Genomic DNA, 57671 nt, shown 5'->3' on the forward strand with positions numbered 1-57671 from the left:
CGGGACCGACCCTCGCCGACATCGCGCGCGCCGCCGAGGTGTCCACCGCGACCGTCTCCCACGCGCTCAACGGCACCGGCCGCCTCGGCGAGTCCACCCGGCGCCGGGTCCGCGAGGTGGCGGGCGCGCTCGGCTACGGTGCCCGCCGCGGCCCGCGCACCCGCAGCCTCGGTGTCGCGGTGACCACGTACGCGGGGGACGCCTGGGACTTCGTCGGGATCGCCTACTTCTCCCGCCTGCTCACCGCCGCGACCTCGGCCGCGCACGCGCACGGGTACGCGCTGACCACCCTGCCCGCCGACCGGGGCGCCGAGCCGCTGTGGCACACGCTCGCCGTGGACGGGATGCTGCTGCTCGACAGCCCGGCCGGGGACCCGGTGCTGCGGGCCCTGCGGGCGCGCGGTCTGCCGGTGGTCTTCGACGGCCGGCCGCCCGACCCCTGGCCGGCGGACGTATGGGTGGACAACGACCACACCACGACCACCCGCGAGGTGCTCGACCACCTCGCGGCCTCCGGGGCCCGGCGGATCGCACTGCACTCGGGCTACGGCCGCGAGTTCTACACGGGGGCCGTCACCTCGGCCTACGAACAGTGGTGCGCGGAGCGCGGCCTGGCTCCGCTCCTGGTCCCCTTCGACCCGGACGACACGGCGGGACACGCCTTCGACTCCGCCTTCACCGGGCCGGACCGTCCCGACGCCGTGTACTGCGTGTACGACCCGGGGGGCCGCCAGGTGCTGGCCGCCGCCGCGCGCCACGGTCTCCGTATACCCGGCATACCTGGCATGCCAGGTATGCCGGGTATACCCGCCGCGCCCGGCGACCCGGGGCATGACGGGGGGCTGCTGCTGGTCTGCGCGAGCGAGGATCCGGCGTACGCGGAGGCCGAACCCGCCGTGACCACCGTCACCCTGAACCCGGAGCGGATCGCCGCTTCGGCGGTGTCTGTCCTGGTCAACCTGATCGAATCCGGGCATGCGGAACCGCCTGGTCAGCGGACGGTCCCGGCAGGACTGCGGGTGCGCGCCTCGTCCCTCCCCCCGGACATGTACTAGAGTTATCTCGACATCGAGATATCTGCCGAAGGCGTACCGCAGCCGCCCCCGCTGGTAAGGGTTACCTAACTTAGCCCTACCTTAGCGGATTGGCCAAGGGGCGTGGCGGCAGGATTGCGGTAATACGCGCGAATTCATGCATGAAGGAGACTGTCGTGTCGGCGAACAGCTTCGACGCCCGCAGCACGCTGCAGGTGGGCGACGAGTCGTACGAGATCTTCAAGCTGGACAAGGTCGAGGGCTCCGCCCGCCTTCCCTACAGCCTGAAGGTCCTGCTGGAGAACCTGCTTCGCACCGAGGACGGCGCGAACATCACCGCCGACCACATCCGGTCGCTCGGTAACTGGGACTCGCAGGCCCAGCCCAGCGAGGAGATCCAGTTCACGCCGGCCCGCGTGATCATGCAGGACTTCACCGGCGTCCCCTGCGTGGTGGACCTCGCCACCATGCGTGAGGCCGTCAAGGCCCTCGGCGGCGACCCGGCGAAGATCAACCCGCTCTCGCCCGCCGAGATGGTCATCGACCACTCGGTCATCGCCGACAAGTTCGGCACGAAGGACGCCTTCGCGCAGAACGTCGAGCTGGAGTACGGCCGCAACAAAGAGCGCTACCAGTTCCTGCGCTGGGGTCAGACCGCCTTCGACGACTTCAAGGTCGTCCCCCCGGGCACCGGCATCGTCCACCAGGTCAACATCGAGCACCTGGCCCGCACGGTCATGGTTCGGGGCGGCCAGGCGTACCCCGACACCCTCGTCGGCACCGACTCGCACACCACCATGGTCAACGGCCTGGGCGTGCTGGGCTGGGGCGTCGGCGGCATCGAGGCCGAGGCCGCGATGCTCGGCCAGCCGGTCTCCATGCTGATCCCGCGCGTCGTGGGCTTCAAGCTGACCGGCGAGCTGCCGACCGGCACCACCGCCACCGACCTGGTGCTGACGATCACCGAGATGCTGCGCAAGCACGGTGTCGTCGGCAAGTTCGTCGAGTTCTACGGTGAGGGCGTCGCCGCCACCTCCCTCGCGAACCGCGCCACCATCGGCAACATGTCGCCGGAGTTCGGCTCCACCGCCGCGATCTTCCCGATCGACGACGAGACCCTGAAGTACCTGCGCCTGACCGGCCGCGACGCCCAGCAGGTCGCGCTCGTCGAGGCGTACGCCAAGGAGCAGGGTCTGTGGCTGGACCCGGCCGCCGAGCCGGACTTCTCCGAGAAGCTGGAGCTCGACCTCTCCACGGTCGTCCCCTCCATCGCCGGCCCGAAGCGCCCGCAGGACCGCATCGTCCTCGCCAACGCCTCCCAGCAGTTCGCGCTCGACGTGCGCAACTACGTCGAGGACGACGACGAGGCGGGCAAGGAGTCCTTCCCGGCCTCCGACGCCCCGGCCGCCACCGACGGCGTGCCGACCCGCCCGACGCTGGTCACCCTGGCCGACGGCACCTCCTTCGAGATCGACCACGGCGCCGTCACCGTCGCCGCGATCACCTCCTGCACCAACACCTCGAACCCCTACGTCATGGTCGCCGCGGCGCTCGTGGCCAAGAAGGCGGTCGAGAAGGGCCTGACCCGCAAGCCGTGGGTCAAGACCACCCTGGCCCCGGGCTCGAAGGTCGTCACCGACTACTTCGACAAGGCCGGCCTGACCCCGTACCTCGACAAGATGGGCTTCAACCTCGTCGGGTACGGCTGCACCACCTGCATCGGCAACTCCGGTCCGCTGGACGAGGAGATCTCGAAGGCGATCAACGAGCACGACCTCGCGGTCACCTCGGTGCTCTCCGGCAACCGCAACTTCGAGGGCCGCATCAACCCCGACGTCAAGATGAACTACCTGGCCTCCCCGCCGCTGGTCGTCGCGTACGCCATCGCGGGCTCCATGAAGGTGGACATCACCACCGACGCCATCGGCGTCGACACCGAGGGCAAGCCGGTCTTCCTCAAGGACATCTGGCCCTCCGAGGCCGAGGTCAACGACGTCGTGGCGAACGCCATCGGCGAGGACATGTTCAGCAAGTCCTACCAGGACGTCTTCGCGGGTGACGCCCAGTGGCAGGCGCTGTCGATCCCGACGGGCAACACCTTCGAGTGGGACCCGCAGTCGACCTACGTCCGCAAGCCCCCTTACTTCGAGGGCATGACGATGGAGACCACCCCGGTCTCCGACATCGCCGGCGCGCGCGTGCTGGCGAAGCTGGGCGACTCGGTCACCACCGACCACATCTCCCCGGCCGGTGCGATCAAGGCCGACACCCCGGCCGGTAAGTACCTCACCGAGCACGGTGTCGAGCGTCGCGACTTCAACTCGTACGGTTCCCGCCGTGGCAACCACGAGGTCATGATCCGCGGCACCTTCGCCAACATCCGCCTGCGCAACCAGATCGCGCCGGGCACCGAGGGCGGCTTCACCCGCGACTTCACCGCCCCGGACGCGCCGGTCTCCTTCATCTACGACGCCTCGCAGAACTACCAGGCCGCCGGCATCCCGCTGGTCATCCTGGCGGGCAAGGAGTACGGCTCCGGCTCGTCCCGTGACTGGGCCGCCAAGGGCACCGCGCTGCTCGGCGTCAAGGCCGTCATCGCCGAGTCCTACGAGCGCATCCACCGCTCGAACCTGATCGGCATGGGCGTCCTCCCGCTGCAGTTCCCGGAGGGTGCCACCGCGGCCTCCCTGGGTCTGACCGGCGAGGAGACCTTCTCCTTCACCGGTGTGGAGGAGCTGAACAACGGCACCACCCCGCGCACGGTCAAGGTGACCACCGACACCGGTGTGGAGTTCGACGCGGTCGTCCGCATCGACACGCCGGGTGAGGCGGACTACTACCGCAACGGCGGCATCATGCAGTTCGTGCTCCGGAACCTCATCCGCGGCTGAACCACGGCATAGGCGCCAAAGGGCCGTATCCCCGTCAAGGGGGTACGGCCCTTCCGTTCGTCCGGCGGCGTGTCCATGTGACGGACAGGTCTCAACTCGGAAAAACTGGTGGCCATAAATGTGCATGATCTTGCTCACACGAGCGCAAGTGGACTATACCTGTGCCCGTCCGGATCACCGCGAGACGAGCGGCTCCGGGCCGGGGGGTGGGCGGGGACCTGTGGTGATGTCCGCATGCACGGTCACCACCGTGAATCTCCGGCCTCCTTCACACTTCTGACGAAGGCGAGGACATGAGCATGGGATCCACTGGTGAGGGCCTCGGACGCCGCGACCTGATCAAGCGCTCCGCAGCACTCGGACTGATCACGGTGCCGACGATGAGCTTCCTGTCCGCCTGCGCCTCCGGCGGTGAGGAGAACTCCACGAAGGGACCGGCCAAGGCGCCGGTGACCAAGGAGAACCCCTTCGGCGTCGCGAAGGGCGGCAAGCTGGACGTCGTCGTCTTCAAGGGCGGGTTCGGCGACGACTACGCGAAGGCCTGGGAGGCCGCCTTCGACAAGAAGTGGGGCACCACCAGCTCCCACCTGGGCACCCAGGAGATCACCGCCAAGCTGCAGCCCCGCTTCAACGCCGGGAACCCGCCGGACGTCGTCGACGACTCCGGCGCCCAGCAGATCAAGCTGGACGTGCTCGCCAAGGGCGACCAGCTCGCCGACCTCACCGCCGTGCTCGACTCGCCCTCGCTCGACGACCCGACCAAGAAGGTGCGCGACACCCTGGTCGAAGGCGCCTACGAACAGGGCCTGCAGGGCGGCAAGTTCGTCGTGCTGAAGTACGTCTACGCCGTGTTCGGCTTCTGGTACTCCGGCAAGCTCTTCAAGGAGAAGGGCTGGGCGCCGCCGAAGACCTGGGACGAGTTCCTGGCCGTCTGCGCCAAGGCCAAGGAAGCCGGCATCGGCGGCCTCGCCCACCAGGGCAAGTTCCCGTACTACATCAACGTCGTCATCATGGACCTGATCGCCAAGAAGGGCGGTCTGGACGCCATGAAGGCGATCGACAACCTGGAGCCGAACGCCTTCGAGGGCAACCCGGCCGCCCTCGCCGCGGTCGAGGCGGTCTACGAGGTGGTGGAGAAGGGCCTGCTGATGCCGGGCACCAACGGCCTCACCCACACGGAGTCACAGACCGCCTGGAACCAGTACAAGGCCGCCTTCATCCCCTCCGGCTCCTGGCTGGAGAACGAGCAGCTGAAGCAGACCCCGGAGGACTTCGACATGAAGTTCCTGCCGATGCCGCTGCTCGCCGACAGCAAACTGCCCTTCGAGGCCATTCGGGCCGGCGTCGACGAGCCCTTCATCGTCCCGGAGAAGGCCGCCAACAAGGCCGCGGGCTTCGAGTTCCTCCGCTCGATGCTGTCCCGCGAATGGTCGACGATCTTCGCCCAGCAGGCGAACTCGCTCACGGTGGTCAAGGACGGGGTGGACCCGAGCGTCAAGCTGCGGCCGGGCACCCAGTCGGCGGTCGAGGCACTCAAGGCCGCGGGCGGCAACACGTTCAGCTACCGCTACCCCGACTGGTACAGCGAAATGGACACCGAGATCCAGAACGCGTCCAATGAGCTCATGGCGCAGCGGATTCAGCCGAAGGAGTGGATCAAGCGGGCCCAGGCTGCGGTAGACAAGGCGGCCAAGGACCCGAACGCCAAGAACAACAAGCGCGCCTGACACGCAGGGACGGACACCATGAGCCAAGTAGCCCAGAGGAAGGGGCGAGCCGGTTTCATCACCGGCTTCCTCTTCGCACCCCTCGCGCTGTACCTGACCTTCGTCATCTGGCCCTACGTACAGACGTTCGGCTACTCCTTCACCAACTGGAGCGGACAGTCCCCGACGTTCGACTTCGTCGGCGTGGACAACTACGCGACGTTGCTGTCGGACGAGGTCTTCCGCGGCGCGCTCTGGCACAACCTGCTGCTCCTGGTGTTCGTCCCGCTCGTCACCATCCTGCTCGCCCTCTTCTTCGCCTTCATGGTGAACGCGGGCGGGCGCGGCGGGGCCGGCGGAGTGCAGGGAGTCGGCGGATCACGCTTCTACAAGGTCGTCTACTTCTTCCCCCAGGTCCTCTCCCTCGCCATCCTCTCCGTGCTCTTCGGCGCGATCTACCGCAGCGACGAGGGCGGCCTGCTCAACGGCTTCCTGACCAAGGTCGGCGTGATCGACGCGGCCCACCCGGTCGAATGGCTCAACGAGCCGAACCTCGTCCTGTGGTGCCTGCTCCTCGTCGTCGTCTGGCACGGCGTCGGCTTCTACCTCGTCCTGTTCTCCGCCGCCATGCAGTCCGTCCCCAAGGACATCTACGAGGCCGCGCTGCTCGACGGCGCCGGGCGCGCCCAGACCTTCTTCAAGGTCACGCTGCCCCTGCTGTGGGACTCCGTGCAGACCTCGGCGGTCTACCTGGGCATCGCCGCCATGGACATGTTCGTGCTGGTGTCGACCATGACCTCGGGCCAGTTCGGTGGCGGACCCGACCACCACAGCGAGGTCATGTCGACGGTGCTGATGCGCAACTTCCTCTACTTCGGCAAGAGCGGATACGCCTGCGCCATGGGCGTGGTCATGCTCGCCCTGACCATGATCCTCTCCGTCATCACGCTGCGCGCCACCCGCCGCGAGCGCATCGAGTTCTGAGCGGAGTTTCCACGATGACTGCACAGTCCACAGTGATCAAGGCTCCCGGCGAGAAGGCCGCGGAGCAGGCCGGCGGCACCGGACGGCCGGGGAAGCGGGAGGGGCGGCGCTCCGAGGGCATGGCCCTCAACGTCTTCTCGCACGGCTTCCTGGTCGTCTGGGCGATCATGATCGTGCTGCCCCTGCTCTGGCTGGCGCTCGGTGCCTTCAAGACCGACGCGCAGATCGGCGGCTCGGCCCTGAGCTGGCCCTCCAACTGGCACTTCGACGCCTTCGGGCGGGCCTGGACGAAGGGCATCGGAGGCTACTTCGCCAACACCCTCATCGTGCTGGTGTTCTCGGTCCCGCTGACCATGCTGTTCGGCTCCATGGCCGCGTACGTGCTGGCCCGCTACCCCTTCACGGGCAACCGGCTCATCTACTACTTCTTCGTCAGCGGGGCGATGTTCCCCGTGTTCCTGGCGCTCGTACCGCTCTTCTTCATGGTCAAGCGCTTCGACATGCTGAACACCTACCAGGGTCTGATCCTGGTGTACGTCGCCTACTCGATGCCCTTCACGGTCTTCTTCATGCACTCCTTCTTCCGGACGCTGCCGACGGCGATCCACGAGGCGGCGGTCATCGACGGGGCCTCCGACACCCGGATCTTCTTCCAGGTGATGCTGCCGATGGCCAAGCCCGGCCTGATCAGCGTCGGGATCTTCAACATCCTGGGCCAGTGGAACCAGTACATCCTGCCCGCCGTGCTGATGCAGCCGCAGACCAGTGCCGACCCCGAGCGGTACATGCTCACCCAGGGGCTCATCCAGCTCCAGTACCAGATGGGCTACGAGACGGACCTGCCGGTGCTGTTCGCCGGCGCCACCATCGCCATGGTCCCGATGCTGGTGGTCTACCTCTCCTTCCAGCGCCAGATCCAGTCGGGTCTCACCTCGGCGACGCTGAAGTAGCGGGCCAGGTCTCCGGCGTCAGGAGCCGCCGGAGACCTTCCGTAGCTTGTACAGCTTTCCGGAACCCGGGTCGCCGACCCGCTGTTGGATCCGGGGCTCCCGGGCGGTGCCGCCGACGCTCCACGCGGGCCAGACGCAGCCCGGGACGTCCACGCGGACCTTCTGTGTCCATACGTCCCGGCCGGCCTCGTATACCCAGGTCCCGGAGCCTGAGCAGCTCGGCGACGGGTCGCCCGGGTAGCCGTTGTGGCTGCGCCCGCCGACGCCGAAGGCGGTGACCCGGCCGTCCGGGGTGAAGTCCAGGGTGTTGCCCGTGTGGTCGATCCAGGTGCCGGTCATGGTCTCGGGCCCGATCGCCGGCGGCTCGTACGCGGGCAGTAGACCGACGGTGAGTCCGAGTGCGCCGAGCAGACCGGTGCCCGCCACCACCGCCGCGCCCCACAGTCCCACCCGCCGCAGCAGTCCCGCGCGCCGGGGCAGGGCGATCAGCGCGCCCAACGAGAGCGAGGCGATGGCCTCGGCCCAGAAGACCAGCGTGGGCCTCGTGGGCGCGTCGTTGTAAGCCGCGACACCGTAGACGGGCGGCGCCAGCAGGGCCGCCATGATCAGTGGCGCCGACCACCATGCCGCGTGCCGGCCGAGCCGGCGGCCGAGGAGGTCGGCGAGCGCGACCGCCGGCAGGACGAAAACGACCGACAGCAGGACCGTGACGAGGCCGACGAGGGTCCAGGCGGAGAGCAGGCCCGCCCCGATGGCGGGGTAGTCGGGGGGCGTGTCCGGCGGCGGCTGCGTCCGTACGTACAGCAGGACCACCACGACGGCGAGTGCGACCTCCAGGTTGCCGACCAGCGTCGAAACCACCAGGACCCTGCCGTACGAACGTTTCTGACGCACGCTCAATCCCCCTCGTGGCACGGCGGAGCGACACGTCCGCCCGGCCGACGTCGTCCTGGATCCATGATGCCGGCCCGGCTGAACGTGTTCAATTCATCTTTCGCGCCGGACTCTCCCTTCTCCTACAGCCAGGTGCCGAAGCGGCGGATGTACCAGGTCTTCACCAGCTGGGTGAGCGTGCAGTACGCGAGCAGCACGCCGATCAGCCACGGGAAGTAGCTCGCCGGCAGGGCCACGAAACCCAGCGAGGGAGCCAGCGGCGAGAAGGGCAGCCAGAGCCCGGTCAGCACCGCGAGGACGGTCATCACCATCACCGGCCAGGAGGCGCGCGACTGGATGAAGGGGATCTTCCGGGTGCGGATCATGTGGACGATCAGGGTCTGCGAGAGCAGGCCCTCGATGAACCAGCCGGACTGGAAGAGGGCCTGGCTCGCCTCGCTGTTCGCCGCGAACACGTGCCACATGATCAGGAACATCGAGATGTCGAAGATCGAGCTGACCGGTCCGATGGTGACCATGAAGCGGCCGATGCCCTTGGCGTCCCAGTTGCGGGGCTCCCGCAGGTACTCCTCGTCCATCCGGTCCCAGGGGGTCGCCAGCTGCGAGATGTCGTAGACCAGGTTCTGGACCAGCAGCATGATCGCGAGCATCGGCTGGAAGGGGATGAAGGCGCTCGCCACCAGGACCGAGAAGACGTTGCCGAAGTTCGACGAGGCGGTCATCTTGATGTACTTGATCGTGTTGCCGAAGGTGGTCCGGCCCTGGACGACGCCCTGCTCCAGGACGGTCAGGTCCTTCTCCAGCAGGATGATGTCGGCCGACTCCTTGGCGATGTCCACGGCGGTGTCCACCGAGATGCCGACATCGGCGTCGCGCAGCGCGGCCGCGTCGTTGATGCCGTCGCCGAGGAACCCGACGGTGTGGCCGTCGGCCTGCAGGGCCCGGACGATCCGGGCCTTCTGAACCGGGTCGACCTTGGCGAAGACCGTCGTACGGGCGGCCAGTTCGCGCAGCACCGCGTCGTCCAGGCCGTCGGTCTCGGGGCCGAGCACCACCTGGCCGACGTCGATGCCGACGTCGGCGCAGACCCGGGCGGCGACGAGGTCGTTGTCGCCGGTGACCACCTTCACCGCGATGCCCTTGTCGGCCAGGCCCTGGAGGGCTCGGGCGGCGTCGGCCTTCGGCGGGTCGAGGAAGGCGAGGAAGCCGACCAGCGTCAGCCCGTCCTCGTCGGCGACCGTGTAGGTCTCGCGCGGGCTGTCGATCGTGCGGGTGGCGACGGCCAGGACGCGCAGGCCCTGCCGGTTGTTGTCCTCGGCGATCCGGGCGACGTGCCACCGCAGCTGCTCGGTCAGCTCGACCGTCCCCCAGCCTTCGGCCGGGGGGACCCCCTGGCCGCGGTCCCTCATGTGCGTGCAGAGGGCCAGGACCTCTTCGACGGCACCCTTGGTGATCATGATGTGCTCGCGCTGTCCGAAGTCGCCGACCAGACGGTTGCGGCCGAGGACCACGGACATCCGGCGCCGGGCGAAGTCGAAGGGGATCTCGTCGACCATCGAGAACCGTGCGTCGACGACAACCTCCTCGGCCTCGTCGACGCGGTCGATGACCGCCTGGTCCATCAGGTTCTTCAGGCCGGACTGGAAGCGCGAGTTGAGGTAGCCGTACTCCAGCACCTCGCCGTCCTCGTCGCCATGCACGTTCAGGTAGCGGTCCAAGGCGATCCGGTCCTCGGTGAGGGTGCCGGTCTTGTCCGTGCAGAGCACGTCCATCGCGCCCAGGTTCTGGATCGCGCCCAGCCGCTTGACGACCACCTTCCGCTTGGACATGGCGACCGCGCCGCGTGCCAGGTTGGCGGAGACGACCATCGGCAGCATCTCGGGGGTCAGCCCGACGGCGACGGCGATGCCGAAGAGGAAGGCCTCGTCCCAGTCGCCCTTGGTGAAGCCGTTGATCATGAAGACGACCGGGACCATCACCAGCATGAAGCGGATCAGCAGGAAGCTGACCTTGCGCACGCCGGTGTCGAAGTTGGTCTGCGGGCGCTCGCCGACGAGCGAGCCGGCCATCGAACCGAAATAGGTGTCGGCGCCGGTGGCGACGACCACCCCGGTGGCGGTGCCGGAGGTGACCGAGGTGCCCATCAGGACCAGGTTGTCGGCCTCCACCGGGTCGGTGGTCTCCTGCTGGCCGAGGTCCCGGGTGCGGGTGTCGGCCTTGGCCACCGGCAGGGACTCGCCGGACAGCGCGGCCTGGCTGACATTGAGGTCCTTGGCGGTGACGATCCGCAGGTCGGCCGGGATCAGGTCGCCGGCCGCCAGCTTGACGACGTCGCCCGGGACCACCTGGTCCATGGGCACCTCGAACGTGGTGGGCGCGGAACCGCTGCCGGCCCGGCGCTGCACCGCGCACGTCGTGGTGACGAGCTTCTTCAGCGCGTCGGCGGCGCGGCCCGAGCGGAACTCCTGCCAGAAGCGCAGCAGTCCGCTGATCCCCACCATCACGGAGAGGATGACGACGCCCGGGTCGCCGGGGTCCTGCCAGTACATGACCGCCGCGAGGAAGACCAGTACGGCGATGAAGGGGTTCCAGTAGGCCTTCGCCAGCTGGAGGTACCAGCGGGGGGCGCGCTCGTGGGCGACGGCGTTGGAGCCGTGCCGCTCCAGGCGCAGCGAGGCCTCGGCGTGGGTGAGGCCGGCCGGGGAGGTGTCCACCTCCTGCAGGACCTGGACGCCCGAGCGGGCGCTGATCCCGGCGAGGCGCTCGCCGACGAGGCGGGTACGGGCCTGGAGCTCGGCGGCCTTGCGCTCGCGGCGGGAGCGGCCCGGCGGTGCGAGCGTGGTCGGGGTACGGGGGGTGAGCATGGTCATGACGAATACCTCCCTCCACGGTGTCCGGGCAGCGCGAAGCCGAGCGGTCACGTGGAGTGATCATGGGTCGGCGCAGAGCGGACCCGATGGGCCCTCGGCGCGCCGGTGGGCATGGATGACGCACGCCCGGCGGAGTTGGCAGGGCATGCGGAAGGAAGGGAATGTGGAAGGAGTGAACGCGAAGGCGCGCGAAGGAACGCGACGCGATGCGAACGGAACGCCAGCGCGCACGGGAACAGCGGTCCACCGCTGCCGTGCGTCCCCGGAGAGAGGTCAGCCGGTCACAAGGTCAGCCGACGAGAGCGACGAGAGCGCTGCGAGGACTTCGATCGGGACTCATCCCGAACACCTCCTTGCGTAGCGCGGTCATTGCACGACGCCAGGTCCGGCCGAAAGGGCCGCAGAGGACCGGCGTCTCAGCGACCGTAGCACGATCCAACGGCCGCTTCTCTCCCCCTTTAGTCCAGTACCAGCCGTTTCATGCCGTGTCAGCCTCTTGACGTGTGGATGCCTAAAGGCTCGACTTAAGGTTCACAAGTTGGAGAGATGCCGGGGTCTCGGAGCGTGAAGCCGTGACATGCCCCGGCCGGGGGGCGACGGCTGGCCGTCGCTAATGGGCAGGAGTGGATGAGTCGTGCAGACTCCCGGATCGCAGTCGTCACTGCATCGCGCGAATCTCGAACGGGTCGTGCGGGCGGTGCGGCTCGCGGGATCGCTGACCCAGGCGGAGATCGCCCGCGCCACCGGACTGTCGGCGGCCACGGTCTCCAACATCGTCCGGGAGCTGAAGGACGGCGGGACCGTCGAGGTCACCGACACCTCGGCCGGTGGCCGCCGGGCGCGCAGCGTCTCGCTCAGCGGTGACGCGGGGATCGTCATCGGGGTCGACTTCGGCCACACCCACCTGCGGGTGGCGGTGGGGAACCTGGCTCACCAGGTGCTGGCGGAGGAGTCCGAGCCGCTGGACGTCGACGCGTCGTGGGCGGACGGCTTCGACCGGGCGGAAGCCCTGGTCGGACGGCTGATCGCGGACATCGGCGTGGGGCTGGAGAAGGTCATCGGCGTCGGGCTGGGCGTGCCGGGCCCGATCGACGTGGAGTCCGGGACCCTGGGCTCGACCGCGATCCTGCCGGGCTGGGCGGGCATCAATCCCCGCCAGGAGCTCTCGCAGCGCCTCGGGGTGCCCGTGTACGTGGACAACGACGCGAACCTCGGCGCCCTCGGTGAACTCGTTTGGGGGAGTGGGCGGGGAGTAAAGGACCTGGCCTACATCAAGGTGGCCAGCGGCGTCGGCGCGGGCCTGGTGATCAACGGCCAGATCTACCGCGGACCCGGTGGCACGGCGGGCGAGATCGGGCACATCACCCTGGACGAATCGGGCCCGGTCTGCCGCTGCGGCAACCGGGGCTGCCTGGAGACCTTCACGGCGGCCCGGTACGTACTTCCGCTGCTCCAGGGCACGCACGGCCCGGAGTTGACGATGGAGCGCGTGGTCGAACTGGCCCGCGAGGGGGACCCGGGCTGCCGCCGGGTGATCACGGACGTGGGCCGGCACATCGGCAGCGGCGTGGCCAGTCTGTGCAACCTCCTGAACCCCAGTCGGGTGGTGCTGGGCGGCTCGTTGGCGGAGGCCGGTGAACTCGTCCTCGCCCCCATCCGTGAATCGGTGGGGAGGTACGCGATCCCCAGCGCGGCCCGGCAGTTGTCGGTGCTGACGGGGAACCTGGGCGGGCGGGCCGAGGTGCTGGGCGCGCTGGCGCTGGTCCTCAGCGAGATGGGCGATTCGACACTTTTGTCAGATCATGGAAGTGGAGTGCGAGCTCCAGCCGTCTTGTCTTCAGGTAGATAACGAATGGCACCGTTGTCATCTCGTTAAGAATTCACTCCTTGACGGCAAAACGCGGCCGGGGTTGACTCACATCCACCTCGGCCGCGCCGCTGCGGCCTCGTCAGGGAGGTTCAAGTAATGAACACGCGTATGCGCAGAGCCGCCGTAGCTGTCGCCGCTGGTGCCATGGCCGTTTCGCTCGCAGCTTGTGGCAGTGCCAAGGAGGCCGGCGACACGACGAAGGAGTCCTCCGGCGCTGCCAAGGGCGATGCGATCAAGGTCGGTCTGCTCCTGCCGGAGAACCAGACCGCGCGCTACGAGAAGTTCGACAAGCCGCTGATCGAGAAGAAGGTCGCCGAGCTCACCGGCGGCAAGGGCGAGGTCGTCTACGCCAACGCCAAGCAGGACGCGACCACGCAGAACTCCCAGGTCGACACGATGATCACCAACAAGGTGGACGTCCTGATCATCGACGCGGTGGACTCCAAGGCCATCGCCGGCTCGGTCAAGAAGGCCAAGGAGGCCGGTATCCCGGTCGTCTCCTACGACCGCCTGGCCGAGGGCCCGATCGACGCGTACACGTCCTTCGACAACGAAGAGGTCGGCAAGGTCCAGGGCAAGGCGCTCCTGGGGGCGCTGGGCGACAAGGCCAAGGACGGCCAGATCGTCATGATGAACGGTTCGGTCACCGACCCGAACGCCAAGCTCTTCAAGTCCGGTGCCCACTCCGAGCTCGACGGCAAGGTGAACGTCGGCAAGGAGTACGACACGGTCGAGTGGAAGCCGGAGAACGCCAACACCAACATGGCGGCCGCGCTCTCCGCGCTCGGCAAGGACAAGGTCATCGGCGTCTACTCCGCCAACGACGGCATGGCCGGCGGCATCATCACCGCCCTCAAGGCCGCCGGTGTCTCCCCCCTGCCGCCGGTCACCGGCCAGGACGCCGAGCTCGCCGGTGTGCAGCGCATCGTCGCGGGTGAGCAGTTCATGAGCGTCTACAAGCCGTACGCCCCCGAGGCCGAGGCCGCCGCGAAGATGGCCGTCGCCCTCGCCAAGGGCGGGAAGCCCGAAGGCACCACGTCCACGGTCGACAGCCCCACCACCAAGGGCGTTCCGTCCGTGCTGATCCCGGTCGTCTCGCTGACCAAGGGCAACATCAAGGACACCGTCGTCAAGGACGGCGTCTACTCGGTCGACGAGATCTGCACCGACAAGTACGCGGCGGCCTGCGCCGCCGCCGGCCTGAAGTAGCGGCCCCCGCCGTCTCCCCATGAGACGGCCCTCGTGCCTGACCGGCGCCCCTCCCACTCATCCCCGCCACCGGGCGGGGCGCCGGGCAGAAACGTTCCTCCCCCATTCGTCCCCGCTCCTGCTCTTTTGCACGACATCCCCGCCGGTCAGGCGGCGAAGGAGATGGTTCATGTGTCCGCTGCGCCCGTGCTGGCGTTGCGAGGGGTCTCGAAGCGGTTCGGCGCCGTTCAGGCCCTCACCGACGTAGAACTCGAGATCCACTCCGGTGAAGTGGTCGCCCTCGTCGGCGACAACGGTGCCGGAAAGTCCACGCTGGTCAAGACGATCGCCGGCGTGCACCCCATCGATGAAGGTGTCATCGAGTGGGAGGGGCGCCCGGTAGCCATCGGTAAGCCGCACGACGCCCAGAACCTGGGCATCGCGACGGTCTACCAGGACCTGGCGCTGTGCGACAACATCGACGTCGTCGGCAACCTCTTCCTCGGCCGGGAGCTCAAGAGCTTCGGCATCCTCGACGAGGTGGAGATGGAGCGGCGCGCCCGCGAGCTCCTGACCACCCTGTCCATCCGGATCCCCAGTGTCCGGATCCCGATCGCCTCGCTCTCCGGCGGTCAGCGCCAGACCGTGGCGATCGCCCGCTCCATGCTGGGCGAGCCCAAGCTCGTCATCCTCGACGAGCCCACCGCCGCCCTCGGTGTCGAGCAGACCGCACAGGTCCTCGACCTGGTGGAGCGGCTGCGCGAGCGCGGCCACGCCGTCATCCTCATCAGCCACAACATGGCCGATGTGAAGGCCGTCGCCGACAAGGTGGCGGTCCTGCGGCTGGGCCGCAACAACGGTGTCTTCAACGTCGCCGACACCTCGCAGGAAGAGATCATCTCCGCCATCACCGGTGCCACGGACAACGCCGTGACCCGCCGGGCGGCCCGCACCTCGGAGGCCGGCAAGTGAGCACCCAGAACCCTGCCACCGGTCCACTGGACAAGGGCCCCGTCGATCAGCATGACCACATCGACCCGGTCAACCCCGCGGCCGCGCACGACGCGATCCCGGCCGTGGACCCCCGCCTGCTCGTCCGGGAGGAGGGCCTCGCCGGGTACGTGGGCGAGTTCAAGCGGAAGCTGAAGGCGGGCGACCTGGGTTCCCTCCCGGTCGTCATCGGCCTGATCGTCATCTGGTCGATCTTCCAGGGGTTGAACTCGAACTTCCTCTCCCCGGAGAACCTGACCAACATCGCGATCACGATGACCGGCACCGGCATGATCGCCATCGGCATCATCTTCGTGCTGCTGCTCGGTGAGATCGACCTCTCGGTCGGCTCGGTCAGCGGTGTCTCGGGCGCGATCGTCGCCGTCATGGCCGTCACGCACGGCGTGAACGAATGGCTCGCCATCCTGGCGGCCATCGTGGGAGGTGCCCTGATCGGCTCCATCCACGGCTTCTTCTTCGCCAAGGTCGGCGCCCCGGCCTTCGCCGTCACCCTGTCGGGCCTGCTCTTCTGGCTCGGCGCGATGCTGCAGATCCTCGGCAGCAACGGCACGATCAACATCGACTCCGACGGCGTGGTCGGTCAGCTGACCACGTACTTCTTCTCGGACGTGGCCGTCGCCTACGGGCTGGCCGCGCTCGCGGTGGTCGGCTACTTCCTCGCCTCCTTCTTCGACGCGAGGCGCCGCGAGGCGGCCGGGATGCCCTCCCGCCCGCTCGCCGAGATCCTGCTGCGCACCGGCCTGCTCGCGCTGTGCACCTTCGGCCCCGCCGTGCTGTTCAACCAGTACAAGGGCCTGCCGCTCGCGGTGGTGCTCTTCCTGCTGGCCCTGGTCGTCACGGACTTCCTGCTGCGTCGCACGACCTTCGGGCGAAACGTTTTCGCACTGGGTGGCAGCGTCGAGGCCTCCCGCCGTGCGGGCATCGACGTCACCCGGATCCGGATCACGGTCTTCGCGATCTCCAGCACCTTCGCCGCCATCGGCGGCCTGTTCTGGGCCTCCAAGATCGCGGCGGCCAACCAGAGCGCCGGCGCCGGCGACCTGCTGATGAACGTGATCGCGGCGGCCGTCATCGGCGGCACCAGCCTCTTCGGCGGCCGGGGCCGGACCTGGAACGCCCTCCTCGGCGTCATGGTCATCGTCTCGATCCAGTACGGTCTGGCTCTGGAAGGCATCGCCACGCCGATCCAGTACATGATCACCGGCGCGGTGCTGCTGGCGACCGTGGTGATCGACTCGGTGACGCGCAAGACCCAGAAGACGGCCGGACGCGCCTGATCGCGCGTCCGACTCCCCGCCGGAGTGATGTCCGGCGGTAAGACCGGTCACAGTGCCCCGGGCATCCGTGCGTGCATGTACGGGGTACTCATGTACGGGTATACGCCCGTATGTGATGTGTGGCCGTCAGGTCGTGCGTACATGTATGACAAAGGTGTGACTCCCTCGGGACGGCCCGATGACCGTGGCCGGGGGCGGAACATTAGACTCGACAGACCAGCTAGCAACTGCAAGGAGGCACGGGTGCTGCTGACCCGCATCAAGGGACCGCGCGATCTGGACCGGCTCAGCCAGGAGGAGCTCGACCAGCTCGCGGCCGAGATCAGGTCCTTCCTCGTCGACGCCGTCTCCAAGACCGGCGGGCACCTCGGCCCCAACCTCGGGGTGGTCGAACTGACGATCGCCCTGCACCGGGTCTTCGACTCGCCCAAGGACAAGGTCCTCTTCGACACCGGCCACCAGGCCTACGTCCACAAGCTGCTCACGGGCCGCCAGGACTTCGCCGGCCTGCGTACCAAGAACGGTCTGTCCGGTTACCCCTCGCGCGCCGAGTCCGACCACGACGTGATCGAGAACTCGCACGCCTCCACCGTGCTCGGCTGGGCCGACGGCCTGGCCAAGGCCAACGAGGTGCTGGGCCGCGAGGACCACCACGTCGCCGCCGTCATCGGTGACGGCGCGCTGACCGGTGGCATGGCCTGGGAGGCGCTGAACAACATCGCCGCCGCCAAGGACCGCCCGCTGGTCATCGTGGTCAACGACAACGAGCGCTCGTACGGCCCCACCATCGGCGGCCTCGCGAACCACCTGGCCACCCTGCGCACCACGGACGGCTACGAGCGCTTCCTGGCCCGCGGCAAGGAGATCCTGGAGCGCACCCCGGTCGTGGGGAAGCCGCTCTTCGAGACCCTGCACGGCGCCAAGAAGGGCCTCAAGGACTTCATCGCCCCGCAGGGCATGTTCGAGGACCTCGGGCTCAAGTACATCGGGCCCATCGACGGCCACGACATCGAGGCCCTGGAGTCCGCCCTGCAGCGCGCCAAGCGCTTCAGCGGCCCGGTCATCGTGCACTGCCTCACCCAGAAGGGCCGCGGCTACACCCCGGCCCTGGAGCACGAGGCGGACCGCTTCCACGCGGTCGGCGTGATCCACCCGGACACCGGCCTGCCGGTGAAGACCGCCGCCGCCAGCTGGACCTCCGTCTTCGCCGACGAGATGGTCAAGCTCGGTCACGAGCGCGAGGACATCGTCGGCATCACCGCCGCCATGCTTCACCCGGTCGGCCTCAACAAGTTCGCCGAGGCCTTCCCGAACCGGATCTACGACGTGGGCATCGCCGAGCAGCACGGCGCCACCTCGGCGGCGGGCCTGGCCACCGGCGGGGTCCACCCGGTCTTCGCGGTGTACGCGACCTTCCTCAACCGCGCCTTCGACCAGGTCCTGATGGACGTGGCCCTGCACAAGTGCGGGGTCACCTTCGTCCTGGACCGCGCCGGTGTCACCGGCGACGACGGCGCCTCCCACAACGGCATGTGGGACATGTCCATCCTGCAGGTCGTACCCGGCCTGCGGCTCGCCGCGCCCCGCGACGCCGAGCAGCTGCGCGCCCAGCTCCGCGAGGCCGTCGAGGTCAAGGACGCCCCGACCGTCGTGCGCTACTCCAAGGGCGTCGTCGGCCCGGCCGTCCCGGCCGTCGGCCGGATCGGCGGCATGGACGTCCTGCGCGCCCCGGGCGCCGAGGTCACCCGTCCGGACGTACTGCTCGTCTCGGTCGGTGCGCTCGCCCCGATGTGCCTGGAGATCGCCGACCTGCTGGACAAGCAGGGCATCTCCACGACCGTGGTCGACCCCCGCTGGGTCAAGCCCGTGGACGAGGCCCTGGCCCCGCTCGCGGACCGGCACCGCGTGGTCGTCACCGTCGAGGACAACGGCCGTACCGGCGGTGTGGGCGCCGCCGTCTCGCAGGCCCTGCGGGACGCGGGTGTCGACGTACCGCTGCGCGACTTCGGTATCCCGCAGCGCTTCCTCGACCACGCCCTCCGCAAGGAGATCATGGCCGAGATCGGCCTGACCGCGCCGGACATCGCCCGGCAGGTCACCGGCCTGGTCGCCAAGCTGGACGGCCGCTACGACAGCGAGCCGGCCGCCGCCGTCGACTAGTCCGGAACTCGCCGCGCGCGCCGTTCGTAGATCGAGGCGCGGTTGCACGTCACGGGCCGGGAGATCACTCTTGAAGAGTGGGCCTCCCGGCCCGTTCGTGCGTCGTCACCTCTCGGAGGCGTCGGTGAGCAAGGATCTGAACAGCCCATTCCGTACCAAGACGGTGGAGCAGTCCATCCGCGACACGGAGGAGCCGGAACACGCGCTCCGGAAGTCGCTTTCCGCCTGGGACCTCACGGTCTTCGGTGTGGGCGTCATCATCGGCACCGGCATCTTCGTCCTCACGGGCATCGCCGCCCGGAACAACGCCGGTCCCGCCACCGCCCTGGCCTTCGTGGCCGCGGGCATCGTCTGCGCCCTCGCGGCGCTCTGCTACGCCGAGTTCGCGTCCACCGTCCCGGTGGCCGGATCGGCGTACACGTTCTCGTACGCCTCGATCGGTGAGCTGCCCGCCTGGATCATCGGCTGGGACCTGGTGCTGGAATTCGCACTCGGCACGGCGGTGGTCGCGGTCGGCTGGTCCGGGTACGTACGCCACCTCATGGACACCAACCTCGGCTGGACCCTGCCGACCTCCCTGTCCGGCCCCGACGCCGGCGGCCACTTCGACGTGCTGGCGTTCCTGCTGGTCCTGGCGCTGACCTGGATCCTGGTCGTCGGGACGAAGCTCTCGGCCCGCATCACCGCGGTCGTCGTCGCCATCAAGGTCACGGTCGTGCTGCTGGTCATCGTCGCGGGCCTGTTCTTCATCAAGGCCGACAACTACTCGCCGTTCATCCCGCCGGCCCAGCCACAGGCCGAGGGCGTCAGCGGCTGGCACTCGCCCCTGGTCCAGTTGCTCTTCGGCTACGAGCCCACGAACTTCGGCGTCATGGGCATCTTCACGGCGGCCTCGCTCATCTTCTTCGCCTTCATCGGCTTCGACGTGGTGGCGACGGCGGCCGAGGAGACCAAGAACCCCCAGCGGGACATGCCGCGCGGCATCCTCGGCTCGCTGCTGGTCTGCACGGTGCTCTACGTCGCCGTGACCCTGGTGGTCACCGGTATGCAGAAGTACTCGGAGATGTCCCCGACCGCGCCGCTCGCCGAAGCCTTCAAATCGGTGAACCAGCCGTTCTTCTCGGGCGCCATCAGCCTCGGCGCGGCCGTCGGTCTGATCACCGTGTGCATGATCCTGCTGCTCGGCCAGACCCGCGTGTTCTTCGCGATGAGCCGTGACGGACTGCTGCCGCGGGTCTTCTCCGTGACGCACCCGAAGTACCGCACCCCCTACCGGGCGACGATGCTGCTCGGCGGGATCATCGCGATCGTCGCGGGCTTCACCAGCCTGGAGACCCTCGCGGAACTGGTGAACATCGGCACGCTGTTCGCCTTCGTGGTGGTCGCGCTCGGCGTGATCGTCCTGCGCAAGACCCGCCCCGACCTGCACCGGTCCTTCCGGACCCCGTGGGTGCCCTTCGTCCCGATCGTGTCGATCGCGGCCTCGTTCTGGCTGATGCTCAACCTGCCGGCCGAGACCTGGCTGCGCTTCGGCATCTGGATGGCCATCGGCATCATCGTCTACTTCGCCTACGGCTACCGCAACAGCCGTCTGCACAAGGTCGGCCAGAACGCGGAGTTCTGAGCTCCGGCCGTACCCCGCACATGACACGGCGGGCCCGTACGGGAGTGATTCCCGTACGGGCCCGCCGCGTCGTACGACGGCCGGGGGCTCAGCCCTTGGCGGGGGAGTTCTTCGCCGAGGCCGGGACCTTCTGGTCGGTGCGCAGGGCTTCCCACAGCTGGGTCGCCTGCGGCTCGGCCACGATCACGCGGTTCGGGTCCACCTTGTCGTAGGCGACCGGGAGCATGATCGTCTCCATGGTGTCCGGGTCGACGCCCTTCATGCTCTGCGCGAAGTCGGACAGCGCGGTGAGCGAGGCGAGGTCGGAGTCGGTGGTCAGCGACTTGGTCCCGGCGTCCGCGAGCTTGTACAGCCGCGCCGGGTTGCCGAGGGCGTCCTGCTTCTTGATCTCGGACAGCATGGCCATCATGAACTGCTGCTGCAGGCCGATGCGGCCGAGGTCGCTGCCGTCGCCGTAGCCGTAGCGGGTACGGACGAACTTCAGCGAGTCGGTGCCGTTCAGCCGGTGCGAGCCGGCGTCCAGCTTGAGGCCGCCCTTGGCGCCGCTCATCGGCTTGTCCAGGGTGACGGTGACCCCGCCCAGCGCGTCCACCAGCCCCTTGAAGCCGGCGAAGTCGACCTCGACGAAGTGGTCCACGCGGACGCCGGACATCTGCTCCACCGTGTTGACCACACAGGCCGGGCCGGCGAGCGAGTAGACCGAGTTGAACATGACCCGCTTGGCGGACGGCAGGGTCTTGCCCTTGCCGTCCTTGCACTCGGGCCGGGTGATCAGGGTGTCGCGGGGGATGCTCACCGCGGTCGCCTTGGCCCGGCCCTCGGGTATGTGCACCAGCATCGCGGTGTCCGAGCGGGCACCGCTGACATCGCCGTGGTCGAGATCGGCATTGGCCCCGGCCCGCGAGTCGGAGCCGAGCACCAGGACGTTCTGGGCGTTCGCGACGACCTTCTTGGGCCGGTTGTCGCCGATCGCCTGGTCCAGGTCGACGCTGTCGATGTTGGAGTTCAGGTGACTGTAGGCCCACCAGCCGGCCCCGGCCGTGCCCAGGATCAGCACGGCGACCAGCAGCAGGGTGATCCGCAGAACGCGGCGGCGGCGCTTGGGCCGCGCGTGCTTTTCCGTCATGGGGGTGAATCTTAGACAGGTATTCGAACGGCTGTGGCCCGCCCCCCGGAAGGGGCGGGCCGAGCCGTGGAACAGCTCTCCGAGACCCGGACTAGGCCGGGATGCTCGCGAGGCCGGGGGCGAGGAACTTCTTGCCGTTCACGCGCTCCGAGACGCCTTCACGGTCCAGGTACGGCGTGATGCCGCCCAGGTGGAAGGGCCAGCCGGCGCCCGTGATGAGGCAGAGGTCGATGTCCTGGGCCTCGGCCACGACACCCTCCTCCAGCATCAGGCCGATCTCCTGCGCCACCGCGTCCAGGACGCGGTCGCGGACCTGCTCCTCCGTCAGGACGGAGTCGCCCTGCACCAGGAGCGCGGCGACCTCGGGGTCCAGCTCCGGCTTGAAGCCGTTCTCGGCGGAGTAGACGTAGAAGCCGCGCTTGCCGGCCTTGACGACCGCCGCCAGGTTCGGGGAGACGGTGAAACGCTCCGGGAAGGAGCGGTTCAGGGTCTCGGAGACGTGCAGACCGATCGCCGGGCCCACGAGCTCCAGGAGCACCAGCGGGGACATCGGCAGGCCGAGCGGCTCGATGGCCTTCTCCGCCGTGACGACCGGGGTGCCCTCGTCGATGACGTTCTGGATCTCGCCCATGAAGCGGGTCAGGATGCGGTTCACGACGAACGCCGGGGCGTCCTTGGTGAGGACCGCGGTCTTCTTCAGCTTCTTGGCGACACCGAAGGCCGTGGCCAGCGAGGCGTCGTCGGTCTGCTCACCGCGGACGATCTCCAGCAGCGGGAGGATCGCGACCGGGTTGAAGAAGTGGAAGCCGACCACGCGCTCCGGGTGCTGGAGCTTCGAGGCCATCTCCGACACCGACAGCGAGGAGGTGTTGGTGGCGAGGATCGCGTGCGCCGGGGCGACCGCCTCGACCTCCGCGAACACCTTCTGCTTGACGGACATCTCCTCGAACACGGCCTCGATGATGAAGTCCGCGTCCGCGAAGCCCTCGGCCTTGTCGAGCACACCCGTCACCAGGGCGGTCAGGCGGTTGGCCTTGTCCTGGTTGATGCGGCCCTTGCCGAGCAGCTTCTGGATCTCGGCGTGGACGTAGCCCACACCCTTGTCCACGCGCTCCTGGTCGATGTCGGTGAGGACCACCGGCACCTCCAGGCGGCGCAGGAACAGCAGCGCCAGCTGCGAGGCCATCAGGCCCGCGCCGACGACGCCGACCTTGGTGACCGGACGGGCCAGGGACTTGTCCGGGGCACCGGCCGGGCGCTTGGCGCGCTTCTGCACCAGGTTGAAGGCGTAGATGCCCGAGCGCAGCTCGCCGCCCATGATGAGGTCGGCCAGGGCCGTGTCCTCGGCGTCGAAGCCGGCCTGCAGGTCGCCCGACTTGGCGGCGGCGATGATGTCCAGCGCGCGGTAGGCGGCGGGAGCGGCGCCGTGCACCTTGGAGTCCGCGAAGAAGCGGCCCTTGGCGACGGCCGCGTCCCAGGCCTCACCGCGGTCGATCTCGTCGCGGACGACCTCGGTGGTGCCGTTCAGGACGTTCGCGGTCCACAGGAGCGACTGCTCCAGGAAGTCCGCGCCCTCGAACAGCGCGTCCGCGATGCCCAGGTCGAAGACCTGCTTGCCGCGCAGCTGCTTGTTCTGGTTGAGCGAGTTCTCGATGATGACCGAGACCGCGCGCTCGGCGCCGATCAGGTTCGGCAGGATGGCGCAGCCGCCCCAGCCGGGAACCAGGCCGAGGAAGACCTCGGGGAGCGAGAAGGCCGGGATGGCCTTCGAGACGGTGCGGTAGGTGCAGTGCAGACCGACCTCGACACCGCCGCCCATGGCCGCGCCGTTGTAGTACGCGAAGGTCGGGACCGCCAGCGCCGAGAGGCGCTTGAAGACGTCGTGGCCGCCCTTGCCGATGGCGAGCGCCTCGTCGTGCTTCTTCAGCAGCTCGACGCCCTTGAGGTCGGCGCCGACCGCGAAGATGAACGGCTTGCCGGTGATGCCGGCGCCGACGATGGAGCCCGCGAGGGCCTCCTGCTCGACCTGGTCGATCGCCGCGTTCAGGTTGGCGAGGGACTGCGGGCCGAAGGTGGTCGGCTTGGTGTGGTCGAAGCCGTTGTCCAGCGTGATGAGCGCGAAGCGCCCGGCGCCGAACGGCAGGTCCAGGTGGCGGACGTGCGCGGACGTGACGACCTCGTCCGGGAACAGCTCGGCCGCGCCCTTCAGGAGCTCAGCGGTGGTGCTCACTTGGAGTCTCCCTCGGCGTTGAAGTTCGGGTTCTCCCAGATGACCGTGGCGCCCATGCCGAAGCCGACGCACATGGTGGTCAGGCCGTAGCGGACGTGCGGCTGCTCCTCGAACTGACGGGCCAGCTGCGTCATCAGGCGCACGCCGGAGGAGGCGAGCGGGTGACCGAAGGCGATGGCGCCGCCGTACTGGTTCACGCGGGCGTCGTCGTCGGCGATGCCGTAGTGCTCCAGGAACGCGAGGACCTGGACCGCGAAGGCCTCGTTGACCTCGAAGAGACCGATGTCATCGATCGTCAGGCCGGCCTGGGCCAGGGCCTTCTCGGTGGCCGGGATCGGGCCGTAGCCCATGACCTCGGGCTCGACACCCGCGAAGGAGTACGAGACCAGGCGCATCTTGACCGGGAGGTTGTTCTCCCGGGCGAAGTCCTCGGACGCGATGATCGCGGCGGTGGCGCCGTCGTTGAGACCGGCGGCGTTGCCCGCGGTGACCCGGCCGTGCGTACGGAACGGGGTCTTCAGGCCGGCCAGGTTCTCCAGCGTGGTGCCCGGGCGCATCGGCTCGTCGGTGGTGACCAGGCCCCAGCCCGTCTCACCGACCGCCTCGTTGGTGTTGCGCACCGAGATCGGGACCAGGTCCTGCTGGATCTTGCCGTCGGCGTACGCCTTGGCGGCCTTCTCCTGCGAGCGCACGGCGTACTCGTCGGCGCGGAGCTTGGTGATCGTCGGGTACCGGTCGTGCAGGTTCTCGGCGGTCATGCCCATGAACAGGGCGGACTCGTCGACCAGCTTCTCGGAGACGAAGCGCGGGTTCGGGTCCACGCCCTCACCCATGGGGTGACGGCCCATGTGCTCGACACCGCCGGCGAGGGCGACGTCGTAGGCACCGAAGGCAACACCGCCCGCGACGGCGGTCACGGCGGTCAGCGCGCCGGCGCACATGCGGTCGATGGAGTAGCCCGGGACGGACTGCGGGAGGCCCGCGAGAATGCCGGCGGTACGGCCCAGCGTCAGGCCCTGGTCACCGATCTGCGTGGTCGCGGCGATGGCGACCTCGTCGATCTTCTTGGGGTCCAGGTCCGGGTTGCGGCGCAGCAGCTCCCGGATCGCCTTCACGACGAGGTCGTCGGCGCGGGTCTCGTGGTAGATGCCCTTCGGGCCCGCCTTGCCGAACGGGGTGCGGACGCCGTCGACGAAGACGACGTCCCTGACGGTACGAGGCACGTTGGCTCTCCTCCAGGTGCGGGTGTGCACTGCTGCGCGTGGGGACGTTCGGCATACGTTGCTGAGCGCCCGCTCACCCGACCCATGCTACTTGCGGGTAACCAATGTGCACACCCCCTCCCGGAGGAGCGGCGAAGGTCACACTCCGCACCCCGCGCGCGCCCCCTCCTCGCGCCCGTCCGATCGGAGCGCCCCGAGTTACCCGAACGGGTCGGACACCCGGTCAGGGCGGCCCTGTCGATGGCATCGGCGCACGCGCCTGCTGATTCTGGCCGGGTGCGGGGCGCCCGTCCCGGACCCGGCCGACCTGAACGGAGACCCCCGCCATGCTGATCAAGGCGGTCGACCACGAGGTCAAGCACGCCTCCATCCTCCCCGTGAACGAGGGCGAGGTGATCAAACTCTTCGTCCGGGAGCGCGACGGCACGAAGAATCCCACCAAGCGCACGGCCGTCCTGATGCTGCACGGCCGCAGCGTCCCCGTGCTGCCCGGCGCGGACCTGGGCACCGGCGAGTACAACTGGATGCAGTTCCTTGCCAAGGCGGGCTTCGACGTCTTCGCCATGGACCTCCAGGGCCACGGCCGCTCACCGCGCCCGACGGTCATGAACGAGCCTTGCAACACCACTGCCACCCAGCAGACGAAGCTCCTGCTCGACGGTCACCCGCTGACGGCCCCCTGCACCCCCTCGTACGCCAAGCACCTCGGCGACTCCGCGAGCGACTGGGCCGAGGTCCACAGCGTCGTCGAATACATCAAGGCCGAGCGCGGTGTGGAGAAGGTCGCCCTCTTCGGCTGGTCCGCCGCCGCGGTGGCGCTGGGCCCGTACGCCATCCAGTACCCGGACAACGTGTCCAGCCTGTTCCTGCTAGCCCCCGTCTTCCGGCCGGACGGACCCGCGAGCAAGCCCGGCACCAAGTGGGAGCGGCCGGACGCGCTGCCCCCTCCGGCCTCCCTGTGGACCTTCCCGATGAACATCGCCGGCCGGGACGGTTTCGGAGATGCCTGGGACAAGGAACTCGGCTGCGGCGACGAGCAGCGCGAGGAGGGCATGGTCGACACCGTGTGGGCGGCGATCATGGAGAGTGACGTGGTGGGCCGCAACTGGGGGCCACCGGTGTCCGGCGTGCCCTCGGGCGTTCTGCGCTTCCGCAACGCCTTCTGGTGGGGCTGGAACAAGGCCGGCGCCAAGGTGGACAACATCCTCGGCCACAAGGTGCCGGTGCTCATCGTCGTCGGCGAGCACGACAAGACGGTGAACAGCGTTCCGGGCACCGTTCCCTTCCTCTCGGTCACCGAGCTCTACAAGGCCATCCCGGGTGCGAAGAAGATGCACTTCGAGGTCGCCTGCGCCGGCCACCAGATCCCCTGGGAGCGGGTGGTCAAGCACGTCCACCACCTGTCCCGGAAGTGGCTCAAGCACACCGAGATCGACGGCCACACGAAGGGGACCTTCTACATGGACACGGACGGCGACTACACCGAGAAACCGCTCTGATCCGACTGTGCCCCGGTCCGGGCGTCACGGACCGGGGCACGGCGGCGACCTGCTATGCGGTGGCCGACAGGGCCGTGACCAGGACCGGGGTCACCAGTTCGATCTGCCAGGGTCGGGCACCGTAGCCCGCGAGGACTTCCGCCACCGCGTCCGCGTGCAGCCGCTGCGGGGGCTCCCAGCACAGCCGGCGGACGGTGTCCGGGGTGATCAGGTTCTCCTGCGGCAGGTTCAGCGCCTCCGCCAGCGCCGAGACGGCCGCACGGGCCGCCGAGAGCCGGGCAGCGGCCGCCGGGTCCTTGTCCACCCAGGAGCGCGGCGGCGGGGGGCCGGCCGGGGTCGCCCCGGGCTGCGGCAGCTCGTTCTCGGGCAGGGCTTTCGCCCGGTCCACGGCGGCCATCCACTGGTCCAGCTGCCGCCGGCCCATCCGCTGCCCGTAGCCGGGCAGGGCGGACAGGGTGTGCACGTTGGCCGGCAGGGCCAGCGCGGCCTCGACGATCGCGGCGTCGCCCAGCACCTTGCCCGGCGAGACGTCACGCCGCTGGGCGATCCGGTCGCGGGACTCCCACAGCTCCCGTACGACCGCCATCTGCCGGCGTCGGCGCACCTTGTGCATGCCGGACGTACGGCGCCACGGGTCCTTGCGCGGCGGGGCGGGCGGGGCGGAGGCGATGGCGTCGAACTCCTGGCGGGCCCATTCCAGCTTGCCCTGCCGGTCCAGTTCCTTCTCCAGCGCGTCCCGCAGGTCCACCAGCAGCTCCACGTCCAGGGCGGCGTAGCGCAGCCACGGCTCGGGGAGCGGGCGGGTGGACCAGTCGACGGCGGAGTGGCCCTTCTCCAGCGCGTAGCCGAGCACGCTCTCGACCATCGCGCCGAGTCCGACCCGGGGGAAGCCGGCGAGGCGGCCGGCCAGCTCGGTGTCGAACAGCGAGGTGGGCACCATGCCTATTTCGCGCAGGCAGGGCAGGTCCTGGGTGGCGGCGTGCAGGATCCATTCGGTGCCGGACAGGGCTTCGCCCAGTGCGGACAGGTCGGGGCAGCCCACCGGGTCGATCAGCGCGGACCCCGCACCCTCACGGCGCAGCTGCACCAGGTAGGCGCGCTGGCCGTAGCGGTACCCGGAGGCCCGTTCGGCGTCGACGGCGACGGGGCCGGTGCCCGCGGCGAAGGCCGCGACCACTTCGGCGAGGGCGTCCGCGTCGGCGACCACCGGAGGAATCCCCTCACGGGGCTCCAACAAGGGAGTCGGCAGCCCACCGGGCGGAACAACGACGTCGTCCGAGGGGCCGCCCCCGGTGGTGGTGCGCAGGTCTGCTGCGGGATCTTGGGCGTCGGTCACCGGTCAAGGGTATCCGTGTATACGACGCGCCCGTCGCCGGAACGTTCCGTCGACGGGCGCGGGCGGTATGCGGGGCGTTTTCCCGGGGTATTCCGGGGGTCTCCCGGCAGGTTCCCCGGCGGCGGCTCCCGGGATGGATATCCGGGGGCTCCGGCCGGCGGTCAGTGGATGATCCCGGTACGCAGCGCCACGGCGACCATGCCGGCGCGGTCACCGGTGCCCAGCTTGCGGGCGATCCGGGCGAGGTGGGACTTGACGGTCAGGGCGGACAGGCCCATCGAGACGCCGATGGCCTTGTTGGACTGGCCCTCCGCGACGAGGCGCAGGACCTCGACCTCGCGGCCGGAGAGCTCTCGGTAGCCGCCCGGGTGGCTCGGGGCACCCGGGGGGCGGCGGTGCATACGGGCGGCGGCAGCGCCGATGGGGGCGGCGCCGGGCCGGGTGGGGAGCCCGATGTTGGTCCGCGTACCGGTGACGACGTAGCCCTTGACGCCGCCCGCGAGGGCGTTGCGCACGGCGCCGATGTCGTCGGCGGCGGACAGGGCCAGGCCGTTGGGCCAGCCGGCGGCCCGGGTCTCGGAGAGCAGGGTGAGACCGGAGCCGTCGGGCAGGTGTACGTCGGCCACGCAGATGTCGCGCGGGCTGCCGACGCGGGGGCGGGCCTCCGCGATGGACGACGCCTCGATCACGTCACGTACTCCGAGGGCCCACAGATGGCGGGTCACGGTGGAGCGGACGCGCGGGTCGGCCACGACGACCATGGCCGTCGGCTTGTTCGGGCGGTAGGCGACCAGGCTTGCGGGCTGCTCGAGAAGAACGGACACCTAGGCCTCCTGGGGGAGTGGCGGGACGGCCGGCTCGGGGAAGGAAGCCGGTGCGAACCGTGCGGATGGTCACCCACTCCTTCGGCACGTCACCCGCCCGGCTTTAGGGAATGATCACGATTTGGTGAGTAACAATTCGGGCAATTCGGACGCACGATCGATCATCGGTTGATCAGAAGCCCGCAAGGGACGCCGTCTTTCGACCGTCCGACCCGTTCTTCGATCAGTCGTTCTGCGTCGCACGCCGAACCCGGCGGCCGTCCGGCCCCACGGCTACGGGTGGTGCGGACCGCGACGCTGTGGCAGGGAGACCACACCCGTCGCCGTGTCCGTCGGACCCACCGGCGGCAGCCCCGCGACCTGGCACAGCAGTTCGCACCACGCCGACAGGTGCGCCGAGGTGTCCGGCACCCCGCCCACACCCTCGCGCGGCGTCCACGAGGCCCTGATCTCGATCTGCGTGGCCGGCCGCCGCTCCGCGAGCCCGCCGAAGTAGTGCGAGCCCGCCATGGTCACGGTGCCGCTCGCCTCCCCGTACGCCAGCCCGCGCGCCTCCAGCGCCCCCGTCAGCCAGGACCAGCACACCTCGGGCAGCAGCGGGTCCGCAGCCATCTCCGGCTCCAGCTCCGCGCGCACCAGCGTCACCAGCCGGAACGTCCCCTGCCAGGCGTCGTGCCCGGACGGATCGTGCAGCAGGATGAGCCGACCGTCGGCCAGGTCCTCCTCGCCGTCCACCACCGCGGCCTCCAGGGCGTAGGCGTGCGGCGCCAGTCTCTGCGGCGGTTTCGTGGGGTCGATCTCGATCCCCGGACGCAGCCGGGCCTTCTTCAAGCCGTCGACCGCCCGCCGGAACGGGAGCGGGACGGAGCTCTCCTTCGCGCTGTCCATACCCTCGGCGCCATCTGAAAATCGTCCCTGAGCCGCAGCCATGCGGGGAAGACTAGGCGGAACGAGCGCCCGTGCGGCGCAGGGACACCCTCGCCGGGTCGGACACTTCTTCATACGTGCGAAGATTTGGGTCGTGAGCGCCAACACCCGCCCCACGGGCCAGCCGAGTCAGACGTACGATTCCGCCTTCCTGAAGGCGTGCCGGCGGGAGCCGGTGCCGCACACCCCGGTGTGGTTCATGCGGCAGGCGGGACGCTCACTCCCGGAGTACCGCAAGCTGCGCGAGGGCACGCAGATGCTGGAGTCCTGCATGCGGCCCGACCTGGTCACCGAGATCACGCTGCAGCCGGTGCGCCGCCACAAGGTGGACGCGGCGATCTTCTTCTCCGACATCGTGGTCCCGCTGAAGGCCATCGGCGTCGACCTGGACATCAAGCCGGGCATCGGCCCGGTCGTCGCCCAGCCGATCCGCCGCCGCGAGGACCTCGCACAACTGCGCGACCTCACCCCGGAGGACGTCTCGTACGTCACCGAGGCCATCGGCATGCTCACGGGTGAACTGGGCGCCACGCCGTTGATCGGATTCGCGGGCGCGCCTTTCACCCTCGCGAGCTACCTGGTCGAGGGCGGCCCCTCCAAGAACCACGAGCACACCAAGGCCCTCATGTACGGGGACCCGCAGCTGTGGGCCGACCTCCTGGACCGCCTCGCGGAGATCACCTCCGCCTTCCTGAAGGTCCAGATCGAGGCCGGCGCCTCCGCGATCCAGCTCTTCGACTCCTGGGTCGGCGCACTCGCCCCGGCGGACTACCGCCGCTCGGTGATGCCCGCGTCCGCCAAGGTCCTGGAGTCCGTCGCCTCCTACGGAGTGCCGCGGATCCACTTCGGCGTGGGCACGGGCGAGCTCCTCGGCCTCATGGGCGAGGCCGGCGCGGACGTCATGGGCGTCGACTACCGGGTCTCGCTCGACGAGGCCGTGCGCCGGGTCGGCCCCGGCAAGGCGCTCCAGGGCAACCTGGACCCGGCCGTGCTCTTCTCCACCCCCGAGGCCGTCGAGGCCAAGACGGACGAGGTCCTCGCGGCCGCCGCCGGCCTGGAGGGCCACGTCTTCAACCTGGGCCACGGCGTCCTCCCGACGACCGACCCCGACGCGCTGACCCGCCTGGTGGACTACGTCCACACCCGCACCGCGCGTTGAACCCGCACCCCGCCGCATCATGACCGGGCGCACGGCGCCGTCCGGTAATGATGTGGCGGACGCGGGGGCGGGTCGGCAGGGTGTGTGCATGAGCCACGAATTCGACCTGATCGCCACGCCCATCACCCCGGACCTGCTGCGCGGCGCCCTGGACCTGGAGCGCACCGAGCACGGGCTGCTGCCGCACCGGCTGCCCGCGCGAGCCCGCGCCCAGTGCGCCGACGGCGATCTGGCCACGGTCGAGACCCAACCCGCCGGGGTACGGCTGGTGTTCCGCACCCGGGCCACCGTCATCGAACTGGACACGCTCCGCACGAAGATGGCCTACGACGGCGCACCGCCCCGTCCCGACGGCCTGTACGACCTGCTGATCGACGGCCTGCCGGCCGGGCAGGACCATGTCGGCGGCGGCAACGTCCTCCAGGTGGACATGGCCACCGGCGCCACCGAGACCCGGCCCGGCCCGCCCGGGACCGTACGGTTCTCAGGCCTTCCGAACCGTGCCAAGGACGTCGAGATCTGGCTGCCGCACAACGAGATCACCCAGCTGGTCGCCCTGCGCACCGACGCCCCCGTCGAGCCGCCGTCGGACACGGGCCGCCGCCGGTGGCTGCACCACGGAAGTTCGATCAGCCACGGCTCCGACGCCGCGAGCCCCAGCACCACCTGGCCCGCGCTGGCCGCCGGCCTCGGCGGGGTGGAACTGACCAACCTGGGCCTGAGCGGCAACGCGCTGCTCGACCCGTTCACCGCCCGGGTCCTGCGCGACACCCCGGCGGACCTGATCAGCGTCAAGATCGGCATCAACCTCGTCAACCGCGACCTGATGCGGCTGCGGGCCTTCGGCCCCGCCGTGCACGGGTTCCTCGACACCGTGCGCGAGGGCCACCCCAGCACCCCGCTCCTGGTCCTCTCGCCGATCCTGTGTCCCATCCACGAGGACACCCCCGGCCCCAGCGCGCCGGACTTCGGCGAGCTCGCCGAGGGGCGGCTGCGGTTCCGAGCCGCGGGCGACCCCGCCGAACGGGCCTTCGGCAAGCTGACCCTGGGCGTCATCCGCGAGGAGCTGGCCCGGATCGTGCGCCTGCGCGCCGCCGACGACCCGAACCTGCACCTCCTCGACGGCCGCGCCCTCTACGGCGAGCGGGACACGGCCGAGCTGCCGCTGTCCGACGCCCTCCACCCGGACGCGGCCACGCACCGTCGGATGGGCGAACGCTTCGCGGCCCTCGCCTTCGCCGCGGACGGCCCGTTCGCGGCGAAGGCAACGGATTCCTAGTGCTGTGGCCGGGAAGGTTTGCCGGGTCGCGGTGTCCGGTGCGGTGCATCGCAAGGCGGAGGGCCGCGGGACGTACCGGACGTACTTCCGTGGTCCGACAACGCGGCGAGGTGCCGTACCGGGCGCCGTGACCCGGTGGACGTTTCCGGTCACAGCACTAGACGGCCGCGCGGACCGCGGCGACCGCCTTGCGGGCCGCCACCAGGATCGGGTCCCAGACCGGGGAGAACGGTGGCGCGTAGCCCAGGTCCAGGGACACCATCGCGTCCACCGTCATGCCCGCCGTGAGGGCGACCGCCGCGATGTCCACCCGCTTCGCGGCACCCGCGCCGCCGACGATCTGGACCCCGAGGAGGCGGCCCGTGCGGCGTTCCGCCAGCATCTTCACCGTCATCTCCGCCGCGCCCGGGTAGTAGCCCGCGGTGTTGGTGGAGGTGATGGTGGCCGTCACGAAGCGCAGGCCCGCCTCCAGCGCGTCCCGCTCGCGCAGCCCCGTACGGGCGATCTCCAGGTCGCAGACCTTGCTGACCGCCGTCCCGACCACCCCGGGGAAGGTCGCGTAGCCGCCGCCCACGCCCGAGCCGATGACCTGACCGTGCTTGTTGGCGTGCGTGCCCAGCGGGATGTGCCGGGTGCGGCCCGCGACCAGGTCCAGGACCTCCACGCAGTCGCCGCCCGCCCAGATGTTCTGGTGGCCCCGGACCCGCATCGAGAGGTCCGTGAGCAGGCCCCCCGAAGGGCCGAGGGGGAGGCCGGCCGCGCGGGCGAGCGCCGTACGGGGCTCCACGCCGATGCCGAGCACGACCACGTCCGCCTCGTACTCCTCGCCCGCCGACGTGGCCACCGCGCGGGCCCGGCCCTCCTCGTCGGTGAGGATCTTCGTCACCTCGGCGCGGGAGACCGTACGGATCCCCATCCGGTTCATCGCGCTGTGCACCAGGCCGCCCATGTCCGGGTCCAGCGTGGCCATCGGCTGCTCGCCCCGGTGCAGGACGGTGACCTCGTACCCCCGCGCGACCAGGGCCTCCGCCATCTCCACGCCGATGTAGCCCGCGCCGACCACGACCGCCCGGCGGCCTTCCACGCGCCGCAGGGTGTCCATCAGGCGCTGGCCGTCGTCCAGGCTCTGGATGCCGTGGACCCCGTGCGCGCCGATGCCGGGGAGTCGGGGGCGGACCGGGCGGGCGCCCGTCGCCAGGACCAGCTTGTCGTATTCCGTCCAGGATTCGGAACCGGTGTCCAGATCGCGGGCGCGGACCCGGGCCCCGGGGAGGTCGAGCTCCACGACCTCCGTGCGCGTGCGCAGATCGATGTCCCGGGCCCGGTGCTCCTCGGGGGTACGGGCGATCAGGTCGTCGCGTTCGGCGACCTGACCGCCGACCCAGTACGGGATCCCGCACGCCGAGTAGGAAGTGAAGTGCCCGCGCTCGAAGGCCACGATCGCCAGCTCCGCCGGGCCCTTCAGCCTGCGGGCCTGTGACGCGGCGGACATCCCTGCCGCGTCACCGCCCACCACCACCAGTCGTTCCGTCGCCATCGTCCGTACCGCCCCTTCACCACCGTCGGATGGTGAACACGCTACGGCCGAACGCGCGTTCAGTCCTGTACGTCGGCCTCGGCGTCCGGAGCCTTCCGGGCCGCCGGTACCGTCGGCCGCCACGGCGCCGGGGCCGGCTTCGGCGCCGCCGGACGCCACCGCCGGTAGACCCGGAACAGCACCAGCACCACCGCGGCCGTCAGCGCGAACGGCAGCACCGCGCCCACCGCCACCGTCAGGTAGCGCACGACCTGGGTGAAGACGTCCCAGCCCCCGCCCAGAGCCCCCAGGAAGGTGGGCTCCTTCTTCTTCTCCTTCTTCTCCGGCTCCGGCTTCGCGACCGGCTCCGAGACCTCCAGCGTGATCGTGCCCAGCGAGGTCTGGTCCTTCAGCGCCGTCTGCTGCGCCAGCAGCGACTCCAGGTCGGACTGGCGGCGCGACAGCTCGCTCTCCAGCATCACCACCTCGCTCAGCGCCGAGGCCTTGCCCATCATCTCCCGCACCCGCGCCACGCTGGCCTGCTGCGAGGCGACGCGGCTGCCGATGTCGGCGACCTTCTCCGTGACGTCCTGCGCGTCGACCTTGCGGTGCAGGAGCTTCCCGCTGCCCTCCATGGCGCCGAGCACGGCGTCGTAGCGCTCGCCCGGCACCCGCAGGGTCAGCGTCGAGGTCATCCGGCCGTTCTCGCCGCGCTTGGTGGACTCGTTGCCGACGTAGCCGCCCGCGTCGTCGGCGGCCGTGCGGGCCGCGGCGAGCGTCTTCTGGACGTCCGCCGTCTCGATGCCGAGCGTCGCCGTGCGGATGACGTTCGGGCGGACCACGGCCGGCGGCGCGGCGTTCTTGCCGGCGGCGGAGCCCGCGGCGCCCGCGGACCCGGCCGGCGCCGGAGCCGCCGCGGCGCCCTCCGGTGCCTTGCCGTCGGCGGCGGGCGCCACCGCGGCCTTGTCGTTCGCGGAGCCCTGGCCGCTCGCCCCGCAGCCGGTGAGGGCGAGCGCCCCGACCAGTGAGAGGGCGGCCAGGGCCGCCGCGGAACGGTGTCTGTCGAAGCTACGCATCGCTGTAAACCCCCGAGGATCGGCTGGTGTTGCCGGTTCGACGTCCAGAGTCCCGTCGCGGGTTTCGAATCCACGGTCCCGGGGTGATCCCGATGCGGTCACGGTCCGGCCTCGGAGATCGGTCTGAGACGATGTGTCCATGCACGAAGCGGACATGCGTACGGATCGGCCGGGCGCCACCCCCCGGCCCACCGGCACCCCCCGGCCCACCGGCTCCACCGGCGCCCAGGGCCACGTCGTCGTCATCGGCGGCGGTATCGCGGGCCTCGCGGCAGCCCACCGGCTGCTCGCCGAAGGCGTCCGCGTCACCCTGCTGGAAGCCGGACCGCGGCTCGGCGGCAAGCTGTACTCCGGTGAGCTCGCCGGAGTCCCCGTGGACCTCGGCGCCGAATCCATGCTCGCCCGCCGCCCCGAGGCCGTGGCCCTCGCCGAGGCGGTGGGCCTCGCGGCGGCCGTACAGGCGCCCGCCACCGCCACCGCCCACCTGTGGACCCGCGGCGCGCTGCGGCCGATGCCGCGCGGCCACGTCATGGGCGTCCCCGGTGACCTGGGACCGCTCGCCGCCTCCGGGGTGCTCTCCGCCGAGGGACTGGCTCGCATCGAGGCCGAGCGGACGCTGCCGCCCACCGAGATCGGCGAGGACGTCGCCGTCGGCGAGTACGTCGCGGCCCGCCTGGGCCACGAGGTCGTCGACCGGCTGGTGGAACCGCTGCTCGGCGGGGTCTACGCGGGCGACGCCTACCGCATCTCCATGCGGGCCGCCGTGCCCCAGCTTTTCGAGGCCGCCCGTACGCACGCCCTCCTGGGCGACGGTGTCCGCGCGTTGCAGCGCCGCGCGGAGGCCGCGCCCCAGCCGGCCGGCCCGGTCTTCGCCGGCATCGACGGGGGCATCGGACGGCTCCCGATCGCCGTGGCCGAGGCCTGCCGCGCCGCGGGGGCCCGGCTCGTCACCGACACCCCCGTCAGCGAGGTCGTCCGCACGGCCGAGGGCTGGCGGGTGGTGGCCGGCGCCGAGGTCGTCGACGCCGACGCCGTGATCCTGGCCACCCCGGCCGGGGCCGCCGCACGGCTGCTGGACGGGCTCGCCCCGGCCGCCGCCGCCGAGCTGCGCGGGGTCGAGTACGCCTCGATGGCCCTCATCACGATGGCCTTCCGCCGCTGCGACCTGCCGGAGGCCGTCTCCGGCGGCGGCGCCAGCGGGTTCCTCGTACCGCCCGTCGACGGCCGGACCATCAAGGCCTCCACCTTCTCCAGCAACAAGTGGGCCTGGGCCGGGACGGATCCCGACCTCTTCCTGCTGCGCACCTCGGTCGGCCGCCACGCCGACGAGAAGGACCTGGCACGCGAGGACGGCGAGCTCGTCGACGTGTCCCTCGCCGACCTCGGCGAGGCCGTGGGCCTCGCGGCCCGGCCGGTTGCCTCCACCGTCACCCGCTGGGAGGGCGGGCTGCCCCAGTACCCGGTCGGCCACCTCGACCGGGTCGCCCGGATCCGTACCGCGGTCGCGGCCCTGCCGGGCCTCGCGGTGTGCGGCGCGGTCTACGACGGCGTCGGCATTCCGGCCTGCGTCGCGAGCGCCGGCAAGGCCGCGGACGCGGTGATCGCCGCGCTCGGCGCGCGTACGGCACCCCTGGCACAGACCACTGATCAGCGCACGGGACAATAGGCACATGACTGCACCAGAGAAGATTCCCAACGCGGGGAAGAAGGCGAAGGACCTCAACGAGGTCATCCGCTACACCCTGTGGTCCGTCTTCAAGCTGAAGGACGTTCTTCCCGAGGACCGTACCGGCTACGCCGACGAGGTCCAGGAGCTGTTCGACCAGCTTGCCGCCAAGGACATCACCGTCCGCGGCAGCTACGACGTCTCCGGCCTGCGCGCCGACGCCGACGTCATGATCTGGTGGCACGCCGAGACGGCGGACGAGCTGCAGACCGCCTACAACCTGTTCCGCCGCACCAAGCTGGGCCGCGCCCTGGAGCCGGTGTGGTCGAACATGGCCCTGCACCGCCCGGCCGAGTTCAACAAGTCGCACATCCCGGCCTTCCTGGCCGACGAGGTCGCGCGCGAGTACGTCAGCGTGTACCCCTTCGTGCGCAGTTACGACTGGTACCTGCTGCCCGACGAGGACCGCCGCCGCATGCTCGCCGACCACGGCAAGATGGCCCGCGGCTACCCGGACGTGCGCGCGAACACCGTCGCCTCCTTCTCCCTGGGCGACTACGAGTGGCTGCTGGCCTTCGAGGCGGACGAGCTGTACCGCATCGTCGACCTCATGCGTCACCTGCGCGCCTCCGAGGCCCGTATGCACGTCCGTGAAGAGGTGCCCTTCTACACCGGGCGCCGCAAGTCCGTCGCCGACCTGGTGGCCGGGCTCGCCTGAGACCTCCCCTGGGGGGAAGGACCGGAGGACGACCACACCGTCAGGTGAGTTCCTCCGGTGGATCGGGAGGCTGGTCCGGAAGACGGCCCCTGCCCCCGAAACGACGCAGCCGGAGATCCCGCCCGGAAGTTCAGACGACAGGCGGCAGCAGTGCCCTGTGGGCGCTCGCTGCCCGGTCGTCCAGCGACACCGGTGCGGGCTCCGGATGCGGCGCACACGTGACACGCCACCCGGGGGTGGCGCCCGTCAGCAGGTACCGCTCCACGTGCCGGTCCACGCAGCCGTTGCGTCCGCCGACCACTCCGTGGGAGCCGGCCCCCGTCTCCGTCACCAGCGAAGCCCCGGCGCCGAGCCGCCGCTGCAGTTCCAGCGCGCCCGGGTACGGGGTCGCCCCGTCCCGCTCCGCCGCGACCACCAGGGTCCCGGGCAGCCGCTCCGGCTGCGCCCCGACCGCCACCGGCCGCTGCCGCTCCCGTACCGGCCACGAGGCGCACGGGAGGTTCAGGAAGGCATTGGCCCAGGTCTCGAACGGGGCCCTGCGCGCCAGCGCGGTGTTCTCGCGGTCCCAGGTCCCCCAGTCCGCGGGCCAGGGGGCGTCGTTGCACAGCACCGCCGTGTACACCGCCGTCGCGTTCTCCGCCTCGGCCGCCGTCTCCGGGTCCGGGGCGGCCTCGGCGGCCGTCCCGCCGGTACCGCCGGTCGGGCCGGTCTCGCCGATCGTGCCGGGCGAGGTCGGCCGCGCGGCGTGGGCCGGCACGCAGAGAAGGACGGAGAGCGCCGCCACGGCCGCCGCCCGACCCGCGAGTCCCGTCCGCATGGCAGCCCCTTCCTCTCATCCGATGAACCGATGAGAGGTCGGGGCGCCGTCCTTGTAAAGGATCACCGGCCGGTGTCGGCGCCGATGGTCCCGTTGCCGCGGATTACGACCCCGGTTGCCGTACGCCCGGCGGTCAGGAGCTGCTGCCGCAGCTGGAGCTGGACGAACTGCCGCAACTCGACGAACTGCCGCAACTGGAGCCGGACGAACCGCCGCAGCTGGAGCTGGACGAACCGCCGCAGCCGGCGCCGCCCCCCGAGGACCCGCAGCTGCCCCCCGAGGAGCCACAGCCCGAACCACCGCCGCAACTGGAGCCGCCGCCGTCGCTCCCGGCACACCAGACGATCGGCAGCACCTCGGCCCCCGACCAGTGCGAGGAGCTGCCCGTGCCGTGGGAGCGGGTGTGCGACTGGGCCGCGGCCAGCCGGGTACCGCGCACCGCGGGCACCAACTGCTGCCGCAGATACGGGTCCCGCAGACCCCGGAGCCCGAACAGCGCGGTCTGCACGTGCGGGGTCCGGTCGTTCAGGTGGGCGGAGCGGATCGCGCGCAGCGCCCGCGCCCCGGCCTTGGTGACCCGGCTCTTGGCGCGGGCCGCGCAGACCAGGCCGACCACGATGCCGCCCACCAGGACGACCGCCACCTTCGCGATGAACGGCACCCCGGAACCGGAAGCGAGGACGAGCGCCACGACGGTCAGCACCACCGACACCGGGAACAGCAGCAGCGCGCACACCACGGCCTGGATCAGCCCCCAGCGGCGCACGCGGCGCAGCCCGGATCCGGGCGGGGCGATCAGCCCGCGGGCGGCCAGCGCGTCCCCGATCTCCTGGACGGCCGGGTCGCACATGGCGGCGTAGCGCACCTGGTAGAGCCAGCCCGAGGACGCCCCCTGGTGGGCTTGGAGGACGGCCCGCTCGGCGGGGTCGGTGGCCCGCGCCCCGGGGCGTACCTGGACGATGCCCGGGCCGCCGGCCACCAGCCGGCCGTCGCCGAGCATGGAGACGAGCGCGGCGTCCACGACGGTGCCGGGGCCGCCCACCACGAAGGCGGCCTCGGACAGGTCGTGCAGGACGGGAGCGGGTCCCGCGGACGCGGACCGGGCGCCGCGGAGCCTGACCATCAGCAGGACGGAGGAGAGGACGACGGCGATCCAGATCGCCAGGGCGAGGAGGTTCATGCGGCTCTCCCCGACAGCGTCCGGGCCCAGCGCACGATCCGGCGGGGCGGTTTGGCCCCGGCCCGGTCCCGCCACCAGGTGGTGAGCCGACGCCGGCCGGCCGGATCGGCCGGCAGGTCCCGGATCAGCAGGTCCTCGGCGAAGTCCAGCGCGTCACGACGGTATCCGGAGGTCATCGGGCGGCTCTTGGCGTAGGAGAGGAAGGCCTCACGGTACGGGTCCGGGCCGCCCAGGATCACGGGCAGCTCGGGAGCCACCTTCGCGACCACGTCGGCCCGCTTGGCGGCCAGTGCCCGGGCCTGCACCCGGATGCGCCGGCGGTCGAAGCCCTCGGGTACCGGGGTGCCGGCCACCAGCGCCGACAGCAGCGCGGCCTGGCCGAGCGCCACCCGGGTCCGGGTCGACTCCGCGACGGGGCCCGGCTCCTCGACCGGGTCCGGCTCGGTGCCCGGGTCCTGGTCGGCGACCGGGTCCGGCTCGGTTTCCGGTTCGATGCGCGCCGCGCCGGACCCGGCGGCGGTCGGGGCCGCGGGCGCGGCCGGTCCGGCCGTCACCACGGCGCGGATCGCGGCCAGCTCGCCCGCCAGCTCGGCCTGTGAAGGGAAGTCGTCGTCCCGCTCCAGCAGGACGCCCGCCGGTTCCACCCGGGAGCGCAGCTCGGCCAGCAGGTCGAGGACCACCGGCGGGACCGGGTGCGCGTGGGTGTCGTGCCAGACGCCGGCTCGCTCGATCCCGCCCGCCACGTGCACGTACGCCAGCGCCTCCAGCGGGATCGCGTCCAGCACGGCGGCCGGGTCCTCGCCCCGGTTGACCCGGTTGGTGTGCAGGTTGGCCACGTCGATGAGCAGCCGGACACCGGTCCGCTCGACCAGCTCCGTGAGGAACTGCCCTTCCGTCAGCTCCTCGCCCGGCCACGAGAACAGCGCGGCGATGTTCTCCAGAGCGAGGGGGACCGGCAGGGCGTCCTGCGCGATCCGCACGTTCTCGCACAGCACGTCCAGTGCGTCGCGGGTGCGCGGTACCGGCAGCAGGTGCCCTGCCTCCAGCACCGGCGAGGAGGTCCGTACGAAGGCGATGTGCTCGGTGACGAGCGGCGCCCCCAGCGCCACCGCCCGCTCGCCGAGCGCCGCCAGCTTCGCCGGATCGGGGCGGTCCGCGCCGCCGAGGCCGAGCGAGACCCCGTGCGGCACCACGCGCGTGCCCCGCTCGCGCAGTCGCAGCAGGGACTCGGGCAGGTGGCCCGGGCATACGTTCTCGGCCACCACCTCGACCCAGTCCAGGCCGGAAAGCCGCTCGACGGCGTCCGCGATCTCCGGCCGCCAGCCGATGCCCACCCCCAGGTGTGCCATGGGCTTCATGTCCCCTCGCCCCCTCTCGTCGTACCGTGTGCCGGTGTCATGGCCCCGACGGAGTCGCGCCAATCGCAGGAGGGGACGTTCAGAGGAACATTTGAGGTTCCCACCGGCCGGGGAACCTCGCCGGAGCCCGACCCGCGGAACCCGACCCTCAGAGCCGGGCCCGCAGCGCCGGATGGTCGGCGACCACCGTCGCGCTGCCCGGTGCGATCTCGGTGAACCCGGCGTCCCGGACCACCGGCAGCCCGCTCCCGCTCAGCTCGGCCCACCGCTCGCGCGGGGCCGTCCGTACCGCCAGCCGGAAACCGGAGTCCTGCCAGGTGGCCCGCTCCGCCCCGGTCAGCTCCCACCACGCCAGCTGCGCCGCGTGCCCGGCCTGGGCCATGGCCTTGCCGGCCGACATGTCGAGGCCGGGGTTGAACCACAGCACCGGCAGCCCCGGCTCCACGGTCGCGGCGACCGGCTCCGGGTCGTCCAGATCGGTGCCCGACACCTGGAGCTTGGCCAGTTCCTTGGGCCACCCGTCGAGGGGCACCGGCGGGAAGACCCGAACCAGCGCGCCGTCCCCCTCCACCGTGACGCCCGGCAGGGTCTCGGCCTTGCGCCACTCCGCCCCGCGCGCCCGCCGGACCACCTTGCGGATCCGGGCGTCCTGCCAGTCGCGGACGGCCTGGGCCCATTCGCCCTCGCCGTGCGCCCGCTCGTCGGTGAGCAGGACCAGTACCGCGCGGGCCGCCGTCTCCAGGGCGTCCGTCCGGGCGGGCGGTTCGGCCTTCTCGATCCGCACCACCAGCGGCAGCACGAACTGCGGTGCCTCGTCGCGCAGTACGTGCTCCTGGCGGAAGGGGCTGTCCGCCCCGACCGCGGGAAGGTCGGAGATGTCGTCGGTGTGCCGGCTGCTCATCCCGCCAAGGATGCCGGCCTCCGCCTTCAGGCTGATGCCCCGGGTGGTCGGCCCGGGTGAGGATCGAAGCCATGAAGAGTGATCTTTTCGCGTCCGAGAACCTTGCCCAGGCCGCCGTCGCCCCGGGCATGACCCTGCAGAACGCCAAGTCCGTGAAGTACACCGTCAACGGTGAAATGCTGGCCCGCCAGGGCTCGATGGTCGCCTTCCGCGGCAACCTCCAGTTCGAGCGCAAGGGACAGGGCATAGGCGGCATGCTCAAGCGCGCCGTGACGGGCGAGGGTCTCGCGCTCATGTCCGTACGCGGCCAGGGCGAGGCCTGGTTCGCGCACCGGGCGGGCAACTGCTTCATCATCGACTTCGAGCCGGGTGACGCCCTCACCATCAACGGCCGCAACGTGCTCTGCTTCGACCCGACCCTGTCCTACGAGATCAAGATGGTGAAGGGCGCCGGCATGACCGGCGGCGGACTCTTCAACAGCCTCTTCACCGGCACCGGCAAGCTCGCCGTCGTCTGCGACGGCCACCCGATCATCATCCCGGTCACCGCCCAGGCCCCGGTCTACGTGGACACGGACGCGGTGGTCGGCTGGAGCGCCCAGCTGGAGACCGGCCTGCACCGCTCCCAGTCGGTCGGCTCGATGATCCGCGGCGGCTCCGGCGAAGCCGTCCAGCTGAAGCTGAGCGGCGAAGGCTTCGTCATCGTCCGCCCGAGCGAGGCCGTCGAGACGGTGACCGCGCATTGAACCTGACCGGTGTGGGCCGACGCTACGGACGGCGCCGGCCCTGGGTGCTGCGCGGGATCACACTCGAACTCCCGCGCGGCGCCCTCGTCCGCCTCGAAGGCGGCAACGGCGGCGGCAAGTCCACCCTGCTGCGGCTCGTCGCCGGGATCGAGGCCCCGACCGAGGGGCGGGTCGGCGGCCGCCCGCCGCGCACCGGCTACGTGCCCGAACGCTTCCCGGCGGCGCTGCCGCTCACGGCCGCCGACTACCTGACCCACCTGGGTCGGGTGCACGGCCTCCCGCACGCCGAGGCGGTCCGTCGCGCGGCCGACCGGCTGGAGCGGTTCGGCGCCGCCGCGTACGCCCGCACCCCGATGGCCGAGCTGTCCAAAGGCAGCAGCCAGAAGGTCGCCGTCGCACAGGCTCTGCTCGCCGAACCGGGGCTGCTCGTCCTCGACGAGGCGTGGACCGGTCTCGACGCGTCCGCCCGAGCGGAGCTGGACCGGGCCGTCGTCGAACGCACCGCCGCCGGAGGCACGGTGGTGTTCGTCGACCACGACCCTCGGCGGCTCGCGGGCGTGGCCGACGCCCACCACCGGCTCGCGGGCGGGGCGCTCGTACCGGTGTCGGCGGCGGCCGGGCCCCGGGTACGGATCCACGCCGTCGGCCCGCCCGGGTGTGCACTGCCGCCGGACCTCTCCGCTTCGCCGGCACCCGGCGGGGGAGTGCTGCTCACCGTGGGCGCCGAACGCTCCGACGTGGTCCTGCGCGACCTGCTCACCGCCCGGCCGCCCTGGCACATCCGCGCCGTGGAGGAACTCCCGTGACCGCCCTGCTCCGCTACCACGGCGCCCTGCTGCTGCGCTCCCAGCGCTGGCTCGCGCCCCTGATCACCTACGCCGCGTTCGTGGCCGTCGGCATCCGGCCGGGCGACCCGGTGTCGGACTCCCTCGGTCTCGTGGCCGCCGGTCTGGTCCCGGCCGCCGCCTGGCTGGTCCGGATCTGCGTGACGGTCGAACCCGACGCGGCCCGCGCCTGCACGGCAGCCGCGGCCGGTCCCGTACGCGTGCACGCGGCGGCCCTGCTCACCGCGTCGACCGGGGCGTTGCTCGCGGGAGCCGCGGCCGCCGCCGTGGCCCTGCTGACCGGTGACCGGTACGGCGTGGCCCCCGGCACGGCCGCCCTCGCCGGGGCCCTCGCCGTGGTGGCCTGCGTACTGACCGGCGCGGCCGTGGGCGCCCTGTGCAGCCGGCCCCTGGTCCGACGCCGGGGCCACGGGATCCTCGCGGCGACCCTCGGCTCCCTGCTCGCCCTGGTCCTCGCGGCCTCCCCGGCCCGCGGCGCGGTGTCCGCCCTGGTCGCGGCGGGACGCTCGGGGGTGGTGCCGTTGCCCCTCACGCCCCTGGCGGTCGCCGTGCTGCTGGCCGCCGGGGCGGGTACGGCAGCCTGCCTGGCCGCCGCCCGCCGGAGCTAGGCCGTCAGGATCCGTTCGCCGTTCCGAAGAGTGATGATATGTAACCTTGTGTGAGCATTCCTTCGTGGGCGGGGATGCCTCTTCCCGTAGACGTGGCCACTCCGCGCATGCGGCGGAGGGCCTCCCCTCCAGGAAAGGACGCACATGAGGAAGCTGGCTTGGGCTGCACGGGGTATGTCGGTCGTATCGGGAGCGGTACTGCTCGGGGCGCTGATGGTCCCGTCCGCGGTCGCCGACGACACTCCGGGGAACACCCCGGCCTCCGACAGTTCCATGGCGGGCCAGGGCAAGAAGTGCGGCGCTCGCGACGTCAGCTCCGCGGCTCCGGACTATGTCAACTTCAACACCCCTGTGGTCTTCCGTGTCGCGACCGACGCGCAGGGCCACTCGTTCGTCAACGACAGCCGCAACGCGGGCGTGTGGATCAACCTCGGCCTTCTCGCCAACGCGCCGACGTGCATCACCGACAGCGCGCTCTCGGTGACCGAGTCCAACCCGGGCATCCTCTACATCACCCTGCTGGCCGAGAACGGGGTGCTCCACGAGGCCCAATGCGCCACCAGCAACACGCCGTTCGCGCCGTCGAACCTCGTGGCGGCCTGCGGCACCGGGTTCTCGGTCCTCCCGAACACCCCCGTCGTCTGAAATGAGCCATGACTAGGGGTGTCCTGCTGCCCGCAAGCAGCAGGACACCCCCTATCGCACGTCGGCGGGGGAGGAGCCGCCCGGGACGAGGAGGGCGGGTTCGCCCGTGCCGTCCGCCGGGGTCGACCAGATGTCGCTCGTGCGGCCGTCCTGGCCCGGTAGGGCGTAGGCCAGGGTCGCGTCGTCGCGCCACGCGGCCTGGTCGTCGACGCTGCGGGGTTCGGCCAGTGGGTGTTCGCGCATCGTCGCCAGGTCGAGGACGTACAGCCGCCAGGGTGCCCGGGGGTCGTCGGAGACCTTCTTCTTGAAGGCGACGCGGGTGCCGTCCGGTGACAGTGAGGGGCATTCGGCGTTCTCCCGAAGCGCCTTCGCCGACCAGGCGCGCAGATCACCCTCGACGAGGTGGGTGGCGCCCCGGGTGGAGACGGTGGCGTAGAAGCGGTTGTCGTCGGCGGCGAAGGTCACGCCCCAGTAGTTGACGTCGGAGTCGTGGTGCCGGGCCCCGCCGAGGGTCAGCGGAATCTGCTCGATCGACTTGATCAGGTAGCCGGTGCGCAGGTCCAGGATCGCCGTCCGGGTGGAGAACGCGGCCGTGTTGTAGGAGTCGCCGGTCGTGAAGGTGGTCCAGGACAGGATCTGGCCCGAGGCCGAGACACGGGCCCGGTTCGGGATGCCGGGCACGGTCACCTTGCGGACCTCCCGCATGCGCCGGTCGAGTACGAGGGCCTCCGTGCGCGCCGGCAGCCCGGGCAGCTTGCGCAGGCACAGGGCATGGCCCCCGGCGGTGTGGAAGCGGTCGCAGGACGGACCGCCGGTCACCCGCGGCAGGCCCGGGCCGCCCTGGCGCGCGATCCGCCCGCCGGCCGCGTCCCGGAAGTAGAGGCCCGGCTCCTCGACGGTGAAGGAGGCGTCGGCCTGCAGCGCGGGCGGCCGTTCGCGGTGCCGCGCGTGCAGTACGTAGCCCAGCGAGCCGCCCGCCAGCAGCAGCACCGCGGTGACGACCAGGACCAGGCGCAGCCGGCGGGACGGGGGATTCACGGGACCTCCTGGGGAGCGGCGGGCAGGATGCGCGAGGCGGCCGCGAGCGCCCCGGCCAGCGCGAGGGCCGCGACCCAGAGGGCGGGCCGCTGCCCCCAGAGGGTCCACGCCGCCCCGAAGCCGGCGGCGCCCAGCAGTCGGGCCAGTGCCTGGCCGGTCTGCAGCACCGCGAGTCCGCCCGCCCGGCCGGCCGCGGGCAGCGCGGGAGCCGCGAGCGCCATCAGCACCCCGTCGGTGGCCGCGTAGAAGATCCCCAGCAGGACGAGCACCCCCACGACGGTCGGAGGGGAGACCGGGGTGAGCAGCAGGGCGTACGCGCCGAGCAGGGCGCAGTGCCCGAGCAGGAAGGCCGTCCGACGGCCGGTCCGGTCGGCGATCCGGCCCGCGGGGACGGCGAGCAGCAGGTAGACGGCGGCGGCCCCGAGCGGCAGCAGCGTGAACAGGGCGGGCGGCAGGTCGAGTCCGCGCAGGAGCAGCAGGTAGAGGAAGGCGTCGCCGATGGTGGCGGCGCCGAGCAGGGCCGAGGCGTACAGCACCCGGCGGAACACGGGGTCGCGCAGGACCGGACGCCGCGGCGGGGGAGCCGGGACGGGGGCCGGAGCCGGAGCCGGAGTGGCCGGCCCCGGTGCCGCCGGGACGTACACGACGAGCAGCAGCACGCCGAGCAGGCCGGTGCAGAAACTGACGGCGAACACCGCGTCGTAGGCGTCGGCGGTCGCCCACAGCACGGCGAACGCGGCGAGCGGCCCGAGCAGGGCGCCCGTGGTGTCCATGGCGCGGTGCACGCCGAAGGAGCGGCCGAGGCTCTCGGGGGGCCCGCTGAGCGAGATGAGGGCGTCGCGCGGGGCGGTGCGGATGCCCTTGCCCAGCCGGTCGGCGGCGAGCGCGGCGGCGATCCCACCCGTGGCACCGCCGGCGAGCAGCAGACCGAGCCGGGAGAGCGCGGAGAGCAGGTAGCCGGCCCCGGCGACCCGCTTGTGGTGGCCGCGGCGGTCGGCGATCCGCCCGCCGAGCAGCCGTACGAGGGCTGTGGCGCCGTTGAACATGCCGTCCAGGAAGCCGAACTGGAGGGGAGTCAGGCCCAGGCCCAGGACGAGGTAGAGCGGCAGCACCGCCGTGACCATCTCGGAGGAGATGTCGGTGACGAGGCTGACCGCGCCGAGCGCGAGGACGGCGGCGGGGACGCGCCGCCGGACCCCTGGGGGGCGGGGCGGCGCGTCCGGGCGGCCGTTGGCGGCCAGGTACATCAGTGGCAGCTGTACTTCGGGCTCGTGTCCTTGACCTGGCCGTCGGTGGCCACGTAGGTCCACCCGTAGCCGGAGTCGGTGAAGTCCAGCTTCACCACCCCGTACGGTCCGCTGATCCGCTTCTGGCTGTTGGGCTGGACCTCCTCGATCGGGTAGGGCTCGGCTCCGCCCATCCCGCCGACGATCTCCACGATCCCGTCGGCCGTCGCCCGGCCCTCGGGGTCCTGCGGGGCGAACCGCTCGTAATGGTGGTCGTGCCCGTTCAACACCAGGTCGGCCTTGGCGGCGTAGAGGATCTTCCAGACGGGCTTGGAGACGGGGTCGTTGCCGTGCCCGCCGGAGGAGTACAACGGGTGGTGCCAGTAGGCGGCCACGCACGGCCTGGTGTTGGCGGCGAGGTCGGCCTTCAGCCAGTTGAGCTGGGCGGACTGGTCGAAGGAGTTGGAGTCGAGGGCGACGAAGTGCCAGTTGCCCTCGTCGAAGCTGTAGTAGCTCTTGCCCTGCGGGTAGGCGATGCTCCCGAAGTACGACTTGTAGCCGGCGAGCGGGCCGGCCGGGTCGTACGTCTCGTGGTTGCCCGGTACCGGCCGGGTCCGGGACTTGAAGGCGCCCCAACTCTTGTCGTAGTAGGCGCGGTAGTCGGACAGCCGGGCGTCGTCGTACTGGTTGTCGCCCATCGTCAGATAGAACCTTGGGTCGATGCGCTGCGCGAGCGCAGCCGTCTTCGGGTGCGCGCAGCCGCTGTCGGACGCCGTGCACTGCGCGGCGATGTCCCCTGCCGCGACGACCGTGAAGGAACCGCCCGGCGGTGGCCCGTCCCCGACGGTGCCGTACACCTCGGCCTCGAAGAGCGAGTAGCCGTACGAGGTGCCGCGCGCGGTGCCCTGGACGCGCAGGTAGCGGCCCTTGCCGGACAGACCGGTCCAGTCGTCGACCCCGCCGTTGCCGGCGCCCTCGACGGCGAGCGGGGTCCAGGCGGCGCCGTCGGCGGAGACCTCGACGCGGTACGCCTTGGCGTAGGCGGCCTCCCAGGTGAGCCGGACCCGCGAAATGGTGGCCCCGGCGCCGAGGTCGACCCGGATCCACTGCGGGTCCTTGCCCTCGGCGCTGGCCCAGCGGGTGGCGGGGTCGCCGTCGAAGGCGTTCTTCGCGCCCAATGAGGAGGACTCGGCGGAGGAGGCGGTGGCGGGCTTCCCACGGGATATGAGGGGGTCGGCGGCGGCCCCGGCCCGGCCGGGCCAGGCCAGGAGGAGCCCGCCGACGAGCGTGAGTGCGGCGAGGCCGGTGAGGCCGGTGAGGAGGAGGGTGCGAAGTCTGCCGCGTAACAGAGGGGGATGAGCGGAGGCGTTCAGGCGCATACCTGGAACTCCCTGCCTTGAGGGGCGGCGAGAGCTGGACACTGGTGCGGGACGCCGCACCCGCCCGCGGACGGGCAGGGGGCGGCACCACGGCGGCCGGGTCAGAGCTCTCACTGAGCGCGTCATGCCCGTGGGGGTGGGCACCGCGCCAAGCCGCCGCCCGGGACACTAACAGGAAGGAAAGTTTCCTACCAGTGCTCGCGCAACACCTGGCCGAGAGCCGCCGACCGGTAGGCTCGTCCGCATGGACCGGTCGGACGAGTCCCCGTCGTACTGCCCCGCACCCGCCGAACCCGCGCCCGACGGCCGGGTGGCGGGACCGCCCTACGCGGACTGCCCGCAGTGCGGCAAGCCCACCGAGTACGGGGTCGCCACCCCGGGCGTGGTGCTCTGCCCCGTGTGCGAGTGGCAGGAGGCCCAGCGCACCGCCTGCTCGGGCTAGAGCTTGGCGTCGAAGTGATCTCGGATTGTGGATCATGGAGGGGTGGTGCGTCGCCATGAACTGTCCGATGCCGAGCGGGAACTCATGCAGCGCCGCGTGACCGACGGCGGCCGCCGAGCGTCTGCTCGCCGCCCGCCCGCGGACGGTATCGGGAGCCGGGCGCTCAGGATTCCTGGACCAGGAGCCCGGTGGGTCACCCTGAAGTCGAGAAGGTGAGGTCAACCGTTTCGATTAGATTCACCCGTATGAACGTCACCCCTATGAACTCGGCGGCCCAGGCGTACGACACGGAGTTCCGGGTGCGGGGGCTGCGCGAACAGGGCTGGGGCCGTGGCCTGATGGCCGTGGCCGTACTCATCTGGCTGTGGCTGGGGTACTTGCTCGTGTTCCCCTTCAGCGTCGACGGCCACCGCGGTGCTGTCGAGTGCGAGTCCCGCGCCTTCCACGAGACCGGATACCTCCGCGAGTCCTACCTCGTGGACGAGGGCGACACCTGCGACGGCGCGCGCGACTGGGGCCCGATCACCGCCGGCCTGCTGCTCTCCCTCCCCTTCGCCATCGGAGGTGCCGGCCTGTTCGTGTCGGGTACCGCGACGGTCCGCACCGCCGCGTACGCCGCGGACATCGCCCGCCTGAACATCGACGAGTAGTCCTGGACCCCGTCCGGCCGGGCCGGGGTGCCTGCCGAGGAGTTCAGGGGTCCGGTCACCGTTTCCTACCGGGCCTCACCGACCCGGTAGAGGCGGCCGCCCGAGCCGTCCGGGCCTGCGGCTGCTGCCCCTCCACCGGCAGGCGGGGGAACCTCGGTCGGGCAGGTAGCCGCCGCGCATCAGGTCCGTCCGCGGCATCTCGTCGACGCATGGCCCGCACGGATCCAGCGCGGTCGGTCGCGGCAGCTTGCATGTCGTGCCGGGAGGTGCGATTCCGGCAGGATCCGGAAGGCAGGGCCCAGGCCCCAGGGGTCGCGCCCGCGCTATTTGCCGATCAGCTCGGAGACCTTCACGAACCGGTAGCCGCGCTTGCGCAGCTCCGGGACGATCCGCTGGACGGCCTCCTCCGTGACCGGGGCCGCGCTGCGCGTGCAGTGCATGACCACCACCGAGCCGGGCTTCACGCCGTCGAGCACCTGCTCGGCGACGGCGACCGGGTCCTTGGCGAAGGCGTCCCCGCTGACCACGTCCCACTGGACGGCCGTGACCTGGGCCGTGGACAGGGCCCGCAGCGCCTGGTCGTCGTAGCAGCCGCCGGGGAAGCGGAAGTACGGGACGGTGTTGACGGCGCCCGCCTTTTTGAAGGCGGCGAAGGCCCGGTCGACGTCGGCGCGGGCGGCCGCGCCGTCGAGCGCGGGCAGCCCGTAGCAGGGGGACTTGAAGGCGTGGTGGCTGTACGAGTGGTTCGCGATCTCGAAGTTCGGGTCGGTACCGATCGACTTGGCCTGGTCCGGGTACTCCTCGGCCCAGCGGCCCGTCATGAAGATCGTCGAGGGCACCTTGAGGGTGCGCAGGGTCGAGATCAGCGCGGGGTTGTCGAAGTGCTCCCCGTCCGCGGCGCGCGGCCCCTGATCGGAGGTCATGTCGGCATCGAAGGTCAGCGCCACGGTCTTGTCCGTCCGCTGCTTCGACCGTTCGAAGACGGCGGTCAGGCCGTTCGGGCCGGGCGCCATGGTCGGGGGCTTGGCAGGCGCACCGGCCTGCGGGGACGCGGCGGGCGCTCCGGCGGCGGACGTCGAGGCGGAGGCCGAGGCGGAGGGGGTGCCCATACGGGCCTCGCGGCCGGCGTCCGGCGCCCCGGCGCCGCCCCCGCATCCCGCGAGCGCGGCGCCGAGCACCGCCGTGGCGGCTGCGGCAGCTACTTTTCGTACGGAATTGGTCACGTACGTAAACTATATGACTAACTGATCAGAAGAATGAACGACAGGCGGTCAGGCGGAACTCACCTCGCCAGCAGCCTCCTGCGGCACTCCTCGACGTCGAACTCCCCCTTCGGATACTGCGGATCGATGTCCTCCAGGTGCTCCCGCAGCAGTGTGCTGATCGCCCAGTTGCGGTACCACTTGCGGTCCGCGGGCACCACGTACCAGGGCGTCGCATCGGTGGAGCAGCGCTTCAGCGCCACCTCGTACGCCTCCTGGTACGCGGGCCACATGGTGCGCTCCTCGATGTCGCCCACGTTGAACTTCCAGTGCTTGTCCGGGTTGTCCAGCCGCTGCAGGAGCCGGGTCCGCTGCTCCTCGTAGCCGATGTGCAGGAAGACCTTCACCAGGGTCACGCCGTCGTCCGCGAGGGCCTTCTCGAACCGGTTGATCTGGGCGTACCGGGCGCGCACCCGGTTACGTGGCACCAGCTCGCGGACCCGGGCGATGAGTACGTCCTCGTAGTGGGAGCGGTCGAAGATGCCGATCTCGCCCGGCCGGGGGAGCTCCTGCTCGATCCGCCACAGGAAGGGGTGGCCCAGCTCCTCCTCGGTGGGCGCCTTGAAGGCCTTGATCCGGCAGCCGGAGGGGTTGAACAGGCCGATCACGTGCTTGAGGGTGCCGCCCTTGCCGCTGGTGTCCATGCCCTGGAGGACGAGCAGCACCCGGCGGCGGTCGCCGGCGGTGCTCGCCGCGTACAGCTGCTCCTGGAGGGAGCCGAGCGGCTGCGCCAGCAGAGCGGTGGCGGCCACCCCGGCCGCCTTGTCGGCGGGGCCGCCGGGGGTCGCGGAGGGGTCGCGGCGGCCGAGGTCCGGCCGTTCGCCCGGGGTGACGCGCAGCAGCTCCCGCAGCGGGCGGGCCCCGGAGCCCTCGGCAGCGGACCGCTTCCCGGGCTTCCCGGACTTCCCTGGCTTGGAGTCCTTCGCGCTCTTCGCGGTCTTCGCGGGCTCGGCGGATTTCTCCCGCATCTCCCGTTCTTCCGGCCTCCCCTGCCGCTTCTCGGACGACTTCGCCGGTTTCCGCTTCTCGCCCCGCTTCTCGTTCTGCTTCCCGGCCATCGCTGACCACCCCAATCCCGTCGGTTCCGTACGATCTTCCGGCAGACCGAACGGGAGCGCGAGATCAGTGCCAGGGTCCCGTCACCGCGAACGTGGTCCCCGGCGCGTAGGCGTTCACGAACATCGTCCGCCCGTCGGGGGAGAAGGTGACCCCGGCGAACTCCCCCCACTCCGGGGCCCCGGAGCCTGCGATGTCCTCGGCGTTGCGGGCCATCGGGTAGACCTCACCGCCCTCCGTCACCCCGAAGACGTACTGCGCGCCGCCGCCGTCCTCGCACACCATCAGTCCGCCGTCCGGGGCCAGGCAGATGTTGTCGGGGGAGTCCCCGGGCAGCGCGATGTCGGCGGCCGGGCCGAAGCGCACGTCCAGGCGGATCGTGGAGCGCCGCGGGTCGTGGAACCACACCTGCCCGTGGTGGTCGGCGGCCGCGCCCTCACCGCTGCGCGCGAAGCTGGACACGAAGTGCACCCCGCCGTCGCCCCAGTAGCAGCCCTCCAGCTTCTGCGCGTGGGTGATCCCGCCGGGCCCGAAGTCCTGGAGCCGGATCGGCGTCCCGGCCGCCGAGGGGTCGGGTACGGGCACCCACTCCACCTGGAACTCCGCCCCGGGCTCGTCCACCACCGCCAGGTCCGCGAGCCCCGGCACCCGCAGCGCCTCCAGCCGGCCCCCGGCCCGCAGCGAGCCGAGCCCGCCCAGCGGTCGCTCCGGCAGGAACCGGTAGAACAGCCCGAACGGCCGGACGAAGGCGTCCTCGGTCTCGTAGACGACCCCGCGGTACGGGTCCACGGCGACGGCCTCGTGCGCGAAGCGGCCCATCGCGGTGAGCGGCACCGCGCCCGAGCGGCGCGGGTCGGCCGGGTCGACCTCGAAGACGTAGCCGTGGTCGCGGCTGTAGCCGGAGGTGCCCGCGCGGTCCTCGGTCTCCTCGCAGCTCAGCCAGGTGTTCCAGGGGGTGCGGCCGCCCGCGCAGTTGACGGCGGTGCCGGCGAGGGCGACCCGCTCGCCGGTGACCCGCCCGGCCGCGTCCAGCTCCAGGGCGGTGCAGCCGCCGAGGGCCTCGGGGTCGTAGGTCAGCCCCGGGACCGCGGGGACGCGCAGGGCGGCGGTGGTGCGGTTCTCGTGGTTGCGGACGAGGCGTACGCGGCCGCCGTCGGCCCCGAAGGCGGCCATGCCGTCGCAGTTGGCGGGTACGGGTCCCTCGCCGGAGCGCAGCGGCTCGCCGGCCCGGGACAGCACCCGGTACGTGAACCCCGCGGGCAGGTCGAGCAGCCCGCGCGGATCGGCGACCAGCGGCCCGTACCCGCGGTCGGTGCGGGGGGTCCGCGGGGCCCGGGCGGCGGCGGCCCGGGAGCCGCCCCCGGCGAACAGGGCGCCGAGGGCACCGCTGAAGGTGATCCCGCCCGCGGCGAGCAGGCTGCGTCGGGTGAGGGACATCGGCGGCTCCCGGCGCGGCATCAGAGCGACGGCTTGGGGCGGGTGGTACCCGGAAGGCAGGTCACCGCCCGGTTGAAGGTCTCGAACAGGCCGTCGGGGTTCTTCTTCCAGAGCCACATGTGCAAGGCGTAGTGCACGGGCTGACCGGGGAAGTTGCCGGGCTTGGGGCCCTTGAAGGGGATGCCGAACAGGGTGGGGCGGTCGTCGTCCGTCGTCAGCTTCTGGTCGCGGTCGTAGACCAGCCACTGGACCGCCACGAGCCGTTTGCCGCCGCGCCCGTCGTCCTCGTAGAACAGCGCGGCGGGCTTCCTCGGGTCGAGGGAGTTGTCGTACTTGTGGTTGAAGTGCGGGTAACCGAGCGCGCCCGGGCCCGCCTTGTCGACGACGCAGTACTGGTCGGGCTTGTAGCCGTCCGCCACGGCGTTGGCGTGCACCTGATACCGGGCGGTCGCCGCGTACGTGAGGGCCCGGTCGCCCTGGGCCCGGCCGGGGCCCGGGTCCGCGGCGGCGAGCGGAGCGGCGACGGCCGCCAGGGTGAGCGAGGCGGCTGCCGTGAGGGCCAGGGCGAGACGACGGGCCATGCGCGGGCTCCTTGTGACGGGCTGGCTGGGGCACCTGCAGCCCTTCCCCGGGCCGCCGCGCCCGCCACACACTCGGCCCGGACGGGCGACCGCCGATCGGCTGACGGTCGCCCGGACCCGTACCCCGACCCGACCCGGCACCCGCCGCCGCCGGCTCACTCGAACGGGAACGGCGTCGTTTCGCGACGTACCCGCGCGGGGAACCGGTGTTGTCCCCAGCAGGCGAGTGCGACGGAGGGTACGGACCATGGCGCAGCAGGAGGCGGCACCGGACGGCGGCGGAGAGCTGCACGAGATCGTGTCGGCCGTGTCCAGGGGCGCGCCGGAGTACCGGCAGTGCCCCCATCCGATGTACGCCGCCCTGCGCGAGCGGGATCCGGTGTGCCGGCTGACCCCTCCCCACGGGATCGACACGTACCTCATCACCCGTCACGACGACGCCCGTGAGGCGCTGTCGGACCCCCGCTTCAGCAAGAACATGCACGGCGCCATCGACACCTACCACGCGGTGTACGGCAGCTTCTTCGACGCCCTCGACGACAACGTGCTCTTCTCCGACCCGCCCCGGCACACACGGCTGCGCCGCGTCCTGCGGAGCGCCTTCACCCCCCGACGGGTGGAGCAGATGCGTCCGAGGATCACCGAGATCGCCGAGCACATCCTCCGCGAGTGCCGCGAGGCGGGCACGGTCGACCTCATGGCCTCGTTCGCGTTCCCGCTGCCCGTCGCGGTCCTGTGCGAACTGATGGGCATCCCCCAGGAGGACCGCCCGGAGATCCTGGAGCAGTTCGCGGTGGTGACCCGCTCCCGCTTCGACCCCAGCAGGAAGGCCGAGCTGAAGGCGGCCGAGGAGCGTCTGCAGCACCGGTTGGAGCGGCTCATCGCGGACACGCGCGCGCACCCGTCGGACTCCTTCCTCAGCGACCTCCTCCAGGGGGAGGAACAGCTGGAGGATCCCGAACTGGTCGCGTCGCTGTGGGTGCTGTTCTTCGCCGGCCACAAGACCACCGCCTACCAGATCGGCAACTCCGTCCTCAACCTGCTGCTGCGCCCCGATCAGGCGGCCCTGCTGCGCGAGGACCCCGCGCTCGTCCCGCGGGCGGTCGAGGAGATGCTGCGCTTCGAGGGCTCGGTGGAGACCTCGACCTTCCGGTACGCGACGCAGGACGCCGAGATCCGGGGCACGCGGATCCCCGAGGGCTCCCTCGTGCAGATCGCGATCTCCTCGGCCAACCGGGACCCCGAGAAGTTCGACCTCCCCGACGAGTTGGACGTGACCCGCGAGGGCCTGCAAGGTACGCACCTGGGCTTCGGGCACGGCACCCACTACTGCCTGGGGGCGCCGCTGGCACGGCTCGAACTCGAGATCGCGCTCGCCACCCTCCTGCGGGAGTTCCCGGACATGGAGCTCGCCGACGCGCGCGAGACCGGGAAGGCATGGCTCAAGGGGCCGGTGCCGGCGTTCCGGGGCCTCGAACACCTCCGGCTCGTCCTGGTGCCGGAGCGGGAGCGGGAGCCGGCCCCGGTCCGACCCGACGCGGATCCGGGCGAGGCGTCCCTGGCCTCCGTGGCCTCCGGTACGTAACCCAGACCCGATGGGCGGTGGATCGGCATGACGGATTCCATGAGTACCTCCGCACTGCGCCTCCTTGGGACGCCGGCGGACGAACTGCGCATTGCCGCGGTGGGCACCAGCGAGGTCATCCGGGTCGCGCACGGTCCCTCCGCGCCGGGCACGGACGCGGCGCGCACGGTCCATCCGAAGATCGACATGCATCATCACTTCTGCGCGCCGCAGTGGCGCGACTGGGCCGCGCACCACGAACTGATCAACCCGGACCGGCTGCCCCCGTGGTCCCGGCTCGACACCGAGGCGGCGATCCGTTTCATGGACGACGCGGGCATCACGACCGCCGTCCTCAAGCCGATGCTGCCGGCGCGCTACCGGTCGTCGGCGCAGCTGCGCGAAGCCATCAACATCACGCTGCAGTCGATGATCGAGGTGGCGCAGTCGCATCCGGGACGGTTCTCGTACTACGTGCCGCTCTTCCTGGACGACGCGGAGGCCTCGTCCTGGGCCGTACGCCGTGGGCTCGGGCAGCTCGGGGCCGTCGGGGTGAACGTGACGGCCAACTACGGGGGCGTCTACCTCGGCGATCCCGCCTACGACCGGCTGTTCCACGAGCTGAACGAGTTCTCCGCCGTGGTGGACACCCACCCCCACAACCTTCCGGACGGCCCGTGCGGCCCGCCCGGTGGGTCCGGTCCGACGTCCGGCCCGCCGTCCGGCCCCGGTGCGTCGGGTCCGCCCGGTGGGTCGACGGTCCCGGGTATCCCGAACTTCATGTGCGACTTCCTGCTGGACACCACGCGCGCCGCCGTGAACATGATCAGCAGGAGGACGCTGGACCGCTTCCCGGACATCTCCGTCGTCCTGCCGCACGCCGGGGGCTTCCTGCCGTACATCGCGACGCGCCTGCAGGCTCTCGGGCGGTTCTGCGAACCGCGTGTCGAGCCCGCCGCCGTCCGTGACCACCTGAGCCGCTTCTACTACGACACGGCAGGCCCCATGGCGCCCGCCGCGACCCTGCTGGAGCACGTCCCGGCCGACCACATCCTCTTCGGCACGGACTGGCCCGCCGCCCCCGCCGACACGGTCACGGACCTGGCGCTGCCCGCCCTGGAAGCCGACCCGGCCTTCACCCCGGAGCAGCTGCGGGGGATCTACCACGGCAACGCGCTGCGCCTGATCCCGCAGCTGGCGACCGCCTGACGGGGGGTGCGGGCCGCGGTGCGCGGCCCGCACCCCCGCCGGAGCGGAAGCGGGAGCGATCAGACGAGCTTGGCGCTCAGGGTGATCGTGGTGCCCGTCAGCGCCTGGCTGACCGGGCAGTTCGCCTTGGCGTCCTCGGCCGCGGCGGTGAACGCGTCGGCGTCCAGGCCCGGTACCTCGCCCTCGGTGGTGAGGTGGATGCCGGTGATGCCCTTGCCGGGCACGAAGGTGACGGCCGCCGACGTGGTCAGCTTGGCCGGCGGGTTGCCCGCCTTCGCGAGGACGTTCGAGAAGGCCATGTTGAAGCAGCTGGAGTGCGCGGCGGCGATGAGCTCCTCCGGGCTGGTCCGCCCGTTCGCCACCTCGTCGGTGCGCGCGGGCCAGGAGACCGGGTAGCTGCCGAGGCCGGACGAGTCGAGGGTGACGACGCCCTTGCCCTCGAGCAGGTCGCCTTCCCAGACGGCGTGTGCGTTACGTGTGGCGGCCATGGTGGATCCCTTCGAAGATGTGGGAAACGGCCGGGCTCCCGAAAGAGCCCGGCGTCCCCAAACCTACTGGGAGACCAGGGGCTTCGCGTCGCGCGCCAGGGCGGTGAGCCGCGATATGGCGCGGAAGTACTTCTTCCGATAGCCGCCGTTCAGCATTTCCTCACTGAACAGCTTGTCGAAGGGGACACCCGAGGCCAGCACCGGGATCTCGCGGTCGTACAGGCGGTCGGCCAGTACCACCAGCCGCAGCGCCGTCGACTGGTCCGGCACCGGGCCGACATCGGTCAGGCAGACCGCCGTGAGGCCGTCGGTCAGCGCGCCGTAGCGGCTGGGGTGCACCCGGGCCAGGTGTTCGAGCAGGCCGGGGAAGTCGTCCAGGCTCGCGCCCTCGGTCGCGTACGCCGCCTTGGTGACCTGCTCGTCGGAGAAGGGCGCCGGGGCCTCGGGCAGACCGCGGTGGCGGTAGTCCTGGCCGTCGATCCGCAGCGGCCGGAAGTGCGCCGACAACCCCTGGATCTCGCGCAGGAAGTCGGCGGCGGCGAAGCGGCCCTCGCCGAGCTTGCCGGGCAGCGTGTTGGAGGTGGCGGCCAGCGCCACACCCTGCTCGACGAGGCGTCTGAGCAGCGAGGACACCAGGACGGTGTCGCCCGGGTCGTCCAGCTCGAACTCGTCGATGCACAGCAGCCGGTGTCCGCCCAGGGTCTGCACGGTCTGCTGGAAGCCGAGCGCGCCGACCAGGTTGGTCAGCTCCACGAAGGTGCCGAAGGCCTTGAGCGCGGGCTCGGCCGGGGTGGCGTGCCACAGGGAGGCCAGCAGGTGGGTCTTGCCGACGCCGTAGCCGCCGTCGAGGTAGACCCCGCGCGGGGCGGTGGGGGCGGCCGGCTTCTTCGAGAACCAGCGCTTCTTGCCGGCGCCGCTGGCGTGCGCGCCGCCGAGACCGGCGGCGAAGCCGCTCAGCACGGTGACGGCCTCGGCCTGGCTGGGCTGGGTCGGGTCCGGGTCGTACGTGTCGAAGCGCACCGAGTCGAAGCGCGGCGGCGGCACCATCTCGGCCACCAGCCGCTCGGCGGGCACCCGCGGCTCGCGCGCGCAGAGGGCCTGGGGGCCCGCGTCGGCTATGGGCGGCCGGCCGGAGGTGTAACCGGAGGTGGAGAGAGATGTCGACACAGCTCTCAACTCTACGGGGCGTGGCACACTGCAC

At 71.1% G+C, this 57671-nt stretch carries 46 protein-coding genes and 1 pseudogene (1 of these 47 running past the window's edge); 24 read left to right on the top strand and 23 right to left on the bottom strand.

Annotated elements, in window-relative coordinates:
• The 5 genes from AB8A24_RS11545 to AB8A24_RS11565 all read left to right on the top strand — a co-directional run.
• Positions 1–1055, top strand: partial view of a LacI family DNA-binding transcriptional regulator gene (locus tag AB8A24_RS11545; protein WP_369475470.1) — the 3' portion only. The gene continues 22 nt to the left of window position 1, outside the view; only the last 1055 of its 1077 coding nucleotides appear in the window; its start codon lies off the left edge, out of view; it ends in the stop codon at positions 1053–1055.
• A gap of 140 nt (positions 1056–1195) precedes the next feature.
• On the top strand, positions 1196–3925 hold the full coding sequence (acnA, locus tag AB8A24_RS11550; RefSeq protein WP_328961176.1) for an aconitate hydratase AcnA: 2730 nt from the start codon (positions 1196–1198) through the stop codon (positions 3923–3925).
• A gap of 293 nt (positions 3926–4218) precedes the next feature.
• Positions 4219–5652 (top strand): N-acetylglucosamine/diacetylchitobiose ABC transporter substrate-binding protein, encoded by a 1434-nt coding sequence (ngcE, locus tag AB8A24_RS11555; RefSeq protein ID WP_328961175.1) that lies wholly within the window; start codon positions 4219–4221, stop codon positions 5650–5652.
• Between the two features lie 18 nt (positions 5653–5670).
• A complete protein-coding gene (locus AB8A24_RS11560; RefSeq protein ID WP_266378216.1) occupies positions 5671–6615 on the top strand; it encodes a carbohydrate ABC transporter permease in 945 nt (314 codons plus the stop codon).
• A gap of 14 nt (positions 6616–6629) precedes the next feature.
• Positions 6630–7565 (top strand): carbohydrate ABC transporter permease, encoded by a 936-nt coding sequence (locus AB8A24_RS11565; RefSeq protein ID WP_328961174.1) that lies wholly within the window; start codon positions 6630–6632, stop codon positions 7563–7565.
• Between the two features lie 18 nt (positions 7566–7583).
• Here AB8A24_RS11565 and AB8A24_RS11570 read toward each other — a convergent pair whose 3' ends face one another.
• A complete protein-coding gene (locus AB8A24_RS11570) occupies positions 7584–8459 on the bottom strand; it encodes a hypothetical protein (protein ID WP_369475471.1) in 876 nt (291 codons plus the stop codon).
• A gap of 122 nt (positions 8460–8581) precedes the next feature.
• On the bottom strand, positions 8582–11329 hold the full coding sequence (mgtA, locus tag AB8A24_RS11575) for a magnesium-translocating P-type ATPase (RefSeq protein WP_369475472.1): 2748 nt from the start codon (positions 11327–11329) through the stop codon (positions 8582–8584).
• Positions 11330–11963: 634 nt separating this feature from the next.
• Between mgtA and AB8A24_RS11580 the strand changes: the two genes are divergently transcribed.
• From AB8A24_RS11580 to AB8A24_RS11605, 6 genes are all read left to right on the top strand, one after another.
• A complete protein-coding gene (locus tag AB8A24_RS11580) occupies positions 11964–13178 on the top strand; it encodes an ROK family transcriptional regulator (RefSeq protein ID WP_033217679.1) in 1215 nt (404 codons plus the stop codon).
• A 117-nt stretch (positions 13179–13295) separates the two neighbouring features.
• Positions 13296–14408, top strand: a complete 1113-nt coding sequence (locus AB8A24_RS11585) for a substrate-binding domain-containing protein (protein ID WP_328961171.1) — start codon at positions 13296–13298, stop codon at positions 14406–14408.
• Positions 14409–14570: 162 nt separating this feature from the next.
• Complete coding sequence (locus AB8A24_RS11590; RefSeq protein WP_030760712.1) at positions 14571–15359, top strand: ATP-binding cassette domain-containing protein; 789 nt, start codon at positions 14571–14573, stop codon at positions 15357–15359.
• A gap of 26 nt (positions 15360–15385) precedes the next feature.
• Complete coding sequence (locus tag AB8A24_RS11595; protein WP_369475490.1) at positions 15386–16675, top strand: sugar ABC transporter permease; 1290 nt, start codon at positions 15386–15388, stop codon at positions 16673–16675.
• Positions 16676–16918: 243 nt separating this feature from the next.
• A complete protein-coding gene (dxs, locus tag AB8A24_RS11600) occupies positions 16919–18835 on the top strand; it encodes a 1-deoxy-D-xylulose-5-phosphate synthase (RefSeq protein ID WP_033217683.1) in 1917 nt (638 codons plus the stop codon).
• Positions 18836–18959: 124 nt separating this feature from the next.
• On the top strand, positions 18960–20459 hold the full coding sequence (locus AB8A24_RS11605; protein ID WP_328961169.1) for an amino acid permease: 1500 nt from the start codon (positions 18960–18962) through the stop codon (positions 20457–20459).
• Between the two features lie 88 nt (positions 20460–20547).
• Here the strand turns inward: AB8A24_RS11605 and AB8A24_RS11610 are convergent, their stop codons facing one another.
• The 3 genes from AB8A24_RS11610 to AB8A24_RS11620 all read right to left on the bottom strand — a co-directional run bounded on the left by AB8A24_RS11610 (position 20548) and on the right by AB8A24_RS11620 (position 25038).
• Positions 20548–21585, bottom strand: coding sequence for an LCP family protein (locus AB8A24_RS11610; protein WP_161291967.1), 1038 nt, complete (start codon positions 21583–21585; stop codon positions 20548–20550).
• 91 nt (positions 21586–21676) lie between these two features.
• The gene (locus AB8A24_RS11615) at positions 21677–23815 is read right to left on the bottom strand and encodes a 3-hydroxyacyl-CoA dehydrogenase NAD-binding domain-containing protein (protein WP_328961168.1); all 2139 of its coding nucleotides are present in this window, start codon (positions 23813–23815) and stop codon (positions 21677–21679) included.
• Positions 23812–25038: an acetyl-CoA C-acyltransferase gene (locus AB8A24_RS11620; protein ID WP_328961167.1), complete on the bottom strand. Its 1227-nt coding sequence runs from the start codon at positions 25036–25038 to the stop codon at positions 23812–23814. Before AB8A24_RS11620 ends, AB8A24_RS11615 begins: the two co-directional genes overlap by 4 nt.
• Before the next feature lie 326 nt (positions 25039–25364).
• Here AB8A24_RS11620 and AB8A24_RS11625 point away from each other — a divergent pair, with 326 nt between their 5' ends.
• Complete coding sequence (locus tag AB8A24_RS11625; RefSeq protein ID WP_328961166.1) at positions 25365–26537, top strand: alpha/beta fold hydrolase; 1173 nt, start codon at positions 25365–25367, stop codon at positions 26535–26537.
• 52 nt (positions 26538–26589) lie between these two features.
• Here AB8A24_RS11625 and AB8A24_RS11630 read toward each other — a convergent pair whose 3' ends face one another.
• The 3 genes from AB8A24_RS11630 to AB8A24_RS11640 form a co-directional block, all read right to left on the bottom strand.
• Positions 26590–27873 (bottom strand): ribonuclease D, encoded by a 1284-nt coding sequence (locus tag AB8A24_RS11630; protein ID WP_328961165.1) that lies wholly within the window; start codon positions 27871–27873, stop codon positions 26590–26592.
• A 161-nt stretch (positions 27874–28034) separates the two neighbouring features.
• Positions 28035–28697 carry a response regulator transcription factor gene (locus AB8A24_RS11635; RefSeq protein ID WP_007267191.1) on the bottom strand — a complete coding sequence of 221 codons (663 nt, stop codon included), beginning with the start codon at positions 28695–28697 and terminating at the stop codon, positions 28035–28037.
• Positions 28698–28970: 273 nt separating this feature from the next.
• Positions 28971–29627, bottom strand: coding sequence for a DUF3000 domain-containing protein (locus AB8A24_RS11640; protein ID WP_030760688.1), 657 nt, complete (start codon positions 29625–29627; stop codon positions 28971–28973).
• Positions 29628–29718: 91 nt separating this feature from the next.
• Here AB8A24_RS11640 and hemE point away from each other — a divergent pair, with 91 nt between their 5' ends.
• Entirely contained in the window at positions 29719–30783 is a 1065-nt protein-coding gene (gene hemE, locus AB8A24_RS11645; RefSeq protein ID WP_030719787.1) for a uroporphyrinogen decarboxylase, read from the top strand.
• An 88-nt stretch (positions 30784–30871) separates the two neighbouring features.
• Positions 30872–32062: a GDSL-type esterase/lipase family protein gene (locus AB8A24_RS11650; protein WP_328961164.1), complete on the top strand. Its 1191-nt coding sequence runs from the start codon at positions 30872–30874 to the stop codon at positions 32060–32062.
• A 157-nt stretch (positions 32063–32219) separates the two neighbouring features.
• On the opposite strand, the gene AB8A24_RS11655 is transcribed toward AB8A24_RS11650, so the two are convergent.
• Positions 32220–33599 (bottom strand): FAD-dependent oxidoreductase, encoded by a 1380-nt coding sequence (locus AB8A24_RS11655; RefSeq protein WP_369475473.1) that lies wholly within the window; start codon positions 33597–33599, stop codon positions 32220–32222.
• A 59-nt stretch (positions 33600–33658) separates the two neighbouring features.
• On the bottom strand, positions 33659–34654 hold the full coding sequence (locus AB8A24_RS11660) for a DUF4349 domain-containing protein (protein WP_369475474.1): 996 nt from the start codon (positions 34652–34654) through the stop codon (positions 33659–33661).
• 139 nt (positions 34655–34793) lie between these two features.
• On the opposite strand from AB8A24_RS11660, the gene hemG reads away from it, so the two are divergent.
• Complete coding sequence (hemG, locus tag AB8A24_RS11665; RefSeq protein WP_369475475.1) at positions 34794–36320, top strand: protoporphyrinogen oxidase; 1527 nt, start codon at positions 34794–34796, stop codon at positions 36318–36320.
• Positions 36321–36324: 4 nt separating this feature from the next.
• Positions 36325–37038: a hydrogen peroxide-dependent heme synthase gene (gene hemQ / locus AB8A24_RS11670; RefSeq protein WP_030719802.1), complete on the top strand. Its 714-nt coding sequence runs from the start codon at positions 36325–36327 to the stop codon at positions 37036–37038.
• Between the two features lie 130 nt (positions 37039–37168).
• Here the strand turns inward: hemQ and AB8A24_RS11675 are convergent.
• The 4 genes and pseudogenes from AB8A24_RS11675 to AB8A24_RS11690 all read right to left on the bottom strand — a co-directional run.
• Positions 37169–37696 (bottom strand): annotated as a pseudogene (locus AB8A24_RS11675) (alpha/beta hydrolase); the annotation flags it as partial.
• Between the two features lie 292 nt (positions 37697–37988).
• Positions 37989–39035, bottom strand: a complete 1047-nt coding sequence (locus tag AB8A24_RS11680) for a TIGR04222 domain-containing membrane protein (protein WP_369475476.1) — start codon at positions 39033–39035, stop codon at positions 37989–37991.
• Positions 39032–40393 (bottom strand): DUF692 domain-containing protein, encoded by a 1362-nt coding sequence (locus AB8A24_RS11685; RefSeq protein WP_369475477.1) that lies wholly within the window; start codon positions 40391–40393, stop codon positions 39032–39034. Before AB8A24_RS11685 ends, AB8A24_RS11680 begins: the two co-directional genes overlap by 4 nt.
• Positions 40394–40541: 148 nt before the next feature.
• Positions 40542–41294 carry a peptidyl-tRNA hydrolase gene (locus AB8A24_RS11690; RefSeq protein ID WP_369475478.1) on the bottom strand — a complete coding sequence of 251 codons (753 nt, stop codon included), beginning with the start codon at positions 41292–41294 and terminating at the stop codon, positions 40542–40544.
• Between the two features lie 71 nt (positions 41295–41365).
• On the opposite strand from AB8A24_RS11690, the gene AB8A24_RS11695 reads away from it, so the two are divergent.
• The 4 genes from AB8A24_RS11695 to AB8A24_RS11710 all read left to right on the top strand — a co-directional run bounded on the left by AB8A24_RS11695 (position 41366) and on the right by AB8A24_RS11710 (position 44138).
• A complete protein-coding gene (locus tag AB8A24_RS11695) occupies positions 41366–42040 on the top strand; it encodes an AIM24 family protein (RefSeq protein WP_328961157.1) in 675 nt (224 codons plus the stop codon).
• Positions 42037–42846, top strand: a complete 810-nt coding sequence (locus tag AB8A24_RS11700; protein WP_369475479.1) for an ATP-binding cassette domain-containing protein — start codon at positions 42037–42039, stop codon at positions 42844–42846. Before AB8A24_RS11695 ends, AB8A24_RS11700 begins: the two co-directional genes overlap by 4 nt.
• Complete coding sequence (locus AB8A24_RS11705; protein ID WP_369475480.1) at positions 42843–43493, top strand: ABC transporter; 651 nt, start codon at positions 42843–42845, stop codon at positions 43491–43493. The genes AB8A24_RS11700 and AB8A24_RS11705 overlap by 4 nt, the downstream gene beginning before the upstream one ends.
• A gap of 174 nt (positions 43494–43667) precedes the next feature.
• Entirely contained in the window at positions 43668–44138 is a 471-nt protein-coding gene (locus AB8A24_RS11710; protein WP_369475481.1) for a hypothetical protein, read from the top strand.
• A gap of 51 nt (positions 44139–44189) precedes the next feature.
• On the opposite strand, the gene AB8A24_RS11715 is transcribed toward AB8A24_RS11710, so the two are convergent.
• From AB8A24_RS11715 to AB8A24_RS11725, 3 genes are read right to left on the bottom strand one after another with little or no spacing between them, the layout of a single operon-like run.
• Positions 44190–45176 (bottom strand): hypothetical protein, encoded by a 987-nt coding sequence (locus AB8A24_RS11715; RefSeq protein ID WP_328961153.1) that lies wholly within the window; start codon positions 45174–45176, stop codon positions 44190–44192.
• The gene (locus AB8A24_RS11720) at positions 45173–46423 is read right to left on the bottom strand and encodes an MFS transporter (RefSeq protein WP_328961152.1); all 1251 of its coding nucleotides are present in this window, start codon (positions 46421–46423) and stop codon (positions 45173–45175) included. The genes AB8A24_RS11715 and AB8A24_RS11720 overlap by 4 nt, the downstream gene beginning before the upstream one ends.
• Positions 46423–47781: a discoidin domain-containing protein gene (locus tag AB8A24_RS11725; RefSeq protein ID WP_328961151.1), complete on the bottom strand. Its 1359-nt coding sequence runs from the start codon at positions 47779–47781 to the stop codon at positions 46423–46425. Before AB8A24_RS11725 ends, AB8A24_RS11720 begins: the two co-directional genes overlap by 1 nt.
• 244 nt (positions 47782–48025) lie before the next feature.
• On the opposite strand from AB8A24_RS11725, the gene AB8A24_RS11730 reads away from it, so the two are divergent.
• Both AB8A24_RS11730 and AB8A24_RS11735 read left to right on the top strand, forming a co-directional pair.
• A complete protein-coding gene (locus AB8A24_RS11730; RefSeq protein WP_369475482.1) occupies positions 48026–48223 on the top strand; it encodes a hypothetical protein in 198 nt (65 codons plus the stop codon).
• Between the two features lie 245 nt (positions 48224–48468).
• Entirely contained in the window at positions 48469–48873 is a 405-nt protein-coding gene (locus tag AB8A24_RS11735) for a hypothetical protein (RefSeq protein ID WP_369475483.1), read from the top strand.
• Positions 48874–49196: 323 nt separating this feature from the next.
• Here AB8A24_RS11735 and AB8A24_RS11740 read toward each other — a convergent pair whose 3' ends face one another.
• From AB8A24_RS11740 to AB8A24_RS11755, 4 genes are all read right to left on the bottom strand, one after another.
• Entirely contained in the window at positions 49197–50096 is a 900-nt protein-coding gene (locus AB8A24_RS11740; protein ID WP_369475484.1) for a polysaccharide deacetylase family protein, read from the bottom strand.
• Positions 50097–50155: 59 nt separating this feature from the next.
• Positions 50156–51193 carry a PPK2 family polyphosphate kinase gene (locus AB8A24_RS11745; RefSeq protein WP_369475485.1) on the bottom strand — a complete coding sequence of 346 codons (1038 nt, stop codon included), beginning with the start codon at positions 51191–51193 and terminating at the stop codon, positions 50156–50158.
• A 64-nt stretch (positions 51194–51257) separates the two neighbouring features.
• Entirely contained in the window at positions 51258–52628 is a 1371-nt protein-coding gene (locus AB8A24_RS11750; RefSeq protein ID WP_328961145.1) for an alkaline phosphatase PhoX, read from the bottom strand.
• A gap of 20 nt (positions 52629–52648) precedes the next feature.
• Positions 52649–53209: a hypothetical protein gene (locus AB8A24_RS11755; protein ID WP_328961144.1), complete on the bottom strand. Its 561-nt coding sequence runs from the start codon at positions 53207–53209 to the stop codon at positions 52649–52651.
• 247 nt (positions 53210–53456) lie between these two features.
• Here AB8A24_RS11755 and AB8A24_RS11760 point away from each other — a divergent pair, with 247 nt between their 5' ends.
• Complete coding sequence (locus AB8A24_RS11760; protein WP_328961143.1) at positions 53457–54794, top strand: cytochrome P450; 1338 nt, start codon at positions 53457–53459, stop codon at positions 54792–54794.
• A 39-nt stretch (positions 54795–54833) separates the two neighbouring features.
• A complete protein-coding gene (locus AB8A24_RS11765) occupies positions 54834–55982 on the top strand; it encodes an amidohydrolase family protein (RefSeq protein ID WP_328961142.1) in 1149 nt (382 codons plus the stop codon).
• A 59-nt stretch (positions 55983–56041) separates the two neighbouring features.
• Here AB8A24_RS11765 and AB8A24_RS11770 read toward each other — a convergent pair whose 3' ends face one another.
• Positions 56042–56470 (bottom strand): OsmC family protein, encoded by a 429-nt coding sequence (locus AB8A24_RS11770; protein WP_266378132.1) that lies wholly within the window; start codon positions 56468–56470, stop codon positions 56042–56044.
• Positions 56471–56533: 63 nt separating this feature from the next.
• On the bottom strand, positions 56534–57637 hold the full coding sequence (gene zapE / locus AB8A24_RS11775; protein WP_328961141.1) for a cell division protein ZapE: 1104 nt from the start codon (positions 57635–57637) through the stop codon (positions 56534–56536).
• Between the last annotated feature and the right edge of the window lie 34 nt (positions 57638–57671).

This window comes from Streptomyces sp. BF23-19 (assembly GCF_041106355.1).
Classification (GTDB): Bacteria; Actinomycetota; Actinomycetes; order Streptomycetales; family Streptomycetaceae; genus Streptomyces; species Streptomyces virginiae_A.

What these genes read in the sequence shown, in the direction of transcription:
- acnA (WP_328961176.1), top strand. Translation starts at nt 1,196, where the DNA reads ATGAAGGAGACTGTCGTGTCGGCGAACAGCTTCGACGCCCGCAGCACG.
- ngcE (WP_328961175.1), top strand. Translation starts at nt 4,219, where the DNA reads ATGAGCATGGGATCCACTGGTGAGGGCCTCGGACGCCGCGACCTGATC.
- AB8A24_RS11560 (WP_266378216.1), top strand. Translation starts at nt 5,671, where the DNA reads ATGAGCCAAGTAGCCCAGAGGAAGGGGCGAGCCGGTTTCATCACCGGC.
- AB8A24_RS11565 (WP_328961174.1), top strand. Translation starts at nt 6,630, where the DNA reads ATGACTGCACAGTCCACAGTGATCAAGGCTCCCGGCGAGAAGGCCGCG.
- mgtA (WP_369475472.1), bottom strand. Translation starts at nt 11,329, where the DNA reads ATGACCATGCTCACCCCCCGTACCCCGACCACGCTCGCACCGCCGGGC.
- AB8A24_RS11585 (WP_328961171.1), top strand. Translation starts at nt 13,296, where the DNA reads ATGAACACGCGTATGCGCAGAGCCGCCGTAGCTGTCGCCGCTGGTGCC.
- AB8A24_RS11590 (WP_030760712.1), top strand. Translation starts at nt 14,571, where the DNA reads ATGGTTCATGTGTCCGCTGCGCCCGTGCTGGCGTTGCGAGGGGTCTCG.
- AB8A24_RS11610 (WP_161291967.1), bottom strand. Translation starts at nt 21,585, where the DNA reads ATGACGGAAAAGCACGCGCGGCCCAAGCGCCGCCGCCGCGTTCTGCGG.
- AB8A24_RS11625 (WP_328961166.1), top strand. Translation starts at nt 25,365, where the DNA reads ATGCTGATCAAGGCGGTCGACCACGAGGTCAAGCACGCCTCCATCCTC.
- AB8A24_RS11640 (WP_030760688.1), bottom strand. Translation starts at nt 29,627, where the DNA reads ATGGCTGCGGCTCAGGGACGATTTTCAGATGGCGCCGAGGGTATGGAC.
- AB8A24_RS11650 (WP_328961164.1), top strand. Translation starts at nt 30,872, where the DNA reads ATGAGCCACGAATTCGACCTGATCGCCACGCCCATCACCCCGGACCTG.
- AB8A24_RS11655 (WP_369475473.1), bottom strand. Translation starts at nt 33,599, where the DNA reads ATGGCGACGGAACGACTGGTGGTGGTGGGCGGTGACGCGGCAGGGATG.
- AB8A24_RS11660 (WP_369475474.1), bottom strand. Translation starts at nt 34,654, where the DNA reads ATGCGTAGCTTCGACAGACACCGTTCCGCGGCGGCCCTGGCCGCCCTC.
- hemG (WP_369475475.1), top strand. Translation starts at nt 34,794, where the DNA reads ATGCACGAAGCGGACATGCGTACGGATCGGCCGGGCGCCACCCCCCGG.
- hemQ (WP_030719802.1), top strand. Translation starts at nt 36,325, where the DNA reads ATGACTGCACCAGAGAAGATTCCCAACGCGGGGAAGAAGGCGAAGGAC.
- AB8A24_RS11680 (WP_369475476.1), bottom strand. Translation starts at nt 39,035, where the DNA reads ATGAACCTCCTCGCCCTGGCGATCTGGATCGCCGTCGTCCTCTCCTCC.
- AB8A24_RS11685 (WP_369475477.1), bottom strand. Translation starts at nt 40,393, where the DNA reads ATGAAGCCCATGGCACACCTGGGGGTGGGCATCGGCTGGCGGCCGGAG.
- AB8A24_RS11690 (WP_369475478.1), bottom strand. Translation starts at nt 41,294, where the DNA reads ATGAGCAGCCGGCACACCGACGACATCTCCGACCTTCCCGCGGTCGGG.
- AB8A24_RS11695 (WP_328961157.1), top strand. Translation starts at nt 41,366, where the DNA reads ATGAAGAGTGATCTTTTCGCGTCCGAGAACCTTGCCCAGGCCGCCGTC.
- AB8A24_RS11710 (WP_369475481.1), top strand. Translation starts at nt 43,668, where the DNA reads ATGTCGGTCGTATCGGGAGCGGTACTGCTCGGGGCGCTGATGGTCCCG.
- AB8A24_RS11720 (WP_328961152.1), bottom strand. Translation starts at nt 46,423, where the DNA reads ATGTACCTGGCCGCCAACGGCCGCCCGGACGCGCCGCCCCGCCCCCCA.
- AB8A24_RS11725 (WP_328961151.1), bottom strand. Translation starts at nt 47,781, where the DNA reads ATGCGCCTGAACGCCTCCGCTCATCCCCCTCTGTTACGCGGCAGACTT.
- AB8A24_RS11730 (WP_369475482.1), top strand. Translation starts at nt 48,026, where the DNA reads ATGGACCGGTCGGACGAGTCCCCGTCGTACTGCCCCGCACCCGCCGAA.
- AB8A24_RS11735 (WP_369475483.1), top strand. Translation starts at nt 48,469, where the DNA reads ATGAACGTCACCCCTATGAACTCGGCGGCCCAGGCGTACGACACGGAG.
- AB8A24_RS11745 (WP_369475485.1), bottom strand. Translation starts at nt 51,193, where the DNA reads ATGGCCGGGAAGCAGAACGAGAAGCGGGGCGAGAAGCGGAAACCGGCG.
- AB8A24_RS11750 (WP_328961145.1), bottom strand. Translation starts at nt 52,628, where the DNA reads ATGTCCCTCACCCGACGCAGCCTGCTCGCCGCGGGCGGGATCACCTTC.
- AB8A24_RS11755 (WP_328961144.1), bottom strand. Translation starts at nt 53,209, where the DNA reads ATGGCCCGTCGTCTCGCCCTGGCCCTCACGGCAGCCGCCTCGCTCACC.
- AB8A24_RS11760 (WP_328961143.1), top strand. Translation starts at nt 53,457, where the DNA reads ATGGCGCAGCAGGAGGCGGCACCGGACGGCGGCGGAGAGCTGCACGAG.
- AB8A24_RS11765 (WP_328961142.1), top strand. Translation starts at nt 54,834, where the DNA reads ATGAGTACCTCCGCACTGCGCCTCCTTGGGACGCCGGCGGACGAACTG.
- AB8A24_RS11770 (WP_266378132.1), bottom strand. Translation starts at nt 56,470, where the DNA reads ATGGCCGCCACACGTAACGCACACGCCGTCTGGGAAGGCGACCTGCTC.